The 50,607-nt window shown below is 36.7% G+C and carries 67 protein-coding genes; 37 read left to right on the top strand and 30 right to left on the bottom strand.

From position 1 onward, the window contains the following. Positions 1-19 precede the first annotated feature (19 nt). Together ACIR310F_RS26090 and rpmF are read left to right on the top strand one after the other, a co-directional pair. The gene (locus ACIR310F_RS26090) at positions 20-169 is read left to right on the top strand and encodes a hypothetical protein (RefSeq protein WP_196803182.1); all 150 of its coding nucleotides are present in this window, start codon (positions 20-22) and stop codon (positions 167-169) included. Between the two features lie 149 nt (positions 170-318). Continuing rightward, positions 319-495 (top strand): 50S ribosomal protein L32, encoded by a 177-nt coding sequence (rpmF, locus tag ACIR310F_RS0107380; RefSeq protein WP_028083266.1) that lies wholly within the window; start codon positions 319-321, stop codon positions 493-495. Positions 496-780: 285 nt separating this feature from the next. Here the strand turns inward: rpmF and ACIR310F_RS0107385 are convergent, their stop codons facing one another. The 7 genes from ACIR310F_RS0107385 to ACIR310F_RS0107415 all read right to left on the bottom strand — a co-directional run bounded on the left by ACIR310F_RS0107385 (position 781) and on the right by ACIR310F_RS0107415 (position 6,707). Beyond that, positions 781-2,166 carry an aldehyde dehydrogenase gene (locus tag ACIR310F_RS0107385; RefSeq protein WP_028083267.1) on the bottom strand — a complete coding sequence of 462 codons (1,386 nt, stop codon included), beginning with the start codon at positions 2,164-2,166 and terminating at the stop codon, positions 781-783. A 95-nt stretch (positions 2,167-2,261) separates the two neighbouring features. Further along, the gene (locus ACIR310F_RS0107390; protein ID WP_028083268.1) at positions 2,262-2,636 is read right to left on the bottom strand and encodes a hypothetical protein; all 375 of its coding nucleotides are present in this window, start codon (positions 2,634-2,636) and stop codon (positions 2,262-2,264) included. Positions 2,637-2,665: 29 nt separating this feature from the next. Then, the gene (gene ureC / locus ACIR310F_RS0107395; protein WP_028083269.1) at positions 2,666-4,372 is read right to left on the bottom strand and encodes an urease subunit alpha; all 1,707 of its coding nucleotides are present in this window, start codon (positions 4,370-4,372) and stop codon (positions 2,666-2,668) included. A 42-nt stretch (positions 4,373-4,414) separates the two neighbouring features. Further along, positions 4,415-4,720, bottom strand: coding sequence for an urease subunit beta (locus ACIR310F_RS0107400; RefSeq protein WP_028083270.1), 306 nt, complete (start codon positions 4,718-4,720; stop codon positions 4,415-4,417). 116 nt (positions 4,721-4,836) lie between these two features. After that, positions 4,837-5,490 carry an AAA family ATPase gene (locus ACIR310F_RS0107405; protein ID WP_028083271.1) on the bottom strand — a complete coding sequence of 218 codons (654 nt, stop codon included), beginning with the start codon at positions 5,488-5,490 and terminating at the stop codon, positions 4,837-4,839. Positions 5,491-5,533: 43 nt separating this feature from the next. After that, entirely contained in the window at positions 5,534-5,836 is a 303-nt protein-coding gene (locus ACIR310F_RS0107410) for an urease subunit gamma (protein ID WP_028083272.1), read from the bottom strand. 31 nt (positions 5,837-5,867) lie between these two features. Then, entirely contained in the window at positions 5,868-6,707 is an 840-nt protein-coding gene (locus ACIR310F_RS0107415; protein ID WP_028083273.1) for an urease accessory protein UreD, read from the bottom strand. A 359-nt stretch (positions 6,708-7,066) separates the two neighbouring features. Here ACIR310F_RS0107415 and ACIR310F_RS0107420 point away from each other — a divergent pair, with 359 nt between their 5' ends. Continuing rightward, the gene (locus tag ACIR310F_RS0107420; protein WP_028083274.1) at positions 7,067-7,939 is read left to right on the top strand and encodes a ParA family protein; all 873 of its coding nucleotides are present in this window, start codon (positions 7,067-7,069) and stop codon (positions 7,937-7,939) included. Between the two features lie 122 nt (positions 7,940-8,061). Here the strand turns inward: ACIR310F_RS0107420 and ACIR310F_RS0107425 are convergent, their stop codons facing one another. After that, positions 8,062-8,703: a hypothetical protein gene (locus ACIR310F_RS0107425; RefSeq protein WP_155963670.1), complete on the bottom strand. Its 642-nt coding sequence runs from the start codon at positions 8,701-8,703 to the stop codon at positions 8,062-8,064. Then, positions 8,678-9,883 carry an urease accessory protein UreH domain-containing protein gene (locus ACIR310F_RS0107430; RefSeq protein ID WP_028083276.1) on the bottom strand — a complete coding sequence of 402 codons (1,206 nt, stop codon included), beginning with the start codon at positions 9,881-9,883 and terminating at the stop codon, positions 8,678-8,680. Before ACIR310F_RS0107430 ends, ACIR310F_RS0107425 begins: the two co-directional genes overlap by 26 nt. 207 nt (positions 9,884-10,090) lie before the next feature. Here ACIR310F_RS0107430 and ACIR310F_RS0107435 point away from each other — a divergent pair, with 207 nt between their 5' ends. Next, positions 10,091-10,765 (top strand): response regulator transcription factor, encoded by a 675-nt coding sequence (locus tag ACIR310F_RS0107435; protein ID WP_028083277.1) that lies wholly within the window; start codon positions 10,091-10,093, stop codon positions 10,763-10,765. Next, entirely contained in the window at positions 10,765-12,012 is a 1,248-nt protein-coding gene (locus tag ACIR310F_RS0107440; protein ID WP_028083278.1) for a sensor histidine kinase, read from the top strand. Before ACIR310F_RS0107435 ends, ACIR310F_RS0107440 begins: the two co-directional genes overlap by 1 nt. 116 nt (positions 12,013-12,128) lie before the next feature. Here ACIR310F_RS0107440 and ACIR310F_RS0107445 read toward each other — a convergent pair whose 3' ends face one another. The 3 genes from ACIR310F_RS0107445 to ACIR310F_RS0107455 form a co-directional block, all read right to left on the bottom strand. Next, the gene (locus tag ACIR310F_RS0107445; RefSeq protein ID WP_028083279.1) at positions 12,129-12,359 is read right to left on the bottom strand and encodes a hypothetical protein; all 231 of its coding nucleotides are present in this window, start codon (positions 12,357-12,359) and stop codon (positions 12,129-12,131) included. 70 nt (positions 12,360-12,429) lie between these two features. Continuing rightward, on the bottom strand, positions 12,430-12,645 hold the full coding sequence (locus ACIR310F_RS0107450; RefSeq protein ID WP_028083280.1) for a hypothetical protein: 216 nt from the start codon (positions 12,643-12,645) through the stop codon (positions 12,430-12,432). A gap of 452 nt (positions 12,646-13,097) precedes the next feature. Further along, the gene (locus tag ACIR310F_RS0107455) at positions 13,098-14,639 is read right to left on the bottom strand and encodes a YcjF family protein (protein WP_028083281.1); all 1,542 of its coding nucleotides are present in this window, start codon (positions 14,637-14,639) and stop codon (positions 13,098-13,100) included. A 371-nt stretch (positions 14,640-15,010) separates the two neighbouring features. Here ACIR310F_RS0107455 and ACIR310F_RS0107460 point away from each other — a divergent pair, with 371 nt between their 5' ends. Both ACIR310F_RS0107460 and bchM read left to right on the top strand, forming a co-directional pair. Further along, positions 15,011-15,556, top strand: a complete 546-nt coding sequence (locus ACIR310F_RS0107460; protein ID WP_028083282.1) for a DUF937 domain-containing protein — start codon at positions 15,011-15,013, stop codon at positions 15,554-15,556. 98 nt (positions 15,557-15,654) lie between these two features. Continuing rightward, a complete protein-coding gene (bchM, locus tag ACIR310F_RS0107465; protein WP_028083283.1) occupies positions 15,655-16,350 on the top strand; it encodes a magnesium protoporphyrin IX methyltransferase in 696 nt (231 codons plus the stop codon). 121 nt (positions 16,351-16,471) lie between these two features. On the opposite strand, the gene ACIR310F_RS27295 is transcribed toward bchM, so the two are convergent. The 4 genes from ACIR310F_RS27295 to ACIR310F_RS25355 all read right to left on the bottom strand — a co-directional run bounded on the left by ACIR310F_RS27295 (position 16,472) and on the right by ACIR310F_RS25355 (position 18,632). Continuing rightward, positions 16,472-16,603, bottom strand: coding sequence for a hypothetical protein (locus ACIR310F_RS27295; protein WP_269208345.1), 132 nt, complete (start codon positions 16,601-16,603; stop codon positions 16,472-16,474). Between the two features lie 146 nt (positions 16,604-16,749). After that, on the bottom strand, positions 16,750-17,226 hold the full coding sequence (locus ACIR310F_RS27560; RefSeq protein WP_028083284.1) for a CsbD family protein: 477 nt from the start codon (positions 17,224-17,226) through the stop codon (positions 16,750-16,752). A gap of 78 nt (positions 17,227-17,304) precedes the next feature. After that, positions 17,305-18,201, bottom strand: coding sequence for a DUF2382 domain-containing protein (locus ACIR310F_RS0107485; RefSeq protein ID WP_028083285.1), 897 nt, complete (start codon positions 18,199-18,201; stop codon positions 17,305-17,307). Positions 18,202-18,461: 260 nt separating this feature from the next. Continuing rightward, the gene (locus tag ACIR310F_RS25355; protein WP_155963672.1) at positions 18,462-18,632 is read right to left on the bottom strand and encodes a hypothetical protein; all 171 of its coding nucleotides are present in this window, start codon (positions 18,630-18,632) and stop codon (positions 18,462-18,464) included. A gap of 309 nt (positions 18,633-18,941) precedes the next feature. Between ACIR310F_RS25355 and fraI the strand changes: the two genes are divergently transcribed. The 3 genes from fraI to ACIR310F_RS0107500 all read left to right on the top strand — a co-directional run bounded on the left by fraI (position 18,942) and on the right by ACIR310F_RS0107500 (position 22,086). Next, positions 18,942-19,628 (top strand): septal nanopore formation protein FraI, encoded by a 687-nt coding sequence (gene fraI / locus ACIR310F_RS0107490; RefSeq protein WP_028083286.1) that lies wholly within the window; start codon positions 18,942-18,944, stop codon positions 19,626-19,628. Positions 19,629-19,701: 73 nt separating this feature from the next. Beyond that, positions 19,702-21,459, top strand: coding sequence for an ABC transporter ATP-binding protein (locus tag ACIR310F_RS0107495; RefSeq protein WP_028083287.1), 1,758 nt, complete (start codon positions 19,702-19,704; stop codon positions 21,457-21,459). 327 nt (positions 21,460-21,786) lie between these two features. Continuing rightward, positions 21,787-22,086, top strand: coding sequence for a hypothetical protein (locus tag ACIR310F_RS0107500; RefSeq protein WP_196803183.1), 300 nt, complete (start codon positions 21,787-21,789; stop codon positions 22,084-22,086). A 28-nt stretch (positions 22,087-22,114) separates the two neighbouring features. Here ACIR310F_RS0107500 and surE read toward each other — a convergent pair whose 3' ends face one another. Both surE and ACIR310F_RS0107510 read right to left on the bottom strand, forming a co-directional pair. Further along, entirely contained in the window at positions 22,115-22,807 is a 693-nt protein-coding gene (gene surE / locus ACIR310F_RS0107505) for a 5'/3'-nucleotidase SurE (protein ID WP_028083289.1), read from the bottom strand. Positions 22,808-23,168: 361 nt separating this feature from the next. Then, positions 23,169-24,761: a S8 family serine peptidase gene (locus ACIR310F_RS0107510; protein WP_028083290.1), complete on the bottom strand. Its 1,593-nt coding sequence runs from the start codon at positions 24,759-24,761 to the stop codon at positions 23,169-23,171. 302 nt (positions 24,762-25,063) lie between these two features. Here ACIR310F_RS0107510 and rpe point away from each other — a divergent pair, with 302 nt between their 5' ends. Both rpe and ACIR310F_RS0107520 read left to right on the top strand, forming a co-directional pair. Further along, entirely contained in the window at positions 25,064-25,771 is a 708-nt protein-coding gene (gene rpe / locus ACIR310F_RS0107515; protein ID WP_028083291.1) for a ribulose-phosphate 3-epimerase, read from the top strand. Positions 25,772-26,009: 238 nt separating this feature from the next. Continuing rightward, positions 26,010-26,474, top strand: a complete 465-nt coding sequence (locus ACIR310F_RS0107520; protein WP_028083292.1) for a DUF29 domain-containing protein — start codon at positions 26,010-26,012, stop codon at positions 26,472-26,474. Between the two features lie 266 nt (positions 26,475-26,740). Here ACIR310F_RS0107520 and ACIR310F_RS0107530 read toward each other — a convergent pair whose 3' ends face one another. After that, the gene (locus ACIR310F_RS0107530; protein ID WP_028083293.1) at positions 26,741-28,102 is read right to left on the bottom strand and encodes a sensor histidine kinase; all 1,362 of its coding nucleotides are present in this window, start codon (positions 28,100-28,102) and stop codon (positions 26,741-26,743) included. Between the two features lie 371 nt (positions 28,103-28,473). On the opposite strand from ACIR310F_RS0107530, the gene ACIR310F_RS21835 reads away from it, so the two are divergent. Next, positions 28,474-28,845, top strand: a complete 372-nt coding sequence (locus ACIR310F_RS21835; protein WP_051289515.1) for a DUF3155 domain-containing protein — start codon at positions 28,474-28,476, stop codon at positions 28,843-28,845. A 468-nt stretch (positions 28,846-29,313) separates the two neighbouring features. On the opposite strand, the gene ACIR310F_RS0107540 is transcribed toward ACIR310F_RS21835, so the two are convergent. Beyond that, the gene (locus tag ACIR310F_RS0107540) at positions 29,314-29,847 is read right to left on the bottom strand and encodes a cofactor assembly of complex C subunit B (RefSeq protein WP_028083294.1); all 534 of its coding nucleotides are present in this window, start codon (positions 29,845-29,847) and stop codon (positions 29,314-29,316) included. 109 nt (positions 29,848-29,956) lie between these two features. Between ACIR310F_RS0107540 and ACIR310F_RS0107545 the strand changes: the two genes are divergently transcribed. After that, positions 29,957-30,526, top strand: coding sequence for a DUF3611 family protein (locus ACIR310F_RS0107545; RefSeq protein ID WP_028083295.1), 570 nt, complete (start codon positions 29,957-29,959; stop codon positions 30,524-30,526). 158 nt (positions 30,527-30,684) lie between these two features. On the opposite strand, the gene ACIR310F_RS0107550 is transcribed toward ACIR310F_RS0107545, so the two are convergent. Next, a complete protein-coding gene (locus ACIR310F_RS0107550; RefSeq protein ID WP_028083296.1) occupies positions 30,685-31,269 on the bottom strand; it encodes a Uma2 family endonuclease in 585 nt (194 codons plus the stop codon). Between the two features lie 340 nt (positions 31,270-31,609). On the opposite strand from ACIR310F_RS0107550, the gene serS reads away from it, so the two are divergent. The 8 genes from serS to rseP all read left to right on the top strand — a co-directional run bounded on the left by serS (position 31,610) and on the right by rseP (position 37,703). Next, a complete protein-coding gene (gene serS, locus ACIR310F_RS0107555; protein ID WP_028083297.1) occupies positions 31,610-32,890 on the top strand; it encodes a serine--tRNA ligase in 1,281 nt (426 codons plus the stop codon). A 34-nt stretch (positions 32,891-32,924) separates the two neighbouring features. After that, positions 32,925-33,560, top strand: coding sequence for an NYN domain-containing protein (locus tag ACIR310F_RS0107560; protein ID WP_028083298.1), 636 nt, complete (start codon positions 32,925-32,927; stop codon positions 33,558-33,560). A 109-nt stretch (positions 33,561-33,669) separates the two neighbouring features. Then, a complete protein-coding gene (locus ACIR310F_RS0107565) occupies positions 33,670-34,542 on the top strand; it encodes a hypothetical protein (RefSeq protein WP_028083299.1) in 873 nt (290 codons plus the stop codon). Between the two features lie 383 nt (positions 34,543-34,925). Continuing rightward, entirely contained in the window at positions 34,926-35,168 is a 243-nt protein-coding gene (locus ACIR310F_RS0107570; RefSeq protein ID WP_028083300.1) for a hypothetical protein, read from the top strand. Further along, positions 35,161-35,544, top strand: a complete 384-nt coding sequence (locus ACIR310F_RS0107575; RefSeq protein WP_028083301.1) for a type II toxin-antitoxin system VapC family toxin — start codon at positions 35,161-35,163, stop codon at positions 35,542-35,544. Before ACIR310F_RS0107570 ends, ACIR310F_RS0107575 begins: the two co-directional genes overlap by 8 nt. Before the next feature lie 22 nt (positions 35,545-35,566). After that, positions 35,567-35,794, top strand: coding sequence for an antitoxin (locus ACIR310F_RS0107580; protein WP_028083302.1), 228 nt, complete (start codon positions 35,567-35,569; stop codon positions 35,792-35,794). Next, complete coding sequence (vapC, locus tag ACIR310F_RS0107585) at positions 35,795-36,196, top strand: type II toxin-antitoxin system tRNA(fMet)-specific endonuclease VapC (protein WP_028083303.1); 402 nt, start codon at positions 35,795-35,797, stop codon at positions 36,194-36,196. Positions 36,197-36,614: 418 nt separating this feature from the next. Then, positions 36,615-37,703, top strand: a complete 1,089-nt coding sequence (gene rseP / locus ACIR310F_RS0107590) for an RIP metalloprotease RseP (protein WP_028083304.1) — start codon at positions 36,615-36,617, stop codon at positions 37,701-37,703. A 115-nt stretch (positions 37,704-37,818) separates the two neighbouring features. Here rseP and ACIR310F_RS26100 read toward each other — a convergent pair whose 3' ends face one another. Further along, positions 37,819-37,968: a hypothetical protein gene (locus ACIR310F_RS26100; protein ID WP_196803184.1), complete on the bottom strand. Its 150-nt coding sequence runs from the start codon at positions 37,966-37,968 to the stop codon at positions 37,819-37,821. Between the two features lie 51 nt (positions 37,969-38,019). Between ACIR310F_RS26100 and nth the strand changes: the two genes are divergently transcribed. After that, the gene (nth, locus tag ACIR310F_RS0107595; RefSeq protein WP_028083305.1) at positions 38,020-38,694 is read left to right on the top strand and encodes an endonuclease III; all 675 of its coding nucleotides are present in this window, start codon (positions 38,020-38,022) and stop codon (positions 38,692-38,694) included. 100 nt (positions 38,695-38,794) lie between these two features. Then, on the top strand, positions 38,795-39,097 hold the full coding sequence (gene rpsN, locus ACIR310F_RS0107600) for a 30S ribosomal protein S14 (protein WP_028083306.1): 303 nt from the start codon (positions 38,795-38,797) through the stop codon (positions 39,095-39,097). A 63-nt stretch (positions 39,098-39,160) separates the two neighbouring features. Here the strand turns inward: rpsN and ACIR310F_RS0107605 are convergent, their stop codons facing one another. Next, positions 39,161-39,490, bottom strand: a complete 330-nt coding sequence (locus tag ACIR310F_RS0107605) for a hypothetical protein (protein ID WP_028083307.1) — start codon at positions 39,488-39,490, stop codon at positions 39,161-39,163. 117 nt (positions 39,491-39,607) lie between these two features. Between ACIR310F_RS0107605 and aat the strand changes: the two genes are divergently transcribed. Then, a complete protein-coding gene (gene aat, locus ACIR310F_RS0107610; protein WP_028083308.1) occupies positions 39,608-40,183 on the top strand; it encodes a leucyl/phenylalanyl-tRNA--protein transferase in 576 nt (191 codons plus the stop codon). 21 nt (positions 40,184-40,204) lie between these two features. Here the strand turns inward: aat and ACIR310F_RS25360 are convergent, their stop codons facing one another. Further along, the gene (locus ACIR310F_RS25360) at positions 40,205-40,348 is read right to left on the bottom strand and encodes a hypothetical protein (RefSeq protein WP_155963674.1); all 144 of its coding nucleotides are present in this window, start codon (positions 40,346-40,348) and stop codon (positions 40,205-40,207) included. A gap of 62 nt (positions 40,349-40,410) precedes the next feature. On the opposite strand from ACIR310F_RS25360, the gene def reads away from it, so the two are divergent. The 11 genes from def to ACIR310F_RS0107675 all read left to right on the top strand — a co-directional run bounded on the left by def (position 40,411) and on the right by ACIR310F_RS0107675 (position 47,657). Further along, a complete protein-coding gene (def, locus tag ACIR310F_RS0107615) occupies positions 40,411-40,974 on the top strand; it encodes a peptide deformylase (protein WP_028083309.1) in 564 nt (187 codons plus the stop codon). A 12-nt stretch (positions 40,975-40,986) separates the two neighbouring features. Continuing rightward, complete coding sequence (locus ACIR310F_RS0107620) at positions 40,987-41,190, top strand: hypothetical protein (protein WP_028083310.1); 204 nt, start codon at positions 40,987-40,989, stop codon at positions 41,188-41,190. Between the two features lie 559 nt (positions 41,191-41,749). Beyond that, positions 41,750-42,478, top strand: coding sequence for a serine O-acetyltransferase (gene cysE / locus ACIR310F_RS0107630; protein ID WP_028083312.1), 729 nt, complete (start codon positions 41,750-41,752; stop codon positions 42,476-42,478). Positions 42,479-42,509: 31 nt separating this feature from the next. Further along, positions 42,510-42,767, top strand: a complete 258-nt coding sequence (locus ACIR310F_RS0107635; protein ID WP_035367753.1) for an Asr1405/Asl0597 family protein — start codon at positions 42,510-42,512, stop codon at positions 42,765-42,767. Between the two features lie 210 nt (positions 42,768-42,977). Further along, on the top strand, positions 42,978-43,175 hold the full coding sequence (locus tag ACIR310F_RS0107640; RefSeq protein ID WP_028083314.1) for a DUF2949 domain-containing protein: 198 nt from the start codon (positions 42,978-42,980) through the stop codon (positions 43,173-43,175). Between the two features lie 346 nt (positions 43,176-43,521). Further along, positions 43,522-44,652 carry a homocitrate synthase gene (gene nifV, locus ACIR310F_RS0107645; protein ID WP_028083315.1) on the top strand — a complete coding sequence of 377 codons (1,131 nt, stop codon included), beginning with the start codon at positions 43,522-43,524 and terminating at the stop codon, positions 44,650-44,652. Next, a complete protein-coding gene (locus ACIR310F_RS0107650; protein WP_028083316.1) occupies positions 44,642-44,929 on the top strand; it encodes a nitrogen fixation protein NifZ in 288 nt (95 codons plus the stop codon). Before nifV ends, ACIR310F_RS0107650 begins: the two co-directional genes overlap by 11 nt. After that, positions 44,904-45,107: a putative nitrogen fixation protein NifT gene (nifT, locus tag ACIR310F_RS0107655; protein WP_028083317.1), complete on the top strand. Its 204-nt coding sequence runs from the start codon at positions 44,904-44,906 to the stop codon at positions 45,105-45,107. The genes ACIR310F_RS0107650 and nifT overlap by 26 nt, the downstream gene beginning before the upstream one ends. Positions 45,108-45,239: 132 nt before the next feature. Further along, complete coding sequence (locus ACIR310F_RS0107660; RefSeq protein WP_028083318.1) at positions 45,240-45,791, top strand: (2Fe-2S) ferredoxin domain-containing protein; 552 nt, start codon at positions 45,240-45,242, stop codon at positions 45,789-45,791. Positions 45,792-46,144: 353 nt separating this feature from the next. Continuing rightward, entirely contained in the window at positions 46,145-47,194 is a 1,050-nt protein-coding gene (gene cobW, locus ACIR310F_RS0107670) for a cobalamin biosynthesis protein CobW (RefSeq protein WP_028083319.1), read from the top strand. 1 nt (position 47,195) lies between these two features. After that, complete coding sequence (locus ACIR310F_RS0107675) at positions 47,196-47,657, top strand: ABA4-like family protein (protein WP_028083320.1); 462 nt, start codon at positions 47,196-47,198, stop codon at positions 47,655-47,657. Positions 47,658-47,731: 74 nt separating this feature from the next. Here ACIR310F_RS0107675 and ACIR310F_RS0107680 read toward each other — a convergent pair whose 3' ends face one another. The 5 genes from ACIR310F_RS0107680 to ACIR310F_RS0107700 form a co-directional block, all read right to left on the bottom strand. Continuing rightward, positions 47,732-48,067: a XisI protein gene (locus ACIR310F_RS0107680; RefSeq protein ID WP_028083321.1), complete on the bottom strand. Its 336-nt coding sequence runs from the start codon at positions 48,065-48,067 to the stop codon at positions 47,732-47,734. Positions 48,068-48,153: 86 nt separating this feature from the next. After that, the gene (locus ACIR310F_RS0107685) at positions 48,154-48,372 is read right to left on the bottom strand and encodes a hypothetical protein (protein ID WP_028083322.1); all 219 of its coding nucleotides are present in this window, start codon (positions 48,370-48,372) and stop codon (positions 48,154-48,156) included. 63 nt (positions 48,373-48,435) lie between these two features. After that, positions 48,436-48,744: a DUF3181 family protein gene (locus tag ACIR310F_RS0107690; RefSeq protein ID WP_028083323.1), complete on the bottom strand. Its 309-nt coding sequence runs from the start codon at positions 48,742-48,744 to the stop codon at positions 48,436-48,438. Between the two features lie 118 nt (positions 48,745-48,862). Further along, entirely contained in the window at positions 48,863-49,120 is a 258-nt protein-coding gene (locus ACIR310F_RS0107695) for a hypothetical protein (protein WP_028083324.1), read from the bottom strand. Positions 49,121-49,257: 137 nt separating this feature from the next. Beyond that, on the bottom strand, positions 49,258-49,521 hold the full coding sequence (locus tag ACIR310F_RS0107700; RefSeq protein WP_028083325.1) for a hypothetical protein: 264 nt from the start codon (positions 49,519-49,521) through the stop codon (positions 49,258-49,260). 540 nt (positions 49,522-50,061) lie between these two features. Here ACIR310F_RS0107700 and ACIR310F_RS0107705 point away from each other — a divergent pair. Next, entirely contained in the window at positions 50,062-50,478 is a 417-nt protein-coding gene (locus ACIR310F_RS0107705; RefSeq protein WP_028083326.1) for a DNA polymerase, read from the top strand. On the opposite strand, the gene ACIR310F_RS26700 is transcribed toward ACIR310F_RS0107705, so the two are convergent. Beyond that, positions 50,425-50,607: hypothetical protein (locus ACIR310F_RS26700; protein WP_231387427.1), on the bottom strand; the 183-nt coding region annotated here is incomplete at its 5' end. The genes ACIR310F_RS0107705 and ACIR310F_RS26700 overlap by 54 nt on opposite strands.

Consider the following 50,607-nt stretch of genomic DNA (forward strand, 5'->3'; position numbering starts at 1 on the left):
AACCTAGAGGTTGAAATAATTGATACTGATTAATGCCAATGGCGATCGCGCAGTAATTTACCATCCCGTCTTTATCGGCTATTGTTGGCCTGAAATTGCTGTCAGCACGAACCTTTACTATAAAGCTAACTTACGTTTTATAGTTTATATAATTTTAAGTGATTTATAACATAAGTTATTTTTTACACTAAAAAATATTTATAAAATATTTGCACTCGATTTTAACAATTATTCAATTATTCAGTTCTTTTGATAGTGCCTGATGTTAATTGATCGCTTAGAATAGGAAGGTTGTCAAGAATTACAATATCCGCTGTCATGGCTGTTCCTAAGAAGAAAACATCAAAATCTAAACGAGATAAACGCCGCGCTACCTGGAGACACAAGGCTGCTGTTGAAGCCCAAAAAGCTATCTCCCTCGGTAAATCCATTTTAAGTGGCCGTTCTAAATTCGTCTATCCAACCGACCAGGAAGAAGAAACTGAAGAATCTTAAAGCATAATTCCCTAATATATCATAGAGACTTGTGATAAATTTATACTCGTAACGGCTGAGATTTGCATTTTTACCAGATTAGGAAAAATCTAGATTTGTGGGGTTTTAGCACAGCTAAAACCCTATCTGTAAAATCAAATAATTCAGCCATTTTGAGTATAGATGAGGATTGGTAGAAAATCCTCATTGCTCTAGGATCTTCCGAATAATTAACCGCAGATGACTTTTCTATGACCCCAATTCCCGAAATCTATGGTTTTTAGGGTAAATGCGGTTTATTTGTTCTCAAATACCAACAATCCGTTTCAAAAGTGATATTTTACCTTTATAGGGTGCGTATCGCCAATTTATATCCCAAGGCAGGAAGTTTTGTAAAACGCTTTTGTAATGAGAAAAAGTATCAAAACCCGCTTTACCGTGATAGCAACCCATCCCACTATCACCCACACCCCCAAATGGTAGAGACGAAACAGCAACTTGCATTATTGTGTCCTGAATACATACCCCACCAGATGATGTTTCCTGTAAAATGCGTTTTTGCAGGTCTTTATTTTCGGAAAATAAATATAAAGCTAGGGGTTTTGGTCTGGAGTTAATTAGGGTAATGGCTTCGTTAATATCTGTATATTCAATGATGGGCAAAATTGGACCAAAAATCTCTTCTTTCATTACCTGATCTTCTAAAGAAACATTTTCTAGCAAGGTGGGAGCAATATAAAGTTCTTCTGGTTGAGTTTCTCCACCAATAATGATTTTACCAGATTGGAGTAAATTAACTAATCTATCAAAATGTTTTTGATGAACAATTCTGGCATAATCAGGACTGGTAGCGGGATTTTCACCATAAAATTCCTTGAGACATTTTTGTAAAGCAGCGACTAAATCTGGTTTAATTTTTTTATCTACTAATAGATAATCAGGTGCAATACAAGTTTGTCCAGCGTTAATAAATTTTCCCCAAGTAATCCGTTTAGCGGTATGTTCTAAATTAATGTCATGATCAACAATACAAGGACTTTTTCCCCCTAATTCCAAAGTAACTGGAGTCAGATGTTTTGCAGCAGCCTCCATGACAATTTTACCAATGGCTGTACCACCAGTAAAAAAGATGTGATCAAATTTTTGGGCTAGTAACTGTTGACTGGTTTCTACTGCTCCTTGAATGACGGTAATATATTCAGGAGGAAAGTATTTTTGAATCAGTTTGCTGATTAAATCAGAAGTATGGGGTGCAAGTTCTGAAGGTTTAATGATCGTACAATTTCCCGCAGCGATCGCACCAACTAAAGGTGATATGATTAATTGAAAGGGATAATTCCAAGGACCAATAATTAATACTACTCCCAATGGTTCTGGACATATCTTAGCGGAATAGGGGAATAAGTCCAGAGGAACGGCTGCTTTTCGCGGTTTTGTCCAGTTATTGATATGTTTGAGGGCATAATCAATTTCTTTATTAACACCGATTTCTGTAGCGTAACTTTCAAATTCTGGTTTATGTAAATCTGCTTTTAATGCTTGGATAATTCCCTCTTTATTCTCAATTACCAACTGTTTGAGGATTTTTAATTGAGAAATCCGAAAAGCTACATCTTTAGTTTTACCCGTTTGGAAAAACTGCCTTTGTTTACTGATAATATCCAGGGGTTTTGATAGTTCGGTAGTAAGCATTTTTTGTTGATAACTAGGTGATAAAATTCGGAAATTCTAGAAAAATTATTATTAATGCAGATGTTTTTTACTGCATTAATAACAACATTTAAACTCTATGGTAATAATTGCTCAAACTCAGCCAGTGAAGGAATAGAAATTGCTCTTTTTAAGAGTGTTTTCAAAACAGATGAATCATTGATATTATTCACTGCATTAATAATAGTTATTGGTACTTGACCAAATCTTGTTTCTAAGACTTCAATCACGCTATCTTGACTACTTTGAATGACTCCTAACTGACGACCTTCTTGCAGACCTTCCTCAATTCCTTCTTGTTTAGCTAATCTTTCAATACTGGTTACATAGCGCATTTTTCTAGCCTCTTCGTAACTTTTGATTTCTGTTTTAAAACTAATTGCCAATTCTTCAGGTAAGACCATTATCCAATCAATAAACCGGAATAATTGTCTAATATCTTGCCGACTCAAACCGCTTTCTAAGAGGATTCTGACATAAATTAAAACAGAAAGTATCTTTGTGCCATAGGTAAAACTGTCGCCGGTTCACAAGTTAATAATTCACCATCTGCGCGAACTTCGTAGGTTTCCGAATCTACTTCCATAAGAGGTAAAGCATCATTTAATTTCATATCCTTTTTAGTTAATTGACGAGTTCCCGAAACAGCAATTGCTAACTTTTTCAATCCTAATTGTTGGGGAATTTCTCTTTCTAAAGCTACTTGAGACACAAAAGTTAATGATGTCGCATTTCTCGCACCAGCAAAACTGCCAAACATGGGGCGCATATAAACAGGCTGGGGTGTAGGAATACTAGCATTAGCATCGCCCATTTGTGACCAAGCAATCATACCACCTTTAATGACAATTTCCGGTTTGACACCAAAAAAAGCAGGTTTCCACAAACATAAATCCGCTAACTTTCCCACTTCTACAGACCCCACATATTCAGAAATTCCATGGGTAATCGCTGGATTAATAGTATATTTTGCTATATATCTTTTTGCTCGAAAATTGTCTGCATTGCTATCCTTACCAAGGCTTCCGCGTTGCAGTTTCATTTTATGGGCAGTTTGCCAAGTTCTAATTATTACCTCACCAACGCGCCCCATCGCTTGGGAATCGGAAGCAATCATACTAAACGCGCCTAAGTCGTGCAGAATATCCTCAGCAGCAATAGTTTCTCTACGGATACGAGACTCAGCAAAAGATACATCTTCAGGAATAGCGGGATCAAGATGATGACACACCATTAACATATCTAAGTGTTCATCTAGGGTATTAACGGTGTAAGGACGGGTAGGGTTGGTAGAAGAGGGTAAAACGTTACTTTGTCCGCAAACCTTAATAATATCCGGTGCGTGTCCTCCTCCAGCCCCCTCGGTGTGGTAAGTGTGAATAGCACGATGTTTAAAAGCCGCAATTGTATCTTCCACAAAGCCAGCTTCGTTTAACGTATCCGTATGGATTGCTACTTGTATATCATATTCATCAGCCACCGTTAAACAAGTATCAATAGTTGCAGGATTTGTTCCCCAGTCCTCATGGAGTTTTAACCCTATTACCCCCGCTTCAATTTGTTCTATCAGTCCTTGAGGTTGACTAGTATTACCTTTTCCTAAAAATCCCAAATTAACAGGAAAAGCGTCCGCCGCTTGCAACATTCTGTAAATATTCCATGGTCCTGGAGTACAAGTTGTGGCATTTGTTCCCGTAGCTGGTCCTGTACCACCACCGATCATCGTCGTAATACCTGATGCAATGGCTACATCAATTTGTTGGGGACAGATAAAATGGATATGGGTATCAATTCCTCCCGCAGTCAGAATCATTCCTTCTCCGGCTAAAGCTTCCGTTCCTGGTCCAATAATGATATCTATATTATCTTGAATATAGGGATTTCCGGCTTTACCAATTTTGTAAATTTTACCATTTTTAATCCCAATATCTGCCTTGACAATACCCCACCAATCGAGAATTAAAGCATTAGTAATCACTAAATCTACAGCACCATCACTATTAGAAATTGGGGATTGTCCCATACCATCTCTAATCACTTTTCCGCCGCCAAATTTCACCTCATCTCCATAATTTGTGAAGTCTTTTTCTACTTCGATAAATAATTCTGTATCTGCTAATCTAATTCTGTCTCCTACTGTTGGTCCGTAGGTTTCGGCGTAGGCTTGGCGGTTCATTTTGTATGACATATTTTTATCCTTTTTTGATCACGTTTCCGGTGCAGAAAAAATTTACAGATTTCCGTCAATTTTGTTATTAAAGCCATAGATTTGGCGGCTACCAACTAGAGGAATTAATGTGATTTCCTTTTCGTCTCCCGGTTCAAATCTGACTGCTGTACCTGCGGGAATATCTAATCTCATTCCTCGCGCTTTTTCTCTATCAAAATGTAGAAAACTATTAACTTCGTAAAAATGAAAATGTGAACCGATTTGAATTGGTCTATCTCCTGTATTTGCTACTACTAATTTAGTAGTTGGACGATTTGCATTTAATTCTATTTCTCCTACTGGGGTAATAATTTCTCCGGGGATCATAATCTCATTTCTCCTAAGTTACAAATTTTCTAAGAATTGGACAAATGGTTTAAATGCTTGAGGACATAGTTCGGCTATATCTTGATATCTTGCATTTGCTAATATTTTTGGTGCATCTAAACGACCATCATACTTTTTACCACATTCTCGAATTCATGTAAAATTGGTTCTTGTTCAATGGGAACTGATTGACGAATTTTCTGATTTGCGATGTTGAAAGAACTATAAAATCTCCAATCAAGAATATACTCACGTAAGTTATATAAAGCTTCCAGTGATGGATTTGTCATTGCACTTAAAGCAAGCTGATTAAGTCGTTTTAATGCAATTTCTTGTTTTGTAAATTTTTTGGTTTTTGGATCTTGAACAACTCCTTTATTACCTTGAATATCCATATATATGTATGGAGTCTTGTGTGTGTTACCAAAAGGCTTAGATGATTCTACTCTTTCATAGGAAACTTGAATTCGACCAACCGGACCCATAAGTTCTCCTAAATATCTAATACCAATTGGAAGACTAGTATCAATTTCTATATTCCATTCAAATTTAGCTGGTCCTGGAATATGAAAAATCTGCTGACCAATAGAACCAGAAATAATTTCTGGAGGGATATCATAATAAAGACTATCTCGCAAAAATTTGAGAAATTCAAATAAACTTGATTTCCCAGCACCATTAGCACCAACAATAATTTCTAGTGTTTGTAACTGTGCTTCAAAATTTCTAAAAGGACGATAACCTTGAATATTGATTGATGTTAATCTCATGTTGTTTTTCCTAGATTTGTACTTTCTCCTATTTTAATCTTTTCTAACGAATGGGATTATGTACAGTTACCAACTTAGTTCCGTCAGGGAAAGTGGCTTCTACCTGAACATCATCAATCATTTCTGGTACACCTTCCATAACATCATCTCGTGTTAATAAAGTCGTGCCATAACTCATTAAATCTGCCACAGTTTGACCATCTCTTGCACCTTCTAAAATAGCAGCAGAAATCAAAGCCACTGCTTCAGGATAATTCAATTTTAAACCTCTATTTTTCCTTCTTTCCGCGACTAAAGCAGCGGTAAAAATTAATAATTTATCTTTTTCCTGGGGTGTAAGCTGCATTTTTGTTTCCTCTGTACTTGAAGTGGTTGGTTTAAATTTGCCATACTCTAGGAATACAATTACCACGATTTTGATAATTTATTCGTAAACTTTGCCAAATATTTGTAAACCAATTTCTCACTTCTGATATAGAATGACCACGATAGCGACATAAAAATCCCTGTTGTAAGCGAGTTACTCCAGAAAAATTATTTTCAATGATTAAAGAACGGGCTTTGTCAATCATTTCTCCAGAAACGGAATTTCCTACCCAAACCAAAGTCCCAACAACCGGGTTTCCTGCTAACCCGTGAGGACTGTAAAATACTTCTTCATTACCAGGGATGATTTGTCTATCAATCCATAATGGTATATCATTTTGCCATATTTCTGTGTGCGATCGCATCTCTCCCCCTAAAAATTTTTCACCTCTAGCACTGCGTCCAAATCGCATAATTTCCCAGCCTAAATAATTGGCATTTTTACCTAATTCTACCCGCAAATCTTGGCGATAAATTGCCCCATTAAATAAAATAGTTTCTTGGGGTAAATATTCTAAATGACTATGATCATTAACTTGGATATTGACAATTTGTCTTGCTGGTAAGCCCTGACTACGATATATTTTACTTGCGGCTGCGGTGGTAATTAAGGCGTTTGTCTGGGGTTGGAGGTGAATATCAGATGTCAGGCGATCGCCCCCCAAAATGCCCCCAGCCGTGTGTAAAATCACTGTATGGCAAATTTCTTCTCCTTCCGGGTAAAAGGGTCGTTGTACCTTAAAAGGTGCTTGATGGTGGTTGTAAACTAATTGAGTGGAATTTTGGCAATTAGCATAGACTAAATTAAGTTTTCCATGCCAACTTTTATCTATTGGACTGTTAATAATCATTGCTAGAAGAAATAGATTTTATCTAATTTCAATTTTATAGCATTTTTGATTTATTTTTAATAAATACGGTTGTAGTTACTACTATTAAATAAATTATCGTCAGGTTGGTAATTCAAAAATTTTATCAGTACCTAATCAGGTTCTATTTTAACTAAATCATTTTTTAAAAAACCACCTAATTACGTATTTATATTTAGAAGCTTTCAGGATAGGTAATTAATTTTTTGCAATCATTGCCTAAGTAAGATGTTGCTTTCACAGTCCATAACTACAATATGAAAAATTAACCTGTTGCCTTCACACTATTTTCGGTCAAAATATAATAGAATTTCCATAAGTACAGCATCTACGAAAAAAATATGACAGCTAAAGTAATTAGTGTTTGTAATCTCAAGGGTGGAGTTGGTAAAACTACCATCGTTATGGCCTTGTCAGAGTATTTAGCAGGGGATACCATGTATGGTCAGCGGGTTCTTGCTATTGATTTAGACCCTCAATGTAACTTAACTACCGCCTTAATGTCTGAACAGGTCTGGGAATGGCAATATAATTATCTAGGATTGACATTACCCTTTTTATTTAAAAATGCTGACCATTTTTTAAGCGATGGTAATTATCAGAAATTTATCGTCAAAGAAGAAGTTTCTAATGTCAGAAATAAAAACTCTTTTAAGAGTCTACATCTAATTCCTAGTAGTTCCAAATTATTTGAACTTCAGGAAGATTTTCCAGAAACTTCTGTGGCAATTTTACGTCAAATTATCAATCCATTATTAACAGAATATGACTACATTTTAATAGATTGTCCACCCAGTATTAATAATATTATCAAAAGTGCCTTTTATGCCAGTGATTACTGTATTATACCCTGTGTTCCCAGCCGAATGTCAATTCACGGTTTAGAACTATTACTAAAACAGATTGAGAAGTTTAATCAAGATTATCAACATGACCTCAACCCCATAGGAACTCTAATTTCTCGTTATAATGGTACTGTTTCTCAAACACAGAATTTGAATTTTATTATTGTCAATCCTTTTTTCCCACCAACTTTCTCTAATAAAATCCCAGAAAGAGCGAAAATTGCGGAAAGTTTAGATTTCAGTATGCAGCTAACATACAAACAAAAATATGGTGATATTCATGATGTTATGGTAAAACTAACTCAGGAATTTATCCAAAGACTAAATCACAATTCTGTTAATCTGCTACCAATGGTAGGTTTAGCATAAACATCAGGTTGTCACCCTATATCTCGTCCTGTTTTCTCTTGTTTGTTAGGTTTTGAATATGTTGGATTCTTGCCAATTTTACATCATTCTATCAACAGCAGAGGATTCTCATAGTCGAAAGTTTAGCAGCACAAAGACACCAAAAAAATGACAATTCCTCCAGATATCAACAAAATTCCTAACCAAATTAAAGGTTGTGTTAACCCAATTGTTCTCCCTTCCTGCTTTGAAGTCCCATTCTGTACCCCTTGAGGAGTATTAACAACCTTTCCCGTAGCCACAGTCACAAGAAACTTTAACTCAAAAGGTAGAAAACTCCCGGCAGTCACAGGTGTACCACTCAATTGCAACTGATAAGCACCTGGTTTAGGAAAAATAAATTCTGCTCCTGGTATGCCTTGATACCGTTCAGCCTGAATGGGTTTTAATGGAGGTTGAATTAATGCCGGTTCTCCTGTGACATGAGGTTCAGCATAAATAGCTAATTGACAATGACAATCTTTTAAAGGAATTACCTGACCACCTTTACGGGTCAGGAGAAACCAAGCTGGAGTAACTTCTCCAGCGCGGGGACTATCATTAGGTTCTAAGTGGACAGTACCACCTACGTCTGCTGATATTTTTACTGTATGGGCTAAAACTTGAGTATTTTTAGTGACTATTAAACTAGATAAAACCAATAATAATAGATACTTTATTTTGCTTTCGTGACCAGCAAAAATAGTGAAGATCTTTAATCTACCGCGATTTCTTGGGAGGAACATAAAACCTTTCTAACCCTAAATATATCCAAAAATATCGAGAACGTACCAATAAAACACCAAAGGTAATTATCCCCAACAAAATGACGGTTAATTGATTTTGGAAGTAATGAGAACCCATTAAAACCGTATGAATAGCACTTAATAATAAAGCTGGTACACTAAAAAGATGAATTTGCCGCCAATATTTACCTAATGACTTTTGCAGAAAATCAAAACTTGTACAAGCAGCGGGAGTTATTAATACTAATGCTACAGCCCCAGCACCCATTCCCCATTGAAATTCTAACGGTAAAAACCAAAAGGCAGTGAAATTCCAGTTTAGGGAGTGTTGAAGATGATGAATAGTATGTACCCCAGATAGCACAAAAGCCCCAACTCCCAAAGCCCGACGGTAACGCAGTGGTGCAGACCAAAAACTATTGACAGGCCGAGCAATCAAGGACAGAATTAAACAAATTAGAGCAGCGTGGCCGTTATAGTCTGTCATGGTGTCTCCTGTCCGCAGTAGGGTAATAACACCAATAATCAAAGTTACCCACCCACCCAACTGGAATAATTGACTACGGCGATCTTTACTAATTAATGCCGTAGAAACACCCACACCCACCATGGTGGGTAGTGTACCAATCCCAAAAGCTAACATAGTCCCTGCACCTTGCCACAAATTCCCCGTAGCCGCCGCTTTGATTTGGGCTGCGTATAAAAAACCACATGGCATCAGTCCCCATGTCATACCCAAAAGTGCTGGTGTCCACCATTGAGTTTGTGAAGATAACTTCATCATATACGCACTGATTCGGTTGTGTAAGTTACTTTTTAATAGAGGGTGTAACAGGGGAATATGCGGTAAAAAACCCGGTTTAATTTGTCCTAAACCAAACCAAATCAGCATTGTACCCGTAATTATGGCTATCCAATGCCGCAAATTACTACCAATTCCCGCTAGTTGTCCACCTTCTACTAATACTGAACCTAGTGAGCCAATGCCAGCACCGACTACAGTATAACTCAACATTCGCCCCAAATTCAGTAAAGTATGAAATTTTAATTGTTGTTGCCAACTCGGATTTTCTTGCTGCTTGGAAAGGGAAAAGGCTACTGTTAAGGGTCCACACATTCCGAAGCAATGTCCAAAACTACCTAGGAAACCTAGGAGTATTATAAGTGACAAGTCTAGCATATTAATTATGGAAATTGGGGAAGTATTCTATTTTTCATCTCTTACCATGAGGTTCATGTCAAAAGACAAGCTGTCAAACTTGGTGTAGCATAGAGCTAATCTTGCGGCTTTTTCAGCAAAAAGGATTAATTTTTCCTCAGCAAAGTAAAATCACTTAATCTGGGTTATATTTAATTAGATTCAGAAACCTATCCACTAACAATTAATATGAGAATATTACTTGTAGAAGATGACGAACGTATTGCTAAACCCTTAGCGGAAGATTTAAAACATCAACGTTATGTTGTAGATATTGCTAAAGATGGAATTGAAGGCTGGGAATATAGTCAATCAACACAATATGATCTAATATTATTAGATTTAATGCTACCAAAATTAGATGGCATTAGTTTATGTAAACGCTTACGAACCATTAAATATAATGCCCTGATTTTAATGCTCACAGCTAAAGATACTACAGCAGACAAAGTAATTGGATTAGATGCAGGGGCTGATGATTATTTAATTAAACCATTTGATTTAGAAGAATTAACAGCCAGAGTACGAGCTTTATCTCGCCGAAATTTAGAAGTTCGTCCCCCCATATTAGTTTATGGTAAATTAGAATTAGATCCTGGTAGTTATCATATTAGCTATCAAGGTCAAACTCTATTATTAACACCTAAAGAATATATGATTTTAGAATATTTCATGAAAAATCCCCAGCAAGTTTTAACTCGCACATCTCTTTTGGAGAAATTATGGGAATTTGATAAAATTTCAGGTGAGGATACTGTTAAAACTCACATCAATAATTTACGTAAAAAATTAAAAGCTGTTGGCGCATCTGAAAAAATTATTGAAACTGTTTACGGAATAGGATATCGTTTAGGAAAAAGCTAATGTTGTGGGTAATTAAATATCGCTTATTATTTTCTTATTTATTAGTATTTGGGTCAGTATTAGGAGTATTTACCTTAGCGGTCAGGATTTTTGTCACTCAAAGTCTGGAACAAGAAATTACCGATAAACTAATTGATTTAGCGGGAGGTGCTGCTGGTAGTTCAGAATATACTAATGGTAAAATCAAATTAGATAATGATTTTCCTATTCAAGATATTACCAATCGTCATCAAGGTTTACAATGGTTTGACCAAAAACGAAATTTTCTGCAACAAAAAGGTGAAAATTTACCAAATTTACCTCTTGATCCTCATGCAAAAAAACAAATTCAATCAGGTAAAAATCCGATTATAGTTATTACATTACCAGTAATCAGTAGTGAAAATGGTAAACTAATTGGATATGTGAGAGCTAGTGAATCACTAGAAAATCTCAACAAAACTTTAAGTAAACTTGACTGGGGTTTAGGAGGAGGAATTTTTTTTGCTCTACTTATTAGCGGTATTGGTGGAGTATGGTTAACTCGACAGTCTATGCAACCAATTGAAGAAAGTTTACAAAGACTTCAACAATTTACTGCTGATGCTTCTCATGAACTTAGAAGTCCATTAATGGCAATTAAAAGTAATGCTTCCGTAGCAATTAAATATCCAGAAGCAATTCGAGAAACAGATTTAGAAAAATTTCAAGCTATTCTTAGTGCGACAAAACAAATGTCTAGTTTAACAGAAGATCTATTGTTTCTAGCTCGTACTGATATCATCCCCAATCAAGATCCAAGTTTTGTTAATTTAGGAGAAATTTTAGATAACTTATATAAACTATACAAACCTCAAGCTGAGGCTAAACAAATTAAGATAAAATTACAACTAGACCAAGATATATATATACTTGGTGATTGTGAACAGTTAAAAAGATTATTTACTAATTTGCTTGAAAATGCTATTAACTATACCTTTATAAAAGGTATAATTGACATTATAACTTCTAGTAAAGGCTCTCATATCTACGTTAGTATAAAAGATACGGGTATAGGAATTTCTCCAGATAATTTAGAAAAAGTTTTTGATAGATTTTGGCGAGCCGATGAATCTCGCAGTTATAATTGTCGTGGTTCTGGACTAGGTTTAGCTATTGCTCAAGCTATTGCTAAAAAACATGGTGGACTAATTACTGTTAAGAGTGAATTAGGGGTTGGTAGTTGTTTTACTGTCCGCTTACTATCAAATTATTCGGGTTCCAAATAGTTTCAAAAATGATATTTCAAAAATTTTAATCAGTGTAGGGTGGGCATTGCCCACCCTACATATATTTAACAGGATAATCCAAATATGATGTGAAAATTTAAGCAATCAGAGAAAAATTAGTTTCTAGGTTTTCCAGTGTTTCCAGTTTTTCCAGTTTTTCCAGTTTTTCGTGACTTAGGTTTTTTACTTGATACGGGGGTTGAAGGCTTTGATTGTGGATTAGTAGTTGTAGTTGCTTGGGGTGTACTAGGTTTAGCATCAGCAGCAAAAGCATTCTGAGAAATTGCACCTAAAGTTAAGAAACTGATTAAACCCAGACTGAAAATTGCTTTAGTTGTAGTTTTCATTGTTCTATATTTCCCGTCGTTGATTTTGTGTAAAATTGTCAGGTGTGAAACACTAAAAGTCGAGACAAAATTATTTTTTATCTAGAGTACGTTTAACTGAAGAAGAATGTTTCTTAACATGAACTCGCTTACGTTTGTGGCTTCCTGTGTGTTTCCTGGTAAGTGAGTGCTGGTAATTATTAGCTTTAGCTTTAGCTCCAACTGCAAAAGCATTTTGGCACACTCCACCCAAAATTAGGAAACTAATTAAACCTAAACTAAAAATTGCTTTAGTTGTAGTTTTCACTGTTCTATCTTTTCTGATGTTGATTTTGTGCAAGATTGTTTTCTTGCTTATTTTTAACTATAGGAAGTAAAAGTAAAGAAGTTGGAAAGATTTTTAAATATTTTAAAAAATCCAGAAAGGTAGCTATACACCAGTATTCAATTCCGGGATAATTAGTAACTTAATATACGGTCATATCATTAAATGAGGTACAAACATAAAAAATTAAACCCTTTGAGTGCGGGCATTTTGCCCTATAACAATAATAAGTATTTCACCGTTGCATGAGTTCCTCTTGCCTTGTGCTATATTCTAAAAAAAGACCCCCGGTTAGAAACCGAGGGATTCTGCAAGTCGGAATTATCGCACAAAGACATTCGCGTACCTAACATAGCAAAGCAACAAATCAAAAAAATGCCAAAATGCCAAAATCTAAAAATGTAACTTATATGTAATTTATAACGTCAATATTTTTACTTATATTCTTCTTTGTCTGTAAAGCTATCAGTTAAAGGTTTAACGACTTTAGCGATCGCTTCTTGAACAAAAACTTTGATAAACTCATCTCGACGATTAATTTGAAACTGCTGTTGTACTACTTCTGTCATTCCCCCGTCACCCCAATCTTGATCATGACGAAAATACTCAATAAAGCTTTTCCCAGCAATGCGGGTTAAATAAGCGGCTGTTACACCTTGAATTGCTCTGCCGACAATAAAAGTAGTTACATTGAGTTGTAAAGCTGTTGATAATAATTGAATTGCCCCTTTGACGATACCTAAACCAGCGATAGTTTTTCCTAAAGATAGGGCTAATTCTTTACCCCTTTCCATGTTTAAATCGCAACCGTATATCTTACCAATTTCTACTACCATTTGGGCATTAACAGCAGCAGTTGCCAGTAAATCTACTACTGGCAATGGTGTCACAGAAACCACACCTGCCCCAATCCATTGATAACGGACGATGACTTTATCAGCTTGACGACGACGCTGGGAGTCTATGAGTTTGCGGGCTTCTTCTCCTAAGCGCAGAGATTGTAAGAGAATATTATCCGCCACTAAATCCTCACCTTCAGCCCGTAAGATAGAGGCCATGCGCCGCAACAGAGGTATAATATCTGGTTCTGGTTGGCAGGTTTCGCCGGTTTCTAACTTAGCTATTTGCGGGTTAGCAGCGATCGCTACCACATCATTAGTAGCAATAAAACTACGTACTCTCTCCCGCAATCTCCCCAAAATCACATCCCTATCAGTATCAGTATATACATCCGTTTTATTTAGCACTAAAAGCGATCGCTTACCAATTTCCGCCAACCCCCGCAGTGGTTCATATTCAGAACGGCGTAGATCATTATCTACCACAAATAACAGTAAATCGGCTTCCGTGGCCAAAGCCCTAGCCAGTTGTTCCCGTTCGGTACCCGCTACCCCTGGTTCTAAAATCCCTGGAGTATCGGTAATTAATATCTTCCGTTCCAAACCCTTCAACCGTAAACAATAGGTTTCTCCCACCTGAGTTGTCCCCATAGGCGCGTTGACTTCACCCACTATCCGCCCCATAATGGCATTAACTAGGGAAGTTTTGCCGGCGCTTCCTGTACCAAAGACAACCACTTGAATTTCCCCCCTAGCTAAATTAGCCTCAATGTCCCTAGTGCGACTGAGTAAAGCTTGGCGTGTCACCTCATCTTGAATTTGGGCTACTTGTTGACGCACTGCTTGTAAAGTAGAAGAAGCTGCATCAGATTTAGCGGCGGGAATTTGGGCTGGAGTCACTCTTTGGCGTTGTCGTCGGGATTTTTCCTCTCCTTTTCGCAGCACTAGTACATAATAGACAAAGGCGGCGATTAAACCACCAATCAAGAAAATTAGCAGTAATAATAGTAAATTACCCAACAATGGTGAATAGGACAACTGCCAGTACAGCCGAGAGAGAGAATCAATCAGCCATAGGGTTAACGCCAAAATGACGATTAGACCAACAATCAGTGTTACTACGCGAGACAAAGGCATGAATAATCAATTTATTACTTATATAATGGGTTGCTCAATTTTCTCAAGTATAAAGTACCAAGTATCAAGTACAAAGCACTTTTTTCCATATCCTAGCCTGTAGTCAGAACTTTAGTCATGTTTTCCAAATCCTACCGCCACAAAATCAGGGCTAAAGCCCAAACAACAAAGAAAAAATATAAAAAATATAATTTTGTGACACTAATGTAAATCCGATTTAGACAAAGATGATTCTCCAGCTTGGAGAGTAGAGAAAAATAGTCTTTCATTTACCTGAAATATGCTGTAGAATCATATAATTCCACTACTTAATCCTCAATTCTGCTATAGAATTGATCATGAGAAACATTAAAAATAACGGGTAAAAATCAATGGGACTGTTTGATCAAATTCTTGGGGCTGTTAATAGTTCAACTCAAGTCGGTGGCTTGAATGACTTACTAAATATTGTTAGTAATTCCACTCAAGGTGGTGGTTTGGACGACTTGCTAAATATTGCCAATACAGTTAAACAATTAAGTAATAACGTTGGTGCAGACTCCTCCACAATCCAATCAATTTTATCAGTCGTTGGTAAAGAAGTACAATCATCTTTGCAGGTGAAGCAAGCTACCGACGGAACTGAATCTGTACAGGATTTTGTCAATCAATTTGCAGGAACTTCACCTAATTTTGAAGCGGTAAATACCCTATTTTCTCCAGATATTCAAGTAAAAGTCACTGAAAACGCCGCCCAGGTCGCCGGCTTAGATGTTGAGAAAATTCAAGAATTATTACCCAGTTTAGTGCCTTTAATCTTGAGTTTCTTGCAATCTAGTGGCAATCCGTTCTTAAATAAATTTCTAGATATTGATGGTGATGGTGATGTTGATATTGCTGATTTACTTAAATTAGCTAGTCGCTTTTTAAGAATTTAATCCTGATTCATCCCGACTGCATTTGTGCAAACATTATAGCAGGGAATCCACCGACAAACGATAATTTTAAGAATTGTGAACCATTAACAATTGAGTTTATGAACGCAGCCGAGGATAAAACAATAGTCCGCGAATATTTCAACTCCACAGGCTTTGATCGGTGGCGACGCATCTATGGTGATGGTGAAGTCAACAAAGTTCAACTAGACATACGCACTGGACATCAGCAAACTGTGGATAATGTCATGGGCTGGCTAAAAGCTGACAACAATTTACCAGAATTATCAATTTGTGATGCCGGCTGTGGTGTGGGTAGTTTAAGTATTCCCTTGGCTATGGAGGGCGCTAAAGTCTATGCCAGTGATATTTCTGCTAAAATGGTATCAGAAGCCCAGGACAGGGCTGTAAAGGCTTTTTCTAATACCATAAATCCCTCCTTTGCGGTACAGGATTTAGAATCTTTGAGTGGTAATTATCACACCATCATCTGTTTAGATGTTCTGATTCATTACCCCCAAGACAAAGCTGATCAAATGATTTCTCACCTGTGTTCTTTAGCACAATCAAGAATTATTCTCAGTTTCGCGCCCAAAACCTGCTTTCTGACTATCCTGAAAAAAATCGGTAGTTTCTTTCCTGGACCGAGTAAAGCCACTCGTGCCTATTTACACCGTGAAGCTGATGTGATCAAAATCCTCCAAAAAAATGGCTTTGCAGTGCAAAGACAGGCTATGACTCGTACACGCTTCTACTTTTCTCGCTTACTAGAAGCAACTCGTATACCTGCTGAGTAATCAAAAGTATTATGTTCAACATAAAAACTCTAAAAACCTAACCCCTAACTCCTTCCCTACTGGGGAAGGGGAAGGTAAAAACAAGATTTTGAAAGTCTCTAGCGTCATAAACTAACCATTCTTAATCCTCTAAATTACAGCGATTTTCAGGTAAACGAACCAAGGTTTTTGTTTCACGCAAAGCCAGAAGGTAATCAAAGTCTGGTTTAATATAAATGAAAACTGCTGTAAACCCAGACGGAATAATATTCAAGTTTTTAAAAAGATAATTTTTGATTCAACAATTAATGTTAAAAATAACTGGAGGCTGGGTGCAGCGACAACCCAACCAAATCCTAAACAAATCCTAAAATTTTTGGGTAACATAGGTTAACCCAAACTATAAATCCTAACCAAGAATTACTTAAAAGTATCGCGGATTTGATCTTTCATTTTATCTGCGGGGTTACGAGATTCGCTTTTCGTATCCTTAGTTTTTCCCCCAGGTAGGTAATTAGGATTAACAATACTATTGTCTATTGCCTTTTCGGTTTTAGCTTCAATATCTTTTGTGACTGGTTTTGACTTTTGTTTCCAATTCCCATCTTTTATATCTTCAACTGCATTACGAACCTTGCTTTCCGCTTGCTTTGCGTTTCCCATAAATTGATCTTTTTTGTTTCCTCTAAAATTACCAATAGCTTCCTGGATTTTACCTTCAATATTCTTAGTTGTTGCTTCCACTCGATTCATGCTTGCAATTTGAGTTAGGCTATTTGGTTGAGTCAACAAAGTTGTAGCCAAACTATCCTCACCAGCAAAACCTGTGGAAGTTACCAAAAATAAAACTAAAGTAATGGTGACAAAAAATTTGTGAAATGCTTGAAGTAATATCATTAAATTTTGCTCCCTCATTTATAAATTGGTAACTAGTTGGTAATTAATTTATTAAAGGAATGATCTGAAATCTGGGTTTTATCTCCTTTCCACATGCGGATGTTCTTGGGTGTTAATATCTAATTCTTCTCGACGCAGAGTTTCTTCGGCTTCAATGGTTTCGTGATCTACAACTTTATCAACTCTGACTTCTTCACGTAAGAAGGCTTCTTTATGAATGTCCGCAGTTTCTTCATAAACATTTATATGAGTTACTTCTGTTGTCCCAAAGCTATCAGCCCCTAAAGTAACTGCTTCTCCCGCATTTGTAGGAGTTATTCTTTCAATTACAACTCGTTCTTTATCTATTGGTACAGAAACCCGCGCTTTTTCTGTTTCTGTATGTTTACCAACAATAACTTCTCCCGTTTTCGTGCGGATTTTATTGGCAATTAATCTTTCTTGATATAGTTTGAACGTTTGATGATCTTGCTCATTCAGGGCATATAAAGCCGGTTCTTGTTGATAGTCATAGCCATTGCCATTACCAGACTTTTGAGGTGGGGCTATAGGTGTTACCATAGTAGCTCCAGTAGTTCTAGAGGAGGCTGTATCCATAGCACCAGAACTTTCTAAGAATGCTTCCGAACGATATACTCCTCTTACTTGTTCTTCATAGTTATAATCAATTTCTTTGTGTTCGTTAAATTCAGGTAAATTCTCCGCTTGTTGCTTGGTCATTGCCACTGTATAAATCCGTTCAGAGGTATGATCAATTCGTGAACGACCAACCGGTAATAAAACCTTTTTACCGAAAATCCATAAGCCTAAATCAACAACAAAATACCGGAAATGTCCTTTTTCATCTACTAAAATGTCACTGACTGTACCAATCTTTTCATCTACACTTACATAGACACCCATGCCTTTGATGTCTTTGCCTTCAAAACTATCACGATAATTTGGATCAAATTCTTTAATTTTTAAAAGAGTCATAATTTTTTCCTCTCCAATTTATTAGCTTTTTTCCGGGTTTAAAGTCTTTTTTTCTGCAAATTTCATCATTGTTCGATGTCATTGACTACCCATTAAGCGATTAAGTTCAATTGATTATTCTCAACATTAGAACCTGGTAAAGTTGAATTTTTAGTTTCTAGCTGTTCTGTTGTAATAGATTCATATTAGATATTTTTATGCTTAAGACCTTCCATCAAAGGTCTGATTATATTTGTATGTAATTAGATAGATATTATCAATTAAGTCAGTTGATAAAAATCACTCCAATTTTCACTTAAACTAATAAAGATACCCCACCTCTTTTTTGTTGTAAATATTTGTTGTAAGTAGGTGAACGGGAAAAAACCGACATAAGTAACGAAAAGTAAAGTTCCCCAAAACCTGTTCCCAGTTAAGAGTTCCCTGACCACAAAAGTAAATTCACAGAATCAAACCGGATTCCTATATAAACGAAATCAGTTTAACTCCTCTGGGGTGAGCATCCCTTATCACTAGACATTAGTAACACTATCCAAACTTCATATACGGATATTTTTGCTAAAATTCTTTCCAGAAAATTGGTAATAATACACCCAGTGTCAAAAAATTGCACTAAAATCACTACGACGGTAATCTTTGGGTGTCAGGTATGGGGTATTTTGAAGTCAGCTTGACGATAAAATTAATCCACTTGCTGTAGCCTATGGGCTTACTTACCTAAAAAATTAGAGAGTTAACTTATGTTTCAGTTGTTAAGCCGGGTTTTGCTATGGCTCTTAATTGGTGTTGTAGCCTATTCCTTGTTTCAAAGATTCTATCCCACAGGAACTTTCGTCGGTAGATTCATTTTAGGGCTGGTAATTGTTGTTTTAGCCTTGGCTTTTCTTAATCCCAATGAACCAGCAGTATCTTCTTTGTGGCGGTTTATATCCTTTCCCCTCAAGCCCTTGGGCGCTTCGGTTTTAATGTTATGTTTCGCTGCTCAAAAAATCAAAGGGGGGGGCATAGACAAACCGGGCGGTTACTTACTAGGATGGGCTTTAGGTATTTTACTTTTATCTAGTACACCAGCGATCGCTTATTTCTTAGTTAGATCACCAATTGCTACAGTGGAGGGTACTAATCTCAATTACCAATCTTCTTCATCTGCTTTAGTAGCCTTAGCTCCAGTCAATACTAGTCCTAGTATCTCAGATATTCAGCCAGATATCATCCTACATCAGGGAGAGATCAATTCCCCCATTATAGCTTTCAATAGTATGAATGGGAACATTCCCTCCTATCTACTCCAAAATCCCCAAGAAATCAGAAACCGTGGGTTACGGGTAGAGGATTTTGTCCCTAGTGCAGAAACTCTGCAACTTACTACCCAAGTATGGGAAAGTTATCTCAACCAAATTTATGTTTTCTTGCGTGGTCGCCCGTGATCATGTTTAAAATGTGACTGGGGTTAGGGGATGAAGGTGGAAACAGATTAATCATTAATCATCAATTGCTGGCATGGCCAAATCGCACAGACTTGCTAAAATCGCTAATTATTTACGTCCCTATTGGCGGGAAACTATATCAGGTATTATCGCCTTATTAGTCGTCAATGCACTGGGGGTATATATTCCCTTGTTAATTAGTTCTGGAGTAGATACACTTTCAAATTCAACGAGTTTGAGTTTTCACCAGGTAATACATTACGTGGTGATTATTTCTCTACTGAGTTCCGCTATGTGGATGGTACGAATGGCTTCCCGTATTTGGATATTTGGTGTGGGAAGACAGGTAGAATTTGACCTCAAACAGCGGATTTTTGCACATTTACTCCGATTAGAACCTGCTTATTTTACGTTTAATACCCCTGGGGACTTAATTAGTCGCGCCACTAGTGATGTAGATAATATTCGACGATTATTAGGCTTTGCTGTTTTGAGTTTGGCAAATACCATGTTCGCCTACGCTCTAACGTTACCAGTCATGTTATCCTTGAGCGTAGACCTGACATTGGCATCATTAGCAGTTTATCCTCTCATGTTCCTCGTGGTGCATTTTTTTAGCGATCGCCTGCGTGACGAACAAACCGCTGTCCAGGAAAAACTTGCAAATATCAGCGAACTTGTCCGGGAAGATATTAGCGGTATTACTCTCATTAAAATTTACGCCCAAGAAAAAAATGAGCGTCAGGCTTTTAATCGGGAAAATCAACAGCTATTAACTGCTAATCTGCAATTAGCTAAAACTCGCAACACTCTATTTCCTCTCATTGGTGGTTTAGCTAGTCTCAGTTCTTTAATAATCATCTGGTTAGGTACAGCACGAATATCTACTGGTTCTCTAGCAATTGGGGATTTTTTGGCGCTACTAATTTATGTAGAGCGTTTAGTTTTCCCCACAGCTTTATTAGGATTTACCATTACTGCTTATCAACGAGGTGAAGTTAGTATTGACCGATTAGAGGCTATTCTGAGTGTAACCCCCAAAATTCAAGACACAGCTAATAGTCAAAATATTGAAATCAGTAATATTCAAGGAGAACTAACAGCAGTAAATTTTAATTACACTTACCCCGGCGCTAATACTCCAGCTTTAGATCATCTCAATTTTACCATTGCCCCTGGGGAAATAGTCGCCATTATCGGTCCTGTGGGTTGTGGAAAATCAACTTTAGCCAATGCTATCCCTAGATTATTAGATATTCAGCCCGGACAATTATTTTTAGATGGCTGGGATATCACTCAACTCGCTGTGAGTGATTTAAGAAAAGCCATCGCTTACGTGCCTCAAGATAGCTTTTTATTCAGTACCACCATCAAAAATAATATCCGTTATGGCGACCCCCTAGCCCCAGAAGAAAATGTAATTTACGCGGGCAAAATGGCGCAAATTGACTCGGAAATCGGGAAATTTCCCAAAAAATACGAAACCATTGTGGGAGAGCGCGGTATTACCCTTTCAGGTGGACAACGACAACGCACAGCTTTAGCAAGAGCTATGTTAATTGATGCCCCAATTTTGCTTTTAGATGATGCCCTTTCCAGTGTAGATAATCAAACTGCTACACAAATTCTGGCTAATCTCTCCACGGGGACAAAAAGAAAAACTGTGATTTTCATTACTCACCAACTTTCCGCAGCGGCCACCGCTGACCGAATTTTGGTCATGGAGCAGGGTAAAATCGTCCAAAGCGGTAATCACTCAGAACTTGTAGAACAGCCTGGACTTTACAAAATTTTATGGAATCAACATCTTGTAGAAGAACTACTCCATTGAACTAAAATAGCTTGATTTTGTGAATAATTAGTGGTTATATTACTAATAAGAAAACTCCAGAAAAAGAAATACTCAGGGTTTGGAGAGATATTTTGGGTAGATTTTATCACTTCCCAAGCATTCTCTTAATAATCAGGACTTACGTAAAACGGAAGGAAAGTAAGGGTAATTCATGAATTACCCCTAGGTAATAATAAGGCTTATAGCTACACCTGACTGTTAGCTATATTCTGTTTAAGTCCTAATAATGCTGACGACTTCACTGTTGGCCGAATATATAGGAATATCACTGTAATGATTTTTTCTCAAAATTGGAGCAAGCCAGAAATGATTGCAATTGGAGTAGAAACCAAAGTCAGCAGGTTAGAATCTATTGTTGAACAAATTGGAGACGCTGTACTGTCTACAACTGAAACAATTGAACGTCTTGGTCAAAGAGTAGATTCCCTGAGTTTACAACTAGAAATCCAAGGAAAACAAGTAGAGCAGCAAAGTTATCAGATTTTCGCTTTGTGTGACGCTGTCCAAAGTCTGGGCGACTCTCATAAGGAGTCAATACGAGCAATCACTCAGTTGTCACAAACTTTAGATGGACTCCTATCTTTACTGCAAAATTCAGATGAATAATTACCACAGTTAATGTTAAAAGCTAATGTTAAACTCTTAACTTTGTCACAGCAATTTTTCCAGAAAAACATATATCAACATCACTGTTAGGAGTTCGCTCTCGGTTTCCGTAGTCTCCTGTATAGTAAAAATCATTATCCTGTATGCGATAGTTAACAGGTAAAGGCTTTGTACAAGGTTGACAAAATATCACCTCTGGAAATGCCTCCTCTGGTGACAAATGGGGTAAATTAACATTCCAAAAACATCCGGGTTCTAGAGGCAGTTGAATTAAATTCTCTAATAATTCGGAAGTCCATTTAGTGGCCGCATCCCAATTATAATCGAGATTGCCGCGACGATAGTGAGAAACAGCAATTCCTGGGATACCGTGTATTGCTGCTTCTCTGACAGCAGCGACAGTACCGGAAATATACGCATCAACTCCTAAGTTTCCACCAGCATTAATACCTGAGATTACGTACTTGACATCTTTCACAATATGTGATACGGCAACTCGGATACAATCAGCAGGAGTTCCCCCTATTGCATACTCCAAATCAGAACGACGTTCGACGTTAATTGGCTGATGGGTAGTAACTTGATGTCCACAGCCTGATTGATGTAATTGTGGTGCAGCAATAATCAGTTTAGTCCTGTCATATTTACCGCTTACGGCTTTAAATAAAGCTGCAATACCCGGTGCATCAATACCGTCGTCATTGGTTAAAATTATAGTCATTATTCGTTAGTGAGTAGTCAATTGTCAATCTGGAATATGGTTTGGTGGGTGATACTACCGGAAGTTATCTTAATTCACCGCCATATAAATGTAATATAACTTGAGTAATTTTAACATCTTTGTTGTTTATATTTGTTGTTTATAATTGTGATTTAATGAAATTAGTTGGTTAGTATAGTATAGAAATGGTTAGATTGTCAAAATAAATGAGACAGTTAGAGAACTGTCCACTAATTAGTGCTTTTACCTTTGCTATTGGTATCACTAGTTATTTCATGCTACAAACACTCAAGTCTTAAAATTATACTAATAAAGGAATTTTAAATCTGTTCCCTGTTCCCTGTTCCCTGCTATAGATAGATCACTTTTCACCTACAGTCCACCAGGCCAAAGCATAAGGTTGAACGGCTTCATTAACCTGCTTCTGAAATTGTACCCGAATTTTATAATTACCATTAGTAGCAACTGGACAAAAGATATGTTCAACATTATCTACTTCACTCACAGAAGCACACACAACAACTTCTTTATTCTTCCCATTTTCCTTAATTAGATAAACATCAAGATTATTTAATCCCTGATCTTTAAATGTTTCCCCCACATCATATTGTTGATTATTATTTTTATCATTCAACTCTACCAAACGATCCCAACTTAAAGTAATAGCTACAAAACTATTCGCTTTTAAACCGCTTTTAAAAACATATTCCTGAGTAGTATTAGCATTAACTTTATCATAATCCCAACCAATTGATGGTATAGGTGCATTAGCTTTCCATTGACCACCATTTAACTGTTGATAAGCTCGAAAAGCATTTAAATGACCTGCTCCCATTTGAGCATCTAAAGGAATTTTTACATCTTGATAAGCTTCCGTTACTAACCAATCTTGATTTTGTTTATCAACTAATGTTTTCGTCATTCTTAACCGTAAACCATCACCACTATCTTGAATTTTATCTGCTGCATTGAGTAATATAGCTTTCATTACTTGATGACGACGAGCATCAATACTCCAATTTAACTGTTTATTTTGCAATTGTCTATCAGTAAACTCTTGCAATAATGCTACAGTAGCAGTAACCTGTGGTGCAGCAAAACTAGTACCTGTAGATTTATTAATTTTACCATCAGGATTAAGTAAAGGAATATTAGTACCAGGAGCAACTAAACTAATTGCTCTTCTATTAGCAATATTAAATTCTTTTCCAGTTAAACGATCTTTTATTTCTTGACTGTTATTAGTCAAATTAGAAACGTGAACTTTATCAAAAATTCCGTTGCGTTCTGAGGAAAAAGCCACATTGATTGCGTTAAAATTGTCTGTAGGAATAGGAATCCCGCCTTTACCTTGATTTCCTGCAATAGTATACACAACATCATGCACACGACTAGACCAGTCAATACATAATGTCAGTAAAGCATTTCCATCTAAAATAGCTTCTGGTCGAGAATCACGATTTAATGGTTCACCAAAACTAAAATTAATAGCTCGAACATCACCACCATTTTGTAAAGCGATGTGTTGCGTTGATAAACACTCCTCCGGTTGACCATTTTTCCTCATAGATCCTACAGCGGAAGAGTATAATCTTGCATTTGGTGCTACACCAGGAAAGGCTTTATCTTGACTGATCATGACAGCAGAAACATTATAAGCATGAGACTCAACATTAAAATTTGATTTAGCTACAAAATTGCGGAGAAAAACCGCTGTTGGAGATACAGCACGATTTTTAGATACGGCTTTGTCCCAGCCGAACATCCCTGGACGACCGATTTCTACTTGACCAATAGCAATTTTCCGCCCAGTTAAATTATAAGGAGCTTGATGTAGTTTTAAAGCATCAATACCATTCTTCCCTAAAAAAGTTGCTCCTGTTATACCTGCAAAGGTTGGTATAGTTAAGCAGGAAAAACTTAAACCCCAAAAGATTATCCAATTTTTGTTCATGAACTACTAAGTCAGATGCAAGAGGTGACAGATAAGATGCAAAAAGCAATGTTTAAAATGCAAGAAATAAAAGATATTAGTTTTTAAGCAATGGATAAGATGGAAGAAGTAAAAGATAAGATGCAAAAAGCAATGTATAGGACAGCAGAAAGATATGATTGTTATCTTTTCTTTTTTCTCCTAACGCCTGGCTTCTAAATCCTAATTTTCACTAAAAAACTTTTTTACTCTGGCCTTAATTAATAATTTCTCCATATTTTGTTACAATACCTACAGACGAAGACGCTTAAAACCCACTAGCCATGACCCAAAATTCATCTCAAAAGCCCATAGTTATTGCTCCATCTATCCTATCAGCAGATTTTAGCCGTCTGGGTGACGATATTCGCGCCGTAGACAAAGCGGGAGCAGATTGGATTCACGTTGATGTAATGGACGGACGTTTTGTCCCTAATATTACAATAGGTCCTCTGATTGTGGAGGCGATTCGTCCGGTTACAACTAAACCCCTAGATGTCCACCTGATGATTGTCGAACCAGAAAAGTATGTAGAAGGTTTTGCTAAGGCTGGTGCTGATATTATATCCGTCCATGCTGAACATAACGCATCTCCTCATTTACACCGCACTTTAGGACAAATCAGAGAACTCGGTAAGAAAGCTGGAGTTGTACTTAATCCGGGTACACCTTTGGAATTAATTGAATATGTGCTAGAATTATGCGATTTAGTGCTAATTATGAGCGTTAACCCCGGTTTCGGTGGTCAAAGCTTTATTCCTAGCGTAGTTCCTAAAATTCGCAAATTGCGTCAAATGTGTGATGAACGCGGTTTAGATCCTTGGATTGAAGTTGACGGAGGCCTAAAAGCTAATAATACTTGGCAAGTTTTGGAAGCTGGTGCTAATGCTATTGTAGCAGGTTCGGCTGTATTCAATGCTCCTGATTATGCTGACGCGATTCACAATATCCGTAACAGTAAGCGTCCGACTCCAGAATTAGCTGCTGTTTAAGATTCTGGTAATTAATTGAAACCTAGATCCTCGATTTCTTTGAGAAGTCGGGGATTTATTTTTTTTTGATGCTAAATTTATTTAGACGACCTATGATGGTAAAACTCACCGTCCTAAAACGGTGAGTATGTCAAAACCGATTAGATCCGCTTGGAGATGAAATTGATTTAGTCCGTAGGGTGAATTAACCGCATTTATGCTAAAATACAGTAATCACACTCTGTAAGGAGTTTTCTGTATGGCTAACATTACTTACATTGATAACAACAAAACATTATATGATCAAGATTTTTACCTGTGGGTACAAACCACAATTCAACATTTGCAAGAAAGAAACTTAGAACAGTTAGATATCGAGAATTTGATTGAAGAAATTGATAGTATGGGAAGGAGTGAAAAGAAAGAACTAAAAACTCGCTTAGTTGTCTTAATTGAACATTTATTAAAATTACAATATTGGATAGAAGAAAAAGATGATAACGCTAGAGGTTGGCGTAATACTGTCGTGGAACAAAGACGACAAATAACCTATACTCTAGCAGATAGTCCTAGTTTAAAAGCTATTTTAAATGATGTATTTCTACCCTGTTATCAAGACGCTAAAAAAGATACAATTAACAAATACCAACTGCCATCAAACTTATTTCCAGAAGAACCACCTTTTTCTTTAGCTCAGGTTCTCAATGCAGATTTTATACCCTAAATTGATACCTAGTTTCAGCAACGCCTAAGTTCTATAGGAATCCGGTTTGATTCTGTGAATTTACTTGTGTGATCAGGGAACAGGGAACTCTTAACTGGGAACAGGAAAGAGAGAATTGATACCTACTGAGTTTTGTATGGCTACGCCACGCAAGCTATCAAAAATCAAATATTATTCCTACAGTTAGGTAAATTGTCAGAATCAGGATATCTAGGATTAAAGGATGAAACCAGAGCTTTTATTACCAATTACCAATTACCAATTACCTAAACAACAGCAGACAACCAAATTATAACCGTAGTTCCTGGGCTGTGAGGTAATGTAATAACCGAGTCAATTGCTGGACTGAAAACCTCTATATTTCCCTGCATTTCTGCTATTAACTGTTTAGCAATAGCAATTCCTAACCCCGTCCCAGGAATTGCTGTTTGTGCTTGTACACCTCGGTAATGTCTTTCTCCCAGATGTTCTAAGTCTTCCGGGGGAATACCTGGTCCTGTGTCACTAATAGCAATACCTTGGAAATTTCCCTGTTGTTGCCCACATTGTACCAAGATTTTACCACCTGTGGGAGTATATTTCAAAGCATTATCTATAATGTTACTCAATACTTCTCCCAAGGCTTTTTCATTGACTCTGACTAAAGGTAAATGATTGGGAATTTCCGTAATTAGTTGTAAATTTCGTTCTTGGGAAATAGCTTGAGCCGATATTAACAAAGGTGCTAACAAATCTGCTAGGGAACAATTAGTTAACTGTTCTCCTGTTCCTGGCAATAATAACACAGATTTCCCCTGTTTTTGTGTATTTTGATTTTGGTTAATTACCGCCTTTGACTCAGGGAGGGAAAGAGGTGTTAAATTGGCTGTATTTAAATCAATCACCTGATCAAACTTTTGTAATAACTCTTGTAAGCGATCGCTTTCCCGGACTATACTGGTTGCTACCTCCCGATTAGGATCAACCGCTCGCATTCGCTTAAATAGTAGTTTACCAAAAGTGCGGATAGCAGTTAAGGGGTTACGAAACTGATGTAAGAGATTATCTAATAAGTCCCGTTGTTCCTCTTGGAGAATTTGTTCCTGTTCAAGTTGATGTTGCAACCAAGCCCGACGTTGATCTAAAATGCAAGCGATCGCTAAAGTTTTGCCAATGCGTTCAATTTCTCCCTCCTCCCGTTGGTTCCATTCCCTATCTTCCCTCGCAGTCACTAATAATCCCATCATTACACCCTCATAAATCAGGGGTGAAACAATTTGGTTATGACTGAGTGAATATTCATCTTGTTTATCTTGTAAATTTTGTTTTTCTGTTGCTGCGCTTGACGCTGATGAATGGGAAGATACTGAAGTCGGTTTTAACAACCTCATGTTTTGATTTGGTAATGCTAAAACATGATCAAGCCTGACTGGGTAACTCTCTTCTTGTTTACCATACTCATCACAAGGATTTAATGCTATAGTTTCTGGATACACCATCACTGGAATTAGTCGAGCCTCGCCTGTAGGTTTTTCTACCAATTCCTGTGTTAAATAAACTACGCTAAAAGACGCTCCCATGCCTTGGGCTAACAGGGTTATTTGCTCTCGACATAAAGCAAGGAAATCAGAACTGGCAGACATTAGCATTAGTTACAGGAATTTAGGAGGTAGAAAAGTTGCAGTCACTAGCAGTTTAGCAAAAATAAACTCTCACAGGACTTCAAGCCAGAGAAAAGTGGTGCATAGCCCATAGCCTTTAACCTAATTTTGTACCTCATGCAAGTGCATACCACCATCAGGCTATATATATCTAGTCTAATCTAGTAATGGATGATTGGTAATAGACAATGGCTAGTAGACAGCAGTTTTTGGGAATTTTTATTCTTTATTTTTATCCTTTTTTCCTAATTGTATCAAAACATTAAAAACTATTGATTTTCTCAGAAAAAAATTATATAATGACGACTGATTTTGTAGCCACAACTACAATCTATAGCTGGAAACAGGAGGACAATAGGTTGGCAAGGAGACGCAAACGGAAAAGTCGTCGTCGTCAAGAAGGACGACGGATACTGGAACACATTCCCCAGTACAGCATCGAAAGTGGCGAAGATAAACCTGTGACAGCAGCAAGAAAGTTTATTCACGCTGAAGGTATTATGCCACCCGCGCTACTACTGGTAAAACGCAATGAACACACAACAGACCGTTATTTCTGGGCGGAAAAAGGCCTGTTTGGTGCTCAATACGTAGAAGAAAATCATTTCTTGTTTCCTAGTCTGAGGAGTTTTGAATCACCAACAGTAACAGTATCAGCACCGATACAATTGACAGTGCCGGCACCAGCATCGTTATCGGTATCGGAACTGGTTGCCGTAACTGTTAATTAAACAACAAATGACTATCCTATCTTCTAAATGTAGCTTCTAGCTCTGATAATAATAACTGGCAATTTTGATCAGGTTCTTCAAAAATTCCATTTTTTTTAATTTTGCGGTCTAATTGTCAAGCAGGGCTAAAAACTGTTTAAACAGATTCTCTCAAGTCATAGCATAATTAACTTCTCATCAACTCGACTTAGTTGCATGAATCAGTTTATTGTCAGCTTACACATCAGAGAATAGCGACAGAGCCAAGGAAATCCAAAGATGAGGACAAACTTATGATCTCACTAATTTGGACTACTATCAAGCTCTGTCCAGCAATTCAGATTTTTCCTCATTACATCTCAGTCCTTAGGAAAATTTACAACAGCAGTAGTATTTTCTCCTACTCACTGCCAATTTGCTCAAAAGTTTACTCAGAATCCTACATCAGAATAGGTATAGATGCTCATTGTTTTCAGACTCAAAAATCAATCAAGTGTCAAGCACCTTTAGCTGTAATGCCTTTTGTAACTCAGCAAGTTCATCTCTATGGGCAGTAACAGTAATTATACTTGAGGAGTTTTGTCCACTGCGGATATTTTCTATCTGGAGTGACACCTTCTCAAGTCTTCCAGATTTTCTCCAGTACAAGAGACCACTTAAAGGTGAAAATAGGATTATTACCGCAAAAAAACGCCCAAAATCGGGAAAAAGCATGGATAAAACTAACGACAAACAACCTAAACCCACCGCTGCTAATGTAGTTAGAAATATAGCTAAAAACCAACTAGGTCTAACAAATCCCTCAAATGTGACTTGATTTTTGGGAGAATCTACCGCTAATACTCGATAAGCACGAGTGCGAAAATAATCCTTCAATGAAGTCATTAACGTATTTTCATCCTCTTGTGAAACTAAACGCATCACTTCTATGCGGTCTTTAGTTGAAGCTCGAATAAAGAAAAACAAACCAACTGATAACAGTAATGTTAACAGGAAAGTAGATTGCAAAACAGCGGCATCCATAATTAATTTTTAAGTCTGAAATTTTCAGTAGACTTAAACCATTATCAATTATTCTGGAATCAGAGAACAAACAGAAGTTTGTTTTTAACTTTTAATATTTAATTTTTATATGTCACAAAACTCAGAAACACCATCATCTAACATTCGGGCTATAGCCCAACAATTTCGTCTAGCAGGTTGGATTAGTTTTTGGATTCAGTTAGTCTTAGGGGTAATATCTGGGATAATAGTCTTATTATTTGGCATTTTTAGCCAAAAAGCGGGTAGTCCTAGCAATAATCCAGGGACAGGCTTTGGTGTATTTTTAGCAATTTGTGGTATAATCCTCTTGGGTGCTGGTATTTACTTAGCTTATCGCTACACCAGAATTGGTAAACAACTAGAATCACCTAATCCTACTAATCGTCCTCGTAAAGCTGAAACCGCACAAGTGTTAAGATTAGGACTGTGGATAAATTTAGGCGGAACTTTAGTGACTTTATTGGGAGCGCAAGCGATTGTTGGTACATTAGTAGCTAGGTCTATATCTCCTCAAGCAGTAACTACACAATTATTTGATCCAACACGGATTATTAGCGGTTTAGATATGCTTATAGTTCAAGCGAATACTAATACTGTATCAGCGCATTTTGCAGGTTTAGTAGCATCTCTGTGGTTAATGAATCGTATTACTAGGTAATTTATAATTGATTTATAATTGACAGTGGTTGTAGTATCCGGGGTTGGTGAATGAAGGTATGATTTTTTCTCACGCAGAGGCGCAAAGGACGCAGAGAGTAAGAATTTAAGAACTAGAATATTTGATTTTCATCCGTCAATTCAGCAATCCCTAGTATCCTAATTTTGGAAAACAGGTACTTCTAAAATAAATCCCGGTAAAACATCTTCTCCAGATAAAATTGTTGGTAATAATACTATTTCTACAGATTGATTTTGACGATAAATTTCTACTTGTTGATTTTGAGGATCAATTAACCAACCTAAACGTAAACCACTATGAAGATATTCCTGCATTTTATCCTGTAATTGACCTAAAGAATCGGTACGCGATCGCAATTCTATCACAAAATCAGGACAAATTTTAGGAAACTTTTCCTGTTCTTCAACACTTAAAGATTCCCAGCGTTCATTAGCTATCCAAGCCACATCAGGAGAACGTTTACCACCATGAGGTAGAGTAAAAACAGTGGAAGAACTAAATACTTTTCCTAGCTGAGTTTGACGATTCCAAATCACAACATCTGCATTAAACTCTGATTCTCTATTACCACTAATTGCACCAACTGGAGGCATAATTATTAATTCTCCTTTAGCAGTTTGTTCAAGTTTCCAATCTTCGTTAATTTGACATAGTTGATAAAATTGATCATCACTTAATCCCACATTTTTGATATTTAAAACAACCGCTTCAGATGTCATCATTGCTGATCATCTCCTTAAAATTAGGGAATAGGAAATAGATAAATATATCTGAACTTATTGAAGAAGTCGCGTATCTTGTACTTCTTATCATTATTAACATAGCATCAGTTTGAGGTAACATTGACTTGAGACACAAAACTCAACATTTTATCAATTTAACCCTTGGGTTTTAACCCTTGGGTTTCACTGCGTTCTACCCAACCTGCGATTTTGACAATTTTTAGGTTTTGGGAAAAGAGACAGAATAAGATATGTTTGGGTTAATTTTCAGTTAAATTGACACTGATAAGCGTTGCTAAACCCGTACAATTAACAACTGACAACAAACAATTAACAAAAAATGCTGGATATTAAACAAATTAGAGAAAACCCCCAACTCGTACAAGAGAAATTAAACAGCCGTAACGGTAAATACGACATTCAACCTATATTAGATTTAAGCCAACAACAACGGGAATTAGAAGGTAAACGCAGTCAACTACAAGCCCGCAGCAACGAAATTGGCAAATTAGTGGGTCAAAAAGTAAAATCTGGTGTTGATCCTCAAAGTTCAGAAATACAAGCCTTAAAGGACGAAGGAAACGCCATTAAGATCACATTAAGTGAGTTAGAACCCCAGGAAAAAGAGTTAAAAGCCCAAATTCACGAATTACTATTAGCACTTCCTAACCTTCCCAGTGATTTTACACCCATTGGTAAAAGTGAAGATGATAACCAAGAGGTGAGAACATGGGGAGATGAATATAAACCCACAAATCCCCATATTTTACCACATTGGGAAATCGGCGAAAAATTGGGGATTTTGAACTTTGAAAGAGCGGTAAAAATTGCCCAAAGTCGGTTTGTCAGTCTTATCGGTGCGGGTGCGGCTTTAGAAAGAGCGTTAATTCAATTTATGCTTTCTAAACATATTGAAAATGGTTATATAGAAGTTAGTCCACCATTGTTAGTAAATACAGATTCTTTAACAGGTACAGGACAATTACCTAAATTTGCGGAAGAAAGTTTTAAATGTGCAGAGGATGATTTGTGGTTAATTCCTACTGCGGAAGTGCCGGTTACTAATTTGTATCGAGGGGACATTATTAACGCGGAAGAACTACCAATTTATCATACTGCATATACGCCATGTTTTCGGCGAGAAGCGGGAAGTTATGGCCGGGATATGCGGGGTTTAATTCGGTTACATCAATTCAATAAAGTGGAGTTAGTGAAGTTAGTAAAACCGGAAGATTCTTTTGAGGAATTAGAGAAGTTATTAGGAAATGCTGAGAGTATTTTACAGGCTTTAAAATTGCCTTATCGAGTGATTAATTTGTGTACTGCTGATTTAGGTTTTTCGTCCACAAAAACTTATGATTTAGAGGTATGGTTGCCATCTTCTGGGAAATATCGAGAGATTTCTAGTTGTTCTAATTGTGTTGATTTTCAAGCCAGAAGGGCGGATATTCGGTTTAAGGAAGGGGGTAAGAAAGGGACGCAATTTGTACATACTTTAAATGGTTCTGGTTTAGCTGTGGGAAGGACTATGGCGGCTATTTTGGAGAATTATCAGCAAGCTGATGGGACGATTAAAGTACCGGAGGTTTTGCAGGTTTATTTGGGTAGGGAGGTGTTGTAGGTATTTTACCTATATAAAATTCTGTATAATCACTGTGAATAGTGGTTATACGGAAAAGGTTTGTGATACTTTAGAAAAGGCTTTGTCTACACCACTTAATCAGGTTTCATTTATGTCAATTCATATTTTTTGGGATAACTCAAATATTTGGCTGGTTGGCCGCGGAGTTTGTCAGCAACACGAACCTGGTGATGAGTCTGGATTCCGTGTTCACTTTGCTAATCTGTTCGACTTTGTTGTGAACAACCGCCAAGTAGATTACGCCTTTGTTGGTGGTTCGATTCCGCCTAATGATAGTGTCTGGAAAAGGTTTGACGATTTAGGAATTAAAGTTAAAACGCAAGAACGTGGGCAGATTAGTGGTACTGAAGTTGCTGTGGACGAAAGTATTCAACTTGAGATGGCTAATCAGGTTCTTGATGTAAATCCACCTGGTGTTATAATACTTCTAACAGGTGATGGTAGTGGTTATAATAATGGTCAAGGTTTTATTAAACAGCTAGAACGAGCGCACAATCACGGATGGCAAATTGAGGTAGTAAGCTGGGATTTAGGTTGCAATCGCTTTTTGAAAAAATTTGCGGAGGATAAAGGGGTTTATCGATCATTGGAAACTGTATATGACAAAGTGACATTTATCAATAACAAACGTTGGGCTTTATCACAATAGTGTGATCGCTCATTTTTTGTATGGTGCGTTAATAAAATTGAACGCACCATCATTTTCTAGCTTGAGGAATACGAGATTAAAATTTTGAACCAATAACCACGGTGTTGATATGGAAATTTTCTTTGCTCTACTAATTTTCGTTGGCATTATCATTATGATTATTTCTATAATGAGAGATCAAACTCATTCTAATTCAAGGCAAATATCATCTAATTCAAATTCGTCTTCAACTTCTACTCCCTCTCAGTCTAATCCAAGACAACTATCATCTAACTCAAATTCATCTTCAACTTCTATTCCACAAGCTTTATCTCTAGAATTTAGTCAGGATTTACCACAACTTTCTTCAGAACTCAAGTCCAAGCGTGATTTAGGTCTGAAATTATTCAGAGATGGACTTTCTTTATACAAAATCGGGGATATAGAAACTGCTTCAGAAAAGTTTCGGGAATCTTCAAATCTGATGAAAATAATATGTGGATATTACCCAAATAACCTACAGATTAATTTTTACTTATTAGAAACATATCAAAGTTTTGATTATAAACAAGCAATTGAAAAAGGGTTAAAATGTCTTGAAATTATGGATCAACTTTTAAGTAAAAATACTTTTGTTCAAACTGCTGTGCTTCTAACCCGTTACGACATACTAAGAAAATTATATAAGTTACTTATTAAAGAAAATAGAACAAATGAATCTCAACTATATCTAAGCGAATTAGTCAAGCTAACGAGCTTAATATTAGATCAGAATCCTCCACCATATAATAATGAATCTACTTATATGACAATGTTGGATTTATCTAAAGAACGAATAATTGCAAATTTCTTTCTTCAGGGAATTAAGGAAGGGAGAAATATGGCAAGAAATTTGGTTGTCTCGCCGTTAATAAAAAACGATAGCACAGAATTATCTTACCACTTCGAGGCTAGTTTTAGTTCAGCAGATGCAGAAATTTTGGGTATACTTTACTCTAATTAACGGATACTGTAACTTATCTCGTAGGGTGCGTTAATGAAATGTAATGCACCGTTTTTTATTAAAATTTACCTGTCAGAATCAGGATAACCAGGATTAAAGGATTAACAGGATAATATTTGATATTGATATTCACAGAATATTAAAATTAGCGCAACTTCTGAAAATAAATATTTTTTTGACTTTTGACTTTTGACTTTTGACTTCCCGAAGGGTGTCCTGGAAATCCTGATATGGCTAACGCCACGCTTCGCTATCAGACAAAATGCAATTTATGAAAATATAGATGAATATTAAAAAACATCCTGTACATCCCCAAATCCTGGACATCCTGATTCAGAAAAATTTGGTATAATTAACATGATCATTCACTAATTGAGTTAACTATGAAAACACTAGACATAAAAGTAACTATAACAAATGATGGTAAATTATTAGTCAATTCTCCTGTAGATATACCAATGGGAGAATATAATGCTGTTCTTGTATTAGAAGATAGCCCAATTACTCATCATGTTCAAACTTCTGTGAAAAATGCTCAGGCTATTTTTAGAAAATATATTCCTGCTAGTAGAAAACTGTCTGAAGAATTAATTCAGGAACGAAGAGAGGAAAGTTTAAATGAGTGAAGTTGTTGTAGATGCTTCTGCTATTTTAGCTTTACTCAATCAAGAAACTGGTAGCGAAGAAGTTTTAAGATTTATCGGTAAAGCTGCCATTAGTACGGTGAATTTATCTGAAGTTATAGCAAAATTAGCAGATGCAGGAATCCCGGAAGAAGATATTAGACAGATTCTTTCTAATCTCAATCTTGAAGTTATTGATTTTAATAAAGAACAAGCATTAAAAGCGGGAATGTTGCGCCCAAATACTAAATCAATCGGACTTTCATTTGGTGATAGAGCTTGTTTAGCATTAGCTATTTTTCTCAATCAACCTGTTCTAACAACTGATCGGTTATGGGGTAGTATTAATGTGGGAGTTGAAGTTAGAGTAGTGCGTTAGGCATTAATGAGAGGAAATAATCATGAATACAGCCAAACTTAGCAGTGACGGTACTCATCAAACAGTGATATTACCCCCAGATTTTAAAATGACAGGTACAGAAGTTTATATCAAAAAAATTGGTAATGCCATTATTCTTATTAGTAAAGATAACCCTTGGCAAACTTTAATTGATAGTTTAAATCAATTTTCTGATGATTTTATGATGACTAGAAATCAACTTCCTATTGATAAAAGAGAGGAGTTTTAAATGCAATATCTTCTCGATACCAACATCTGTATTTATCTGATTAAGCAAAAACCAGAAAAAGTAATATCAAAATTTCAAACTTTGTCTATTACTGATATTGGTATTTCTTCCATTACCGTTGCTGAATTAGAATATGGTGTTTATAAAAGTCAGCAACAAGAGAAAAATAAAAATGCCCTTATGCAGTTTTTACTTCCTTTAGAAATTATTGAATTTAGTCAAGATGCAGCAGTAATTTATGGATGTGTTAGAAGTGATTTAGAAAGTAAAGGGCTTGTTATTGGACCAATGGATATGTTAATTGCTGCTCATGCAATGAGCTTAGGTGTTACTCTGGTTACTAACAATATCCACGAATTTTATCGCATTCCTAAACTCTCATTAGAAAATTGGGCAGAGTAAGTTAATAAAATGTAATTTCTCAAAATGTAGATGAATATTAAAAAACCATCCTGGACATCCTGATTCAGACAAAATGCAATTTCTAAAAATATAGATAAATATTAAAAATTAAAAAACATCCTGTACATCCTCAAATCCTGGACATCCTGATATGGCTAACGCCACGCTTCGCTATCAGACAAAAAATCAAATTCTATGCTATTATTATGGGGAATTAGAGTGGTAAATTTGCCCATAACTACAGATATTTACCGTTTTTTTTGACCTCAAAGCCTGAAAATAGACGAAATTGCCATAATTCGCTGTTTTCGGGATTGGATTAGACAACAGATCAAAAATTGGCATCAGCAGATATTCTCTGTGCGCCCATTTCCAAAGTACAATAAGAATATATATCCGAATATTTTGATTAAGCTCTATGTCAGTTTTAGCAGCGATCGCAGTTTTGGCTATTTTGATCTTAGTACATGAGTTGGGACATTTCATGGCCGCCCGTTCTCAAGGCATTTACGTTAACCGCTTTTCTCTGGGTTTTGGACCGACGCTTTTAAAGTACCAAGGATCACAAACCGAATATACCATCCGCGCTTTCCCCTTGGGTGGCTTTGTCGGCTTTCCTGATGATGATCCAGATAGCCAAATTCCCCCCAATGACCCGAATTTGTTGCGTAACCGCCCTGTTTTAGACCGTGCCATTGTTATTAGTGCGGGCGTAATCGCCAATTTAATCTTTGCTTATTTAATGTTGGCTTTGCAATTGGGAATCGTTGGTATACCTCAAGAATTTCAGTATCAACCAGGTGTGGTTGTCAAACCTGTAAATGAACAATCTATTGCTTACCAAGCAGGGATTCGAGAAGGTGACATTATTCTGGCTGTAAATGGTCAAGAAATTCCTTTAGGTAAAGACGCAACCACATTATTAACAAAGGAAATTCAAACCCACCCTAATCAAGAAGTTGACCTGAAAATTCAACATGAAAATCAACAAACTCATCTGAAAATCACACCTAAACAAGGTGCTGACGGTAAAGGTGTCGTCGGAATTGAATTAGTAGCCAATGGTAAAGCAAACTATCGTCGTCCCCAAAATATTACAGAGATTCTCAAAGTTGCTGCTAATCGTTTTCAACAGTTAGTTGTAGGCACATTTAAAGGTTTTGGACAGTTAATTACTAATTTTGGGAACACTGTCGGGCAAGTTTCAGGACCTGTGAAAATTGTCCAAATTGGCGCACAATTAGCCGCTAGTGATAGCACAAATTTATTCTCTTTTGCGGCAATTATTAGCATTAACTTGGCAATTATTAATATTTTGCCTCTTCCCGCTTTAGATGGTGGACAATTAGCCTTTTTATTAATTGAAGGTTTATTTGGTAAACCTTTACCTAACAAAATTCAAGAAAGTGTCATGCAAACTGGTTTATTCTTACTTTTAGGATTGGGTATTTTCTTAATTGTTAAAGAAACAACTCAGTTAGAATGGGTGCAAAAATTGTTACAGTAAATATCCTCAAATGATCACCTGGCTGCTAATACCAAATTATGATGAAGCTGCAAGAATTAGGATTTAAGAATAATTCACCGCAGATAAATACGGATGATTATTTTTTTGTGCAGCCTCACATAAAATTGGTATGGTAAATAAGTAGGTGAACGGAAAAAAACCGACATAAGTAACGAAAAGTAAAGTTACCCAAAACCGTTCGGCTGACGCTCACGGCGAAGCCTCTTCCCTGTTCCCTGTTCCCTGTTCCCTGTTCCCTTGTCATAACGACAACTTTTAACGCCAACCTACTTAACCACTCAAAATTGAAAATTGATTGACTCGTAAATCATTAACTAAAAAACAACGGGCTTTAGAAATTCTTTCCCGTCTTCACTATCTTTATCCAGATGCAACCTGCTCTTTAAATTACTCAACACCTGTACAATTATTAGTAGCAACTATTCTTTCCGCTCAATGTACAGATGAGCGTGTAAACAAGGTGACACCCGCATTGTTCAAACGATTTCCTGATGCGAAAGGTTTAGCAAATGCTGATATATTAGAATTGGAGGAGTTAGTTCGTTCAACGGGTTTTTATCATAACAAAGCCAAAAATATCAAAGCTGCTTGTCAGATGATTGTTAATGATTTTAACTCTATTGTTCCTAATCAAATGGAACAATTATTAAAACTTCCGGGGGTAGCACGCAAAACCGCAAATGTGGTTTTAGCCCATGCTTATGGTATTAATGCTGGAGTGACGGTAGATACTCATGTTAAGCGCTTGACTCAACGTTTGGGGTTAACAAAAAATACTGAACCGGTGGGAATTGAAAAAGATTTGATGCAGTTATTACCCCAACCAGACTGGGAAAATTGGTCAATTAGATTAATTTATCATGGCCGGGCTGTGTGTAAATCCCGATCTCCTGGTTGTGATGTTTGTCACCTGGCTGACTTGTGTGAGATGAATTTGTCCCTCCCAGAGTCCCAAAGTCCGAGAAAGTGATATTTAGGAGTATCGGTTGTGGAAATTTTCCTATTTTCCCTATAATTCTCCAGGAGAGTGTAGAATGGGGAATGGTGTCTTTAATTAAATTAGGGAATTCATGGCAAAGAAGAGTATGATTGAGCGCGAGAAGAAACGCGCTAAAATGGTGGAAAAATACGCCGAAAAGCGGGAAGCACTATTAGAAGAGTTCAGAACAGCAGAATCTCCATTGCTGAAGCTAGAAGTTCACCGCAAAATTCAACAGTTACCCCGTAACAGTGCGCCTACACGCAAACATAACCGCTGCTGGTTAACCGGTCGTCCTAGAGGTGTATACCGTGATTTTGGACTATCTCGGAACGTGCTGAGAGAATGGGCCCATGAAGGTCTTTTACCTGGTGTTGTTAAGTCTAGTTGGTAGTTGGTAGTCAGTGGTCAGTTGTAATGACTAATGATCAATAACCACTGACCAATAACTCAGATACTATTGACCACAACAATGATCAATTCCCAGGCTATCTAATAGTAGATCGCTAACGGCGTTGGCGATCGCAAACTCTCCAAAAAAGCTTTTAGAAAAATCATAGCACTGCATTTCTGTGACAATGGCAATTACTAGAGAACCTAAGTCGTTTTCTCCTTCCATGCGTTGTCTAACAAAAATCTGTGATGCGCGTTGAGCAATATTTTGATTGATTACTTCAGGAATAAACTCATTATCAAGCCAATGTAGTAAGTTTTGTTGTAACCATTCTCCTTCTTCCTGGGGATTTTCCGAAGGTGGTAGGGTAATGGGTGGAATTGTTTGAGTCATGTTTGTATATTTTAAATAGATTTTGTTTACCAGGTTAGTCTCTTAAAACTTCGCAAGGGAATACTGATAACAGTCCATTGCGTTCAGATGGGGATTTTTGGGATGATTCACTCAATTATGGAATATGATGTTAGTGCTATTATTCGCGGTTATGCCCAAGGTTATTTTCTCATGGCTGATGAGAATAATCATCTGGGATGGTATGAAAGTCGGGAACGAACTTTAATTCCTTTGGATGAAAAATTTCGCTATCCCAAGTCATTACAGCGAGTTCTCAACCAAGAACGGTTCACTGTAGCAGTTAACCGTGACTTTCTGGGTGTAGTGGCTGGATGTGCTAATCGTGACATAACTTGGATTTCTCCAGAATTAGAAAAGATATATTGGTTACTTTACAAGTCGGGATATGCGTATAGTTTTGAAACCTGGTCTGGTGATCAATTAGCGGGGGGAATTTTAGGAATTGTGATTGGTGGTGCTTTTATTGGTGAATCCATGTTTTTCAACATTTCCGAAGGTTCTAAAGTCGCAATGGTGAAATTAGTAGCCAGATTGCGTCAGAGGAAATTTTTATTATTTGATGCCCAAATGATGAATCCCCATTTATTTAGATTTGGCGCTTATAATATCAGTAATAGTGAATATCATCTTTTACTGAAACAAGCCTTGCAAAGTCCTTGTTATTTGATTTAACTTGAGGTTTAGTCTTGGTAATTAGTAAAAATTCTTGTTCAAAAACGAATAACTGACAACTAACCACTGACAACTAACCACTGACCACTGACAACTAACCACTGACCACTGACAACTAACCACTAACCACTGACAACTGACAACTGACAACTGACAACTGACCACTGACCACTGACCACTAACGATAGAATCAAACTAGATTATTCATTATAAAGCCATCAAGAACCATGCCCTCTGATATTGCTGTCGAGAAGAAAAAGTTAAAAAATCCACCTTTGCAAATGCACTACTTAGGTGATCGAGTTTTGCGTCAACCAGCAAAGCGTGTGACTAAAATAGATGATGAACTCCGCCAACTAGTGCGTGAAATGCTGCAAACTATGTATAGCTCAGATGGTATTGGTTTGGCTGCACCTCAAGTTGGTATTAATAAACAGCTAATTGTTATTGATTGTAAACCCGATGATCCAACCCACGCGCCATTAGTATTAATTAACCCTACCATTAAACAGGTGAGTAGTAAGCTCTGTGTGGCTCAGGAAGGGTGTTTGAGTATTCCCAACGTCTTTTTAGATGTAAAACGTCCAGAAGAGGTGACAATAGCCTATAAAGACGAGTATGGCCGTCCGCAAACATTAAAGGCTGATGATTTACTTGGTCGTTGTATTTTACATGAATTAGATCACCTCAATGGCGTGGTATTTGTAGATCGTGTAGAAAATTCCTTGACTTTAGCTCAGGAGTTATCTAAAAATGGCTTTTCATATCAAGCGGTCAAACCAGTAGCATAGGGTGGTCTAGTAGTGTATTTAACTCCAAAAAGCGGTTTATTTTTAGGTGGTGCTTGTGTAACAGCCATTGCGGCTGTTGGTTCGGTTTTTGAACTAAGTTATGGAGAACCAGATTTTGGTGTCCTAACTACCGCTATTATTCTAGCTTTGAGCATTCCTCTGACTGGGTTCTTTTTTATTGCCGCAGTTAGGGATGCACGGGCTAATATGAAATAAGCATCAGGTATTGGGTTTGAATAACAAAAATTAAATGTGCATAACCTGAAACTATTGTAGGGACAATTCATGAATTGTTCCTACGATAATTTTCACAAAATGTCTTTTGTATTCCCAGATACAGTTAACAACCCATAAAACAAAATAAAGAAATCCAGCTTTGATCAAGCCAACCCATAAAATAATAATAATAGTATTAGCTAATACATAAAATCTATTTTTACTGTCATCCAAGCAACGATTCTGAAGCAATGAGTACAACTTAATATATCTGAAAAGATCTTACCTAAATAGCTGCAAAGTCTTACAGGTTAAGGGATTTGTTTTGAGTACAAAAATGCTGCATCTCTAAACCAAAAATACCAGTACCCCAGTTAGAAAAAGCTAGTACCCCTACCCCAACAGAAAATGTAAAGTTCTGTTAAAGAGGGGTTTAAACCTATTGAGTACAAAGGTAATAAATTTAATAAATCTAATCTGCGTTACTAATTTTGTCCCTTGGAAAGTTATCTGATATAAGCATGAAAACACTACAGGATATTTTCACCTCACAGTATCAATGCACCAGTCTTTAAACAGTATCAGTAAAACCGAAAATGTCAATACAAAGCTGAAAAAACATGAAACTTCTGGACTATTTTTAGAACCGTTAATTAGTGATTTTTGGATTATTTTTGAGCGTGATCCAGCCGCTCATAATTGGTTAGAGGTTATATTTTGTTATCCTGGGTTTCATGCTCTTTGTTTACATCGTCTTGCCCATTGGTTACACCTGCATAAAGTGAGTTTTATTCCTCGGTTTATCTCCCATTGGGGACGGTTTTTGACAGGAATTGAAATTCACCCAGGGGCAAAAATTGGCAAAGGTGTATTTATTGATCATGGCATGGGTGTGGTAATTGGTGAAACTGCCATTATCGGAGATAATGTTCTTATTTATCAGGGTGTAACATTGGGAGGAACTGGTAAAGAAAGCGGTAAACGTCATCCTACTTTAGGTGATAATGTTGTCGTCGGTGCTGGTGCGAAAGTATTAGGAAATATTCAAATTAGCGATCGCGTTCGTATTGGTGCAGGTTCAATTGTCTTGAGTGATGTGCCTCCAGATGCCACTGTAGTAGGTGTTCCGGGAAGGATTATTTCTCGTAAGTCTAATAACCACATTTCACCCTTAGAACATGACAAATTACCCGATATAAAAGCAGGTGTAATTCGTTCTTTACTTTCCCGGATTGACCAAATGGAAAAACAAATACAAACTCTCACAAATCATCATCAAGATGATTAATAAAGTCAACTTTATCTAGTTTGAATTACTCATGCCACACAATTGTAATTTTTTAAATATTGGTGAACAAATTTTGCAAATTCCTTTAGGTGATAGATGGTGTATTTATCACCGTTTGCAAGAGTTAATGATTTCTTGTTCCTGTCCCCCGGATGGGTCTTTACGTATCCAAGTGAATAACCTCCAAGAAGCGATTCTAGTTCGTAGTACATTAATGCAATTTTTTGCTTCTCGTCATCAATTGGTGACATGGTTAGAGAATTGTTTGTGTAACGGTGTGGAGTTTTGATCAGTATGAATGATGACTATTAATGATTTTGGGAATGTCTAATCAAAAGCATATCAATCATAAGTCATTGTTCGCTCACAAACTATCTTGCATATTCAAGATAATTCACCTAAGCTTAGGTTCACCCAGTTTGCTAAAACTAAAATAATTAGTCGTTGCTTATGGGAATAATTTGTACTTTATATTGATTTCGATTGTCAATGTCCAATTATGGTGATTAATAGTAGTAATAAGAAGTTATTGCAATTCCTACAAAAAGAACTAGCACTTTCCACGGCTGATATTGCAGTAGCAACGCGACACCCTGAATTTAATCATTGTCCTTTACCGATGCTGCTTTGGCAATATGGTTTAGTGGATTTACAGCAATTAGACAGAATTTTTGATTGGCTTGCAGAACATTCTTAGTTAAGGTAGATGAAAAATTATCAGTGAACATAAGAGGTAAAATTATGATTACTAGCTTAATTGCTGGCATGAGTATGTTATTTTTTACAGGATTTGTTAATGTTTATCTGGGTTATTGGCTGCTGACAAAATCCACGAATAATAACACCAAAAATATTTGATAAGTGATACCAATTTTTGGTTTTCTATCATACAGATGCAACAAAAATATTGGAGTAATAATTAAGGATCGTAAATCATGATTCATGATTTATTTGCTTAATCAAGTATTTATTGTACATCTACCCTTACTCAGAATTGTAGCGAACAAGGATATTAGAAAAAAATCCGCTAGAGGGATGTTAAAATGTATCAAATCATGATTAATGATACGACATTACGTGATGGAGAACAGGCGGCAGGTGTTGCTTTTAACTTAGAAGAGAAAGTAGCGATCGCTCAATTCTTAGATACCATTGGTGTCCATGAATTAGAAGTAGGAATTCCCGCCATGGGAGAGGAAGAAATTCGCGCCATTGTTGCCATTCGTAACTTAGATCTACAAGCTAAATTATTAGGTTGGAATCGCGCTGTATTATCAGATATAAAAGCTTCTATAGCCTGTGGATTGCAGCGAGTACATATTGCTATTCCTGTATCTGGAGTACAAATTGCGGCTAAATTTCATGGTCAATGGCGAGTAAGTTTACAAAGACTAAAAGACTGTATTAGCTTTGCATTAGATCAAGGTCTTTGGGTATCAGTTGGTGGCGAAGATTCTTCTAGAGCCGATGAAAATTTTCTCCAAGATGTTGCTCTTTTATCTCAAGAATGGGGAGCGTCACGGTTTCGTTTTTGTGATACAGTTGGGGTACTTGATCCCTTCAGCACTCACATAAAAGTTCAGCGTTTAGTATCAACCCTATCAATTCCTATTGAGATTCACACCCATAATGATTTTGGACTAGCAACTGCTAACGCCTTAGCCGGAATCAAAGCTGGTGCTATGTCTGTAAATACCACTGTTAATGGATTAGGAGAAAGAGCCGGAAATGCAGCCCTAGAGGAAGTAATTATGGCTCTCAAATGTATCTACGGTGTTGATTTAGAAATTAAAACTCAACATCTGTTAAAACTATCTCAATTAGTTGCTAGAGCTTCCGGTGCTAACGTTCAACCTTGGAAAGCAATTGTGGGTGAAAATACCTTTGCTCATGAGTCTGGTATTCATGCTCATGGTGTACTCCAAAACCCCATTACCTATGAACCATTTTCCCCTGAAGATGTGGGCTGGGAACGGCGTTTAGTCATAGGTAAACACTCTGGCCGCCATTCATTATCTAACTTATTAGAACAGCATGGAATCTTTCTTGATTCTCAAGAAACCCAAGCTATTTTAGATATAGTTCGTCAACAATCAATTCTCAAAAAACGTAGTCTCACTACAGAAGAATTATTAAATTTAGTCAGCGAAAAAAGGTATTCCCATGCAACGTGATGAAATAGAACTGAACTCGCAACCTATTTTTGAAATTGGTCAAAAAGTCCGAGTTAAGAAACTAATCAAAAACGATGGAACTTTTCCCGGTCGAGAAATTGGGGAAGTTTTAGCAAGAATTGGTGATGTGGGTTATGTATCCAGTATCGGCACATTTTTGCAAGCTTATTATATCTATGCTGTACATTTTTTGGAAACAGGGTACATCATCGGTTGTCGAAAAAGAGAACTAGAATCTGCTGAGGAAAAACATGAAAGTAATGTTGCGAATGAATGATGCTGGTACTTTAGTTGTCTATGTCGCTAAAAAAGACTTAGAAGAAGAAGTAGTCAAACAAACAGATAGTGGAGCAGGTAAAATTCTCACTTTAGCTAATGGTTGGGAATTAGAATTTAGTGAAATACCAGATAAAAGCTGTTTACCTTTAACTGTGGAAGCTAAACGTCTTTCTTAAAAAATGAGAAAATATCAAGAAGGTAAAAGTTGAAAATCTCTTTTTTCTTCTTCCTTCTTGCTGTTAATTATCAATATTACCCCAGTAAAATGGGGTTCATTATTTTCTTTAGAAAAAGTTGAGTTATTGAAAATGAGTCAAAAATATCTGACATTATCGGAATTAAATATTGAGGGACAATTTTTAGGATTTGTGGGTAAAGAAACAGGAAAATGTAAACATTTACGGTTGGGAATTGGCTCAGGAAATATCAAAATCAAAATTCCTAAAAATTTACGTTGTTCTCTAGGTTCATCTTTATTACCTGGTGAACAAATTCGCATTAATGCTATTAGTAAATTAAACCCCCACAGCCATAAGCTAAAACTCCAAGCTGATCAAATTCAAGCGGTTGGTTTTTGTCCTCTGAAAAATCCCCTTTCTCAACCCAAAGCCAAGATTATGGTATGTCAAAAATCTGGTTGTTTGAAACGAGGTGGAAAGGGGTTATTATCAGACTTAGAAAAAACTTTGTGCGATCGCGGTTTATCTGATCAAGTCATAATTGAACATACCGATTGTCAAAAACGTTGTAGTAGCGCCCCCAATTGTGTTTTAATGTTAGGTAAAAAGCAATATAAAAAAGTTCATCCAGAAGGTATAGCCTCTTTGTTAGAGAACCATTTAAGTTATCAAACCCCATAGCTTAAAAACTGAGTGAGTTACTTAAATAGTTCCGGCACTCGTATTGTCAACTCTTGATTTAACCTGGGTAAATCAAACCTGTCCGTCCTTCGATAATAGAGTTTTCATACACAGTAGGACTCGCTAAAACTGTGACACCATGACCAGCACACTCAATGAATTTTAGATCCGATTTCATACTATTAAATCGGTTAAAATTCAGTGGAAGCAAAGCAATATCACACTCTCTCATTATTAAATTATCTTTAAACTGGATACACTTTATCTCTCACTAGATCCTTTAGTTCTTGAATAATTTGGGTATCTGGGGTGACAATATATGGTAAAATTGATTTCAAAACTACACACAAAACATGGCTACAAAGATACCCGTTACCGTGATCACTGGCTTCTTAGGAAGCGGTAAAACCAGCATTATCCGTCACTTACTCCAAAACAACCAAGGACGACGCATAGCAGTATTAGTCAACGAATTTGGCGAACTGGGGATAGATGGAGAATTATTAAAATCTTGCCAAATTTGCCCCGAAGATGAACTACAAGAAAATCCAGAAACTAACATATTTGAACTCACAAACGGCTGTTTATGCTGCACTGTGCAAGAGGAATTTTACCCCACAATGCAGGAATTAATTAAACGCCGAGATAGTATAGATTATATTATCATTGAAACCTCTGGTTTAGCCTTACCAAAACCCTTAATTAAAGCCTTTCGTTGGCAAGAAATCCGCAATGCTGCTACAGTAGATGCAGTAATTACAGTAGTAGATTGTGCTGCGGTTGCAGAAGGAACATTTGCTAGTGATTTAGATGCTATAGCAGCCCAACGCCAAGAAGATGATAGTCTAGAACATGAAACACCATTACAAGAATTATTTGCAGATCAACTTGCTTGTGCTGATTTAGTAATTTTGAATAAAACTGATTTAGTTAATAGCGAAACTCAAGCAGAAGTTTTAGAATTAGTTAAGAAAGAATTACCGAGAGTTGTGAAAATTGTCGCTAGTGATTATGGTAAATTAGACCCATCTATCTTATTAGGATTTGCAGCCGCAGTTGAAGATAATTTAGATAATCGTCCTAGTCACCACGACACAGAAGAAGACCATGATCATGATGATGAAATTAACTCAACTCATGTGATTTTAAACCGGACTTTTGACCCGGAAAAGCTACAAGCAAGATTAGAAAAACTAGCACAGGAACAAGAAATTTACCGTATTAAAGGATTTGTAGCTGTTGCTAATAAACCCATGCGGTTAGTTATGCAAGGTGTAGGGAATAGATTTGATAAATTTTATGATCGTCCTTGGAAACTAGAAGAAGCAAAACAAACCAGTTTAGTTTTTATCGGTCGTAATTTACAATCTTCAGTAATAGAATCTCAATTAGTAGCTTTGTAATATGAATATCACAGATTTATTTAACGTTGCCAATCTTTTTGTTTTGCCTTTTTGGGCTTTGATGATTCTTTTACCCAACTGGAAAGTAACTCGTAAGGTAATGGAATCTTATCTACCTTTTGTGGTTTTAGCTGCTGGGTATTTGTATTTATTTGTCACTAGCATTACTCCAGAAAATGCTGCTGCTTTATCAAATCCTCAATTGGCAGATATAGCCAAGTTTTTTAGTAATGAAAATGCTGCTGCTACAGGTTGGATTCATTTTTTAGTCATGGATTTATTTGTGGGAAGATGGATTTATTGGCAAGGACAAAAAACCGGTATTTGGACAATTCACTCGATAGCTTTGTGTTTATTTGCAGGTCCTTTAGGTCTACTTTCTCATATTTTCACCTATTGGATTACTAAAGCCTTTTCTCAAGGTGCTGAGGGTGTAACAGGAGAAGAAAAAGTAGGGGTTTAGTTAAGTTCACTACTTGACAATGAATTTATTTAGATCCGAGACTTCTTAGAGAAGTCGGGGATCTATTTTTGTTTTTAACTCACAGCATATTCTGTATAAGGACGAATTTCCAAGGGATGAAAACCTAAAACAATTTGATCTTTAGGAATACCAGCATTAACTAAATCGTTAGCAATTCCATCTTCTGTTCCATCCCTTTGAATCCAAATTTTACTATTAATAATTTGTATATGGACAATACAAGCATGAACTCTCACACTTTTTTCCCAACCAGAAGTTATTAATAAATAATCTTTATCGTTTTTACCAATAATTAATTCTGTTTGCAATTCTCTGTGGTAATAAGGAATTGCTGCATATTCAGTTAATACTTCCTGGATAATTTGTTGATATTCATTTAGTCTATCCATTAGACATCTCCGGTAAAGATTGTAGAGACGTTCCATGGAACGTCTCTACACCTAAATTCATACCTGGTTTCAGCAACGCCTTAAAATCAAGTTAAGCAAGCCTCTCTATAATGGGCATCTAACCAACAACGCGGTAATTTTTCCCCAGAGGGAAATATTAATTCTTCCTTTTTATAAATGTCCGTTTCCTGTTCTTCTTGTCCTTCTTGATCTTGGGCATGGACGATTTTAATAGTGGGGTCAAATAATTCTTGAACATCAACTATTTTCACCAAATCGCGGCTATCTTTGATCTGTAAAAACATTTTGATCAACCTCCATTATTCAAATGTGTAAATCTGTCAATGGGAATGGTAAGAAAGTAAAGATTATATTTCTCGTTGATATTTTTCTAAGATATCCACTAAGGCTACTTGACATTGTAATGGTAATAAATCAATTAAAGATAGTTCCTTTCTCCCACCACCGACTTTGACGGTAATAGATTCTAAAACTGCAATTACTTGATCTTCATTAACAGCCGAAGAAGTAATTAAAGGATACAACTTTTCAGCCACAGTATTATGCAATCTGGCATCAGATAAATACAGATGCCATTTAGCAATATCTATATAAACACTTTCACCAATTTCTGCGGCTAGGGTTTCTAGTAATTCTGTGGTATTGATTTGAGCCATAAATACAATCTCATTGTTAGTAACATTGGTATATCTTAGCTTATTTCACATTATTACTCAAGTAGCTAGACTTGAGCTACTACCACAGGTGAGAATACCCTAGCTTAATTTTCATTCTTTAGGTAGATTTTGGTGGAGTTTGATCGTAATTAGCGATCGCACCAATGTAAATTAGATGCAGTAGTAATACGCCTATCCAACCAATTGTTAACCCTGGTAGCCATTCCCAGGGAGTGTTTTTCAAAATGTGGAAAAACCACAATCCCGAAGTCACAGTTGCACAAATACCGACATGAACAGCGAAATTCATGCGATCATCTAGTTTACGAAACTCTGGATCTTTGCGGTCTGGTTTGCGAGGCCAACGAGGGGGCATAAATATAAATGTTCTCTAAATGTTCTTGACAGCAGTTAACACACCTTATCCATTGTAAAGTCTTGCGGGTGTAACTGATGAATTTATTTCCTGCCAGGACGCAAAGGCGCAAGGAATCCACAAGATGGTAGTATGAGTTATGAAGCCTGCACTGTTGACTCTAGATAGCAACTTTCGCCAAATTCGCTGCCTCTAGCGCTAGGTACTAAAGTCCAACCTGCTTTTAAGAGTTTTTGATAAGTGGCCCAACCTTTAGAACCGCGAGGAACACGATAGTCTGGAACGGAAAATTGCGGAAAAGCTGTATAAGGCCGCCAAGGTTGTCCAGATGCAGTTTGCAAGTACAAAATCTTTTCATCATCACTGTTAGACTTAGATAACCAGCACATTTGTCGAACCATGATTAACTCCTTGATTGTTTAGCTGAAATATCACCAGGAGGTTAACTGCGGATATTCAGTAGTTTGGGAAATTACCACAAAAGTGTTTTTGATTCCCCATCTAAATCCTCAGTTATACCAAATTGTGATTAAGTGTTATTGAGCCTTGTGTTTAAAGCAGTAAAGATTATTTTTGGTCAAGTAAATTATTTAAGAAGGTAAACTCCTGTCAACTGGTATTTATTAAAAGGGAAAGATGAACAATGACAATGGTTTTTTTGATTATTGATGTTTCCTATTAATCAAATATTTTGAGCAAATATTTTTATCATGTTAGCCACGGTTGTTATAATTGTATGTATCTATAGTTACGATTTGCTAAAAATGAGCAAAAATTTATTGATAATGTTGACAACGCAATTCACGTGAGAAGCCAGAATGCTTATTTTACAGGAATGTAAAGCATTTAAGCCCTTTGCACATGATCCAACTTCACCGTTATGATTTAAGATGGGTATTGGATTTTATATATTCTTCTATTGACATAGATCAGCACAGATGATGACTAAACCAGTTGTTTGGGTAAATGGAGACTGTCTGAGTCCCTACAACCCCGCACTTCAAGAATATCCCCAAGCCCCAGCCCTTTGGGTTTGGGATGATGCTTTAATTAGCAAGTGGCATATTGGATTAAAACGCCTGACGTTTATTTACGAATGTTTGCTAGAATTACCTGTAGAAATTCGCAGGGGGAATGTAGCAGCAGAAGTTTTAGCTTTTGCTCAAGAACATAATACTAATCATGTGGTGACTACAGATAGCCCTAGTCCCCTGTTTAGTGATATTTGTGATCAAATTGAAAAGTCTGCAAAATTGGAAGTTTTTGCTGTAGAACCGTTTTTTGAATATGATGGATATATTGATTTAAAGCGGTTTTCTCGGTATTGGAAAGTAGCAGAAAAATATGTTTTTGAGTAAAAATAAATGTAGTTTAAGTAGGTGAACGGAAAAAAACGACATAAGTAACGAAAAGTAAAGTTGCCCAAAACCTGTTCCCTGTTCCCTGTTCCCTGTTCCCTTGTCATAACGACAATTTTTAACGCCAAC

This window comes from Dolichospermum circinale AWQC310F (assembly GCF_000426925.1).
Classification (GTDB): Bacteria; Cyanobacteriota; Cyanobacteriia; order Cyanobacteriales; family Nostocaceae; genus Dolichospermum; species Dolichospermum circinale.

Coding starts and splice junctions, on each gene's coding strand:
- ACIR310F_RS0107485 (WP_028083285.1), bottom strand. CDS start 18,201: ATGACTCTTTTAAAAATTAAAGAATTTGATCCAAATTATCGTGATAGT.
- surE (WP_028083289.1), bottom strand. CDS start 22,807: ATGACTATAATTTTAACCAATGACGACGGTATTGATGCACCGGGTATT.
- ACIR310F_RS0107570 (WP_028083300.1), top strand. CDS start 34,926: ATGAAAACACTAGACATAAAAGTAACTATAACAAATGATGGTAAATTA.
- ACIR310F_RS0107495 (WP_028083287.1), top strand. CDS start 19,702: ATGGCCAAATCGCACAGACTTGCTAAAATCGCTAATTATTTACGTCCC.
- ACIR310F_RS0107685 (WP_028083322.1), bottom strand. CDS start 48,372: ATGTTTTTACAGATCAAAGATAGCCGCGATTTGGTGAAAATAGTTGAT.
- ACIR310F_RS0107435 (WP_028083277.1), top strand. CDS start 10,091: ATGAGAATATTACTTGTAGAAGATGACGAACGTATTGCTAAACCCTTA.
- ACIR310F_RS0107650 (WP_028083316.1), top strand. CDS start 44,642: ATGCAACGTGATGAAATAGAACTGAACTCGCAACCTATTTTTGAAATT.
- ACIR310F_RS0107455 (WP_028083281.1), bottom strand. CDS start 14,639: ATGCCTTTGTCTCGCGTAGTAACACTGATTGTTGGTCTAATCGTCATT.
- ACIR310F_RS0107425 (WP_155963670.1), bottom strand. CDS start 8,703: ATGTTCCTCCCAAGAAATCGCGGTAGATTAAAGATCTTCACTATTTTT.
- ACIR310F_RS0107410 (WP_028083272.1), bottom strand. CDS start 5,836: ATGCAGCTTACACCCCAGGAAAAAGATAAATTATTAATTTTTACCGCT.
- serS (WP_028083297.1), top strand. CDS start 31,610: ATGCTGGATATTAAACAAATTAGAGAAAACCCCCAACTCGTACAAGAG.
- ACIR310F_RS0107445 (WP_028083279.1), bottom strand. CDS start 12,359: ATGAAAACTACAACTAAAGCAATTTTCAGTCTGGGTTTAATCAGTTTC.
- ACIR310F_RS0107510 (WP_028083290.1), bottom strand. CDS start 24,761: ATGAACAAAAATTGGATAATCTTTTGGGGTTTAAGTTTTTCCTGCTTA.
- ACIR310F_RS0107520 (WP_028083292.1), top strand. CDS start 26,010: ATGGCTAACATTACTTACATTGATAACAACAAAACATTATATGATCAA.
- ACIR310F_RS0107405 (WP_028083271.1), bottom strand. CDS start 5,490: ATGAGATTAACATCAATCAATATTCAAGGTTATCGTCCTTTTAGAAAT.
- ACIR310F_RS0107660 (WP_028083318.1), top strand. CDS start 45,240: ATGAGTCAAAAATATCTGACATTATCGGAATTAAATATTGAGGGACAA.
- ACIR310F_RS0107415 (WP_028083273.1), bottom strand. CDS start 6,707: ATGATTATTAACAGTCCAATAGATAAAAGTTGGCATGGAAAACTTAAT.
- ACIR310F_RS0107675 (WP_028083320.1), top strand. CDS start 47,196: ATGAATATCACAGATTTATTTAACGTTGCCAATCTTTTTGTTTTGCCT.
- nifV (WP_028083315.1), top strand. CDS start 43,522: ATGTATCAAATCATGATTAATGATACGACATTACGTGATGGAGAACAG.
- rpsN (WP_028083306.1), top strand. CDS start 38,795: ATGGCAAAGAAGAGTATGATTGAGCGCGAGAAGAAACGCGCTAAAATG.
- ACIR310F_RS0107550 (WP_028083296.1), bottom strand. CDS start 31,269: ATGATGACATCTGAAGCGGTTGTTTTAAATATCAAAAATGTGGGATTA.
- ACIR310F_RS0107540 (WP_028083294.1), bottom strand. CDS start 29,847: ATGGATGCCGCTGTTTTGCAATCTACTTTCCTGTTAACATTACTGTTA.
- ACIR310F_RS0107605 (WP_028083307.1), bottom strand. CDS start 39,490: ATGACTCAAACAATTCCACCCATTACCCTACCACCTTCGGAAAATCCC.
- ACIR310F_RS0107695 (WP_028083324.1), bottom strand. CDS start 49,120: ATGCCCCCTCGTTGGCCTCGCAAACCAGACCGCAAAGATCCAGAGTTT.
- ACIR310F_RS0107400 (WP_028083270.1), bottom strand. CDS start 4,720: ATGATCCCCGGAGAAATTATTACCCCAGTAGGAGAAATAGAATTAAAT.
- rseP (WP_028083304.1), top strand. CDS start 36,615: ATGTCAGTTTTAGCAGCGATCGCAGTTTTGGCTATTTTGATCTTAGTA.
- ACIR310F_RS0107705 (WP_028083326.1), top strand. CDS start 50,062: ATGACTAAACCAGTTGTTTGGGTAAATGGAGACTGTCTGAGTCCCTAC.
- ACIR310F_RS0107460 (WP_028083282.1), top strand. CDS start 15,011: ATGGGACTGTTTGATCAAATTCTTGGGGCTGTTAATAGTTCAACTCAA.
- ACIR310F_RS0107530 (WP_028083293.1), bottom strand. CDS start 28,102: ATGCTAATGTCTGCCAGTTCTGATTTCCTTGCTTTATGTCGAGAGCAA.
- ACIR310F_RS0107700 (WP_028083325.1), bottom strand. CDS start 49,521: ATGGTTCGACAAATGTGCTGGTTATCTAAGTCTAACAGTGATGATGAA.
- ACIR310F_RS0107430 (WP_028083276.1), bottom strand. CDS start 9,883: ATGCTAGACTTGTCACTTATAATACTCCTAGGTTTCCTAGGTAGTTTT.
- ACIR310F_RS0107440 (WP_028083278.1), top strand. CDS start 10,765: ATGTTGTGGGTAATTAAATATCGCTTATTATTTTCTTATTTATTAGTA.
- ACIR310F_RS0107545 (WP_028083295.1), top strand. CDS start 29,957: ATGTCACAAAACTCAGAAACACCATCATCTAACATTCGGGCTATAGCC.
- ACIR310F_RS0107580 (WP_028083302.1), top strand. CDS start 35,567: ATGAATACAGCCAAACTTAGCAGTGACGGTACTCATCAAACAGTGATA.
- ACIR310F_RS0107565 (WP_028083299.1), top strand. CDS start 33,670: ATGGAAATTTTCTTTGCTCTACTAATTTTCGTTGGCATTATCATTATG.
- vapC (WP_028083303.1), top strand. CDS start 35,795: ATGCAATATCTTCTCGATACCAACATCTGTATTTATCTGATTAAGCAA.
- ACIR310F_RS0107640 (WP_028083314.1), top strand. CDS start 42,978: ATGGTGATTAATAGTAGTAATAAGAAGTTATTGCAATTCCTACAAAAA.
- rpmF (WP_028083266.1), top strand. CDS start 319: ATGGCTGTTCCTAAGAAGAAAACATCAAAATCTAAACGAGATAAACGC.
- ACIR310F_RS0107690 (WP_028083323.1), bottom strand. CDS start 48,744: ATGGCTCAAATCAATACCACAGAATTACTAGAAACCCTAGCCGCAGAA.
- bchM (WP_028083283.1), top strand. CDS start 15,655: ATGAACGCAGCCGAGGATAAAACAATAGTCCGCGAATATTTCAACTCC.
- ACIR310F_RS0107500 (WP_196803183.1), top strand. CDS start 21,787: ATGATTGCAATTGGAGTAGAAACCAAAGTCAGCAGGTTAGAATCTATT.
- ACIR310F_RS0107420 (WP_028083274.1), top strand. CDS start 7,067: ATGACAGCTAAAGTAATTAGTGTTTGTAATCTCAAGGGTGGAGTTGGT.
- ACIR310F_RS0107575 (WP_028083301.1), top strand. CDS start 35,161: ATGAGTGAAGTTGTTGTAGATGCTTCTGCTATTTTAGCTTTACTCAAT.
- cysE (WP_028083312.1), top strand. CDS start 41,750: ATGCACCAGTCTTTAAACAGTATCAGTAAAACCGAAAATGTCAATACA.
- nifT (WP_028083317.1), top strand. CDS start 44,904: ATGAAAGTAATGTTGCGAATGAATGATGCTGGTACTTTAGTTGTCTAT.
- aat (WP_028083308.1), top strand. CDS start 39,608: ATGGAATATGATGTTAGTGCTATTATTCGCGGTTATGCCCAAGGTTAT.
- cobW (WP_028083319.1), top strand. CDS start 46,145: ATGGCTACAAAGATACCCGTTACCGTGATCACTGGCTTCTTAGGAAGC.
- rpe (WP_028083291.1), top strand. CDS start 25,064: ATGACCCAAAATTCATCTCAAAAGCCCATAGTTATTGCTCCATCTATC.
- ACIR310F_RS27560 (WP_028083284.1), bottom strand. CDS start 17,226: ATGATATTACTTCAAGCATTTCACAAATTTTTTGTCACCATTACTTTA.
- def (WP_028083309.1), top strand. CDS start 40,411: ATGCCCTCTGATATTGCTGTCGAGAAGAAAAAGTTAAAAAATCCACCT.
- ACIR310F_RS0107385 (WP_028083267.1), bottom strand. CDS start 2,166: ATGCTTACTACCGAACTATCAAAACCCCTGGATATTATCAGTAAACAA.
- ureC (WP_028083269.1), bottom strand. CDS start 4,372: ATGTCATACAAAATGAACCGCCAAGCCTACGCCGAAACCTACGGACCA.
- ACIR310F_RS26100 (WP_196803184.1), bottom strand. CDS start 37,968: ATGACAAGGGAACAGGGAACAGGGAACAGGGAACAGGGAAGAGGCTTC.
- ACIR310F_RS0107635 (WP_035367753.1), top strand. CDS start 42,510: ATGCCACACAATTGTAATTTTTTAAATATTGGTGAACAAATTTTGCAA.
- ACIR310F_RS0107680 (WP_028083321.1), bottom strand. CDS start 48,067: ATGGATAGACTAAATGAATATCAACAAATTATCCAGGAAGTATTAACT.
- fraI (WP_028083286.1), top strand. CDS start 18,942: ATGTTTCAGTTGTTAAGCCGGGTTTTGCTATGGCTCTTAATTGGTGTT.